The 56,530-nt window shown below is 44.0% G+C and carries 53 protein-coding genes and 9 tRNA genes (1 of these 62 running past the window's edge); 42 read left to right on the plus strand and 20 right to left on the minus strand.

The window, feature by feature from the left end:
- A protein-coding gene (locus DKT73_RS06335) for an SIR2 family protein (RefSeq protein ID WP_111637738.1) crosses the window boundary here: on the minus strand, positions 1-3,474 show its 5' portion. Its footprint begins 252 nt before the window's first position; only the first 3,474 of its 3,726 coding nucleotides appear in the window; its start codon is at positions 3,472-3,474; its stop codon lies off the left edge, out of view.
- A 236-nt stretch (positions 3,475-3,710) separates the two neighbouring features.
- Here DKT73_RS06335 and DKT73_RS20155 point away from each other — a divergent pair, with 236 nt between their 5' ends.
- Both DKT73_RS20155 and DKT73_RS06345 read left to right on the plus strand, forming a co-directional pair.
- On the plus strand, positions 3,711-3,863 hold the full coding sequence (locus DKT73_RS20155) for a DUF4160 domain-containing protein (RefSeq protein ID WP_269814502.1): 153 nt from the start codon (positions 3,711-3,713) through the stop codon (positions 3,861-3,863).
- A gap of 9 nt (positions 3,864-3,872) precedes the next feature.
- A complete protein-coding gene (locus DKT73_RS06345) occupies positions 3,873-4,106 on the plus strand; it encodes a DUF2442 domain-containing protein (protein WP_111637739.1) in 234 nt (77 codons plus the stop codon).
- A gap of 100 nt (positions 4,107-4,206) precedes the next feature.
- Here DKT73_RS06345 and DKT73_RS06350 read toward each other — a convergent pair whose 3' ends face one another.
- Positions 4,207-5,718: a cobyric acid synthase gene (locus DKT73_RS06350; protein ID WP_111637740.1), complete on the minus strand. Its 1,512-nt coding sequence runs from the start codon at positions 5,716-5,718 to the stop codon at positions 4,207-4,209.
- Positions 5,719-5,798: 80 nt separating this feature from the next.
- On the opposite strand from DKT73_RS06350, the gene cbiB reads away from it, so the two are divergent.
- From cbiB to DKT73_RS06380, 6 genes are all read left to right on the plus strand, one after another.
- Entirely contained in the window at positions 5,799-6,779 is a 981-nt protein-coding gene (cbiB, locus tag DKT73_RS06355) for an adenosylcobinamide-phosphate synthase CbiB (RefSeq protein ID WP_111637741.1), read from the plus strand.
- A complete protein-coding gene (locus DKT73_RS06360) occupies positions 6,764-7,873 on the plus strand; it encodes an aminotransferase class I/II-fold pyridoxal phosphate-dependent enzyme (protein WP_111637835.1) in 1,110 nt (369 codons plus the stop codon). Before cbiB ends, DKT73_RS06360 begins: the two co-directional genes overlap by 16 nt.
- Positions 7,870-8,382, plus strand: coding sequence for a bifunctional adenosylcobinamide kinase/adenosylcobinamide-phosphate guanylyltransferase (cobU, locus tag DKT73_RS06365; RefSeq protein WP_111637742.1), 513 nt, complete (start codon positions 7,870-7,872; stop codon positions 8,380-8,382). The genes DKT73_RS06360 and cobU overlap by 4 nt, the downstream gene beginning before the upstream one ends.
- A gap of 96 nt (positions 8,383-8,478) precedes the next feature.
- Positions 8,479-8,976 (plus strand): xanthine phosphoribosyltransferase, encoded by a 498-nt coding sequence (gene gpt / locus DKT73_RS06370; RefSeq protein WP_111608092.1) that lies wholly within the window; start codon positions 8,479-8,481, stop codon positions 8,974-8,976.
- Between the two features lie 170 nt (positions 8,977-9,146).
- On the plus strand, positions 9,147-9,554 hold the full coding sequence (locus tag DKT73_RS06375; protein WP_111637743.1) for a DUF2914 domain-containing protein: 408 nt from the start codon (positions 9,147-9,149) through the stop codon (positions 9,552-9,554).
- 50 nt (positions 9,555-9,604) lie between these two features.
- On the plus strand, positions 9,605-9,937 hold the full coding sequence (locus DKT73_RS06380) for a DUF1904 family protein (protein WP_111608172.1): 333 nt from the start codon (positions 9,605-9,607) through the stop codon (positions 9,935-9,937).
- A 74-nt stretch (positions 9,938-10,011) separates the two neighbouring features.
- Here DKT73_RS06380 and hisF read toward each other — a convergent pair whose 3' ends face one another.
- From hisF to hisB, 3 genes are read right to left on the minus strand one after another with little or no spacing between them, the layout of a single operon-like run.
- Positions 10,012-10,785, minus strand: coding sequence for an imidazole glycerol phosphate synthase subunit HisF (gene hisF, locus DKT73_RS06385; RefSeq protein WP_111637744.1), 774 nt, complete (start codon positions 10,783-10,785; stop codon positions 10,012-10,014).
- Between the two features lie 57 nt (positions 10,786-10,842).
- Positions 10,843-11,505, minus strand: coding sequence for an imidazole glycerol phosphate synthase subunit HisH (gene hisH / locus DKT73_RS06390; RefSeq protein WP_111637745.1), 663 nt, complete (start codon positions 11,503-11,505; stop codon positions 10,843-10,845).
- 12 nt (positions 11,506-11,517) lie between these two features.
- Positions 11,518-12,111 (minus strand): imidazoleglycerol-phosphate dehydratase HisB, encoded by a 594-nt coding sequence (gene hisB, locus DKT73_RS06395; RefSeq protein ID WP_111637746.1) that lies wholly within the window; start codon positions 12,109-12,111, stop codon positions 11,518-11,520.
- Positions 12,112-12,373: 262 nt separating this feature from the next.
- Between hisB and DKT73_RS06400 the strand changes: the two genes are divergently transcribed.
- The 4 genes from DKT73_RS06400 to DKT73_RS06415 all read left to right on the plus strand — a co-directional run bounded on the left by DKT73_RS06400 (position 12,374) and on the right by DKT73_RS06415 (position 17,294).
- Positions 12,374-14,641: an AsmA family protein gene (locus tag DKT73_RS06400; RefSeq protein ID WP_111637747.1), complete on the plus strand. Its 2,268-nt coding sequence runs from the start codon at positions 12,374-12,376 to the stop codon at positions 14,639-14,641.
- 34 nt (positions 14,642-14,675) lie between these two features.
- Complete coding sequence (gene mutY / locus DKT73_RS06405; protein ID WP_111637748.1) at positions 14,676-15,725, plus strand: A/G-specific adenine glycosylase; 1,050 nt, start codon at positions 14,676-14,678, stop codon at positions 15,723-15,725.
- 13 nt (positions 15,726-15,738) lie between these two features.
- Positions 15,739-16,932, plus strand: coding sequence for a chromate efflux transporter (gene chrA, locus DKT73_RS06410; RefSeq protein ID WP_111637749.1), 1,194 nt, complete (start codon positions 15,739-15,741; stop codon positions 16,930-16,932).
- 77 nt (positions 16,933-17,009) lie between these two features.
- Complete coding sequence (locus DKT73_RS06415; protein ID WP_111637750.1) at positions 17,010-17,294, plus strand: oxidative damage protection protein; 285 nt, start codon at positions 17,010-17,012, stop codon at positions 17,292-17,294.
- Between the two features lie 127 nt (positions 17,295-17,421).
- Here DKT73_RS06415 and DKT73_RS06420 read toward each other — a convergent pair whose 3' ends face one another.
- Entirely contained in the window at positions 17,422-17,838 is a 417-nt protein-coding gene (locus DKT73_RS06420) for a flagellar basal body-associated FliL family protein (protein ID WP_111637751.1), read from the minus strand.
- Positions 17,839-17,990: 152 nt separating this feature from the next.
- On the opposite strand from DKT73_RS06420, the gene DKT73_RS06425 reads away from it, so the two are divergent.
- The 5 genes from DKT73_RS06425 to trmB all read left to right on the plus strand — a co-directional run bounded on the left by DKT73_RS06425 (position 17,991) and on the right by trmB (position 21,317).
- Positions 17,991-18,497 carry a disulfide bond formation protein B gene (locus DKT73_RS06425; RefSeq protein ID WP_111637752.1) on the plus strand — a complete coding sequence of 169 codons (507 nt, stop codon included), beginning with the start codon at positions 17,991-17,993 and terminating at the stop codon, positions 18,495-18,497.
- 105 nt (positions 18,498-18,602) lie between these two features.
- Positions 18,603-19,073, plus strand: a complete 471-nt coding sequence (gene rsd, locus DKT73_RS06430) for a sigma D regulator (protein ID WP_111608103.1) — start codon at positions 18,603-18,605, stop codon at positions 19,071-19,073.
- A complete protein-coding gene (locus tag DKT73_RS06435) occupies positions 19,045-20,028 on the plus strand; it encodes a WD40 repeat domain-containing protein (RefSeq protein WP_111637753.1) in 984 nt (327 codons plus the stop codon). The genes rsd and DKT73_RS06435 overlap by 29 nt, the downstream gene beginning before the upstream one ends.
- A gap of 3 nt (positions 20,029-20,031) precedes the next feature.
- On the plus strand, positions 20,032-20,448 hold the full coding sequence (locus DKT73_RS06440) for a DUF423 domain-containing protein (RefSeq protein ID WP_111637754.1): 417 nt from the start codon (positions 20,032-20,034) through the stop codon (positions 20,446-20,448).
- 155 nt (positions 20,449-20,603) lie between these two features.
- Positions 20,604-21,317 carry a tRNA (guanosine(46)-N7)-methyltransferase TrmB gene (trmB, locus tag DKT73_RS06445; RefSeq protein ID WP_111637836.1) on the plus strand — a complete coding sequence of 238 codons (714 nt, stop codon included), beginning with the start codon at positions 20,604-20,606 and terminating at the stop codon, positions 21,315-21,317.
- Positions 21,318-21,396: 79 nt separating this feature from the next.
- On the opposite strand, the gene DKT73_RS06450 is transcribed toward trmB, so the two are convergent.
- Positions 21,397-21,795: an H-NS histone family protein gene (locus DKT73_RS06450; RefSeq protein WP_111637755.1), complete on the minus strand. Its 399-nt coding sequence runs from the start codon at positions 21,793-21,795 to the stop codon at positions 21,397-21,399.
- 373 nt (positions 21,796-22,168) lie between these two features.
- Here DKT73_RS06450 and DKT73_RS06455 point away from each other — a divergent pair, with 373 nt between their 5' ends.
- Entirely contained in the window at positions 22,169-24,331 is a 2,163-nt protein-coding gene (locus DKT73_RS06455) for a Tex family protein (RefSeq protein ID WP_111637756.1), read from the plus strand.
- A 94-nt stretch (positions 24,332-24,425) separates the two neighbouring features.
- Here DKT73_RS06455 and DKT73_RS06460 read toward each other — a convergent pair whose 3' ends face one another.
- Complete coding sequence (locus DKT73_RS06460; RefSeq protein ID WP_111637757.1) at positions 24,426-25,019, minus strand: FMN-dependent NADH-azoreductase; 594 nt, start codon at positions 25,017-25,019, stop codon at positions 24,426-24,428.
- A gap of 155 nt (positions 25,020-25,174) precedes the next feature.
- Between DKT73_RS06460 and DKT73_RS06465 the strand changes: the two genes are divergently transcribed.
- The gene (locus tag DKT73_RS06465) at positions 25,175-26,086 is read left to right on the plus strand and encodes a LysR family transcriptional regulator (protein WP_111637758.1); all 912 of its coding nucleotides are present in this window, start codon (positions 25,175-25,177) and stop codon (positions 26,084-26,086) included.
- Between the two features lie 39 nt (positions 26,087-26,125).
- Here the strand turns inward: DKT73_RS06465 and DKT73_RS06470 are convergent, their stop codons facing one another.
- Positions 26,126-26,677 (minus strand): MSMEG_1061 family FMN-dependent PPOX-type flavoprotein, encoded by a 552-nt coding sequence (locus tag DKT73_RS06470; RefSeq protein ID WP_111637759.1) that lies wholly within the window; start codon positions 26,675-26,677, stop codon positions 26,126-26,128.
- 168 nt (positions 26,678-26,845) lie between these two features.
- Here DKT73_RS06470 and DKT73_RS06475 point away from each other — a divergent pair, with 168 nt between their 5' ends.
- The 7 genes from DKT73_RS06475 to ppnN all read left to right on the plus strand — a co-directional run bounded on the left by DKT73_RS06475 (position 26,846) and on the right by ppnN (position 37,793).
- Positions 26,846-27,511, plus strand: coding sequence for a glutathione S-transferase (locus DKT73_RS06475; RefSeq protein ID WP_111637760.1), 666 nt, complete (start codon positions 26,846-26,848; stop codon positions 27,509-27,511).
- A gap of 145 nt (positions 27,512-27,656) precedes the next feature.
- Positions 27,657-28,175, plus strand: a complete 519-nt coding sequence (locus tag DKT73_RS06480) for a sigma-70 family RNA polymerase sigma factor (RefSeq protein ID WP_111637761.1) — start codon at positions 27,657-27,659, stop codon at positions 28,173-28,175.
- 5 nt (positions 28,176-28,180) lie between these two features.
- The gene (locus tag DKT73_RS06485; protein WP_111637762.1) at positions 28,181-29,161 is read left to right on the plus strand and encodes a DUF4880 domain-containing protein; all 981 of its coding nucleotides are present in this window, start codon (positions 28,181-28,183) and stop codon (positions 29,159-29,161) included.
- 115 nt (positions 29,162-29,276) lie between these two features.
- Positions 29,277-32,063 carry a TonB-dependent receptor gene (locus DKT73_RS06490; RefSeq protein ID WP_111637763.1) on the plus strand — a complete coding sequence of 929 codons (2,787 nt, stop codon included), beginning with the start codon at positions 29,277-29,279 and terminating at the stop codon, positions 32,061-32,063.
- Between the two features lie 98 nt (positions 32,064-32,161).
- Entirely contained in the window at positions 32,162-34,996 is a 2,835-nt protein-coding gene (locus DKT73_RS06495) for a M16 family metallopeptidase (protein WP_198666559.1), read from the plus strand.
- Positions 34,997-35,160: 164 nt separating this feature from the next.
- A complete protein-coding gene (gene zapE / locus DKT73_RS06500; RefSeq protein WP_111637765.1) occupies positions 35,161-36,288 on the plus strand; it encodes a cell division protein ZapE in 1,128 nt (375 codons plus the stop codon).
- A 131-nt stretch (positions 36,289-36,419) separates the two neighbouring features.
- On the plus strand, positions 36,420-37,793 hold the full coding sequence (gene ppnN / locus DKT73_RS06505; protein ID WP_111637766.1) for a nucleotide 5'-monophosphate nucleosidase PpnN: 1,374 nt from the start codon (positions 36,420-36,422) through the stop codon (positions 37,791-37,793).
- A gap of 100 nt (positions 37,794-37,893) precedes the next feature.
- Here ppnN and glsB read toward each other — a convergent pair whose 3' ends face one another.
- From glsB to DKT73_RS06530, 5 genes are all read right to left on the minus strand, one after another.
- Entirely contained in the window at positions 37,894-38,805 is a 912-nt protein-coding gene (glsB, locus tag DKT73_RS06510) for a glutaminase B (protein ID WP_111637767.1), read from the minus strand.
- Between the two features lie 132 nt (positions 38,806-38,937).
- Complete coding sequence (locus DKT73_RS06515; RefSeq protein WP_111637768.1) at positions 38,938-40,617, minus strand: choice-of-anchor I family protein; 1,680 nt, start codon at positions 40,615-40,617, stop codon at positions 38,938-38,940.
- A gap of 109 nt (positions 40,618-40,726) precedes the next feature.
- Positions 40,727-41,533, minus strand: coding sequence for an NAD(+) diphosphatase (nudC, locus tag DKT73_RS06520; RefSeq protein ID WP_111637769.1), 807 nt, complete (start codon positions 41,531-41,533; stop codon positions 40,727-40,729).
- A gap of 73 nt (positions 41,534-41,606) precedes the next feature.
- A complete protein-coding gene (gene tdh, locus DKT73_RS06525; protein WP_111637770.1) occupies positions 41,607-42,632 on the minus strand; it encodes an L-threonine 3-dehydrogenase, zinc-binding type in 1,026 nt (341 codons plus the stop codon).
- Positions 42,629-43,840, minus strand: a complete 1,212-nt coding sequence (locus tag DKT73_RS06530; protein ID WP_111637771.1) for a glycine C-acetyltransferase — start codon at positions 43,838-43,840, stop codon at positions 42,629-42,631. The genes tdh and DKT73_RS06530 overlap by 4 nt, the downstream gene beginning before the upstream one ends.
- Before the next feature lie 195 nt (positions 43,841-44,035).
- Here DKT73_RS06530 and DKT73_RS06535 point away from each other — a divergent pair, with 195 nt between their 5' ends.
- The 9 genes from DKT73_RS06535 (at position 44,036) to DKT73_RS06575 (ending at position 45,942) form a co-directional block, all read left to right on the plus strand.
- The gene (locus DKT73_RS06535) at positions 44,036-45,100 is read left to right on the plus strand and encodes a polysaccharide deacetylase family protein (protein ID WP_111637772.1); all 1,065 of its coding nucleotides are present in this window, start codon (positions 44,036-44,038) and stop codon (positions 45,098-45,100) included.
- 62 nt (positions 45,101-45,162) lie between these two features.
- A tRNA-Ser gene (locus DKT73_RS06540) sits at positions 45,163-45,253 on the plus strand.
- Positions 45,254-45,294: 41 nt separating this feature from the next.
- Positions 45,295-45,370: transfer RNA gene (locus tag DKT73_RS06545), tRNA-Asn, on the plus strand.
- Positions 45,371-45,372: 2 nt separating this feature from the next.
- Positions 45,373-45,449, plus strand: a tRNA-Pro gene (locus DKT73_RS06550).
- A gap of 27 nt (positions 45,450-45,476) precedes the next feature.
- Positions 45,477-45,552 (plus strand) — tRNA-His (locus DKT73_RS06555).
- Between the two features lie 13 nt (positions 45,553-45,565).
- Positions 45,566-45,641 (plus strand) — tRNA-Lys (locus DKT73_RS06560).
- A gap of 42 nt (positions 45,642-45,683) precedes the next feature.
- Positions 45,684-45,759, plus strand: a tRNA-Asn gene (locus DKT73_RS06565).
- A 1-nt stretch (position 45,760) separates the two neighbouring features.
- Positions 45,761-45,837 (plus strand) — tRNA-Pro (locus DKT73_RS06570).
- Between the two features lie 29 nt (positions 45,838-45,866).
- Positions 45,867-45,942: transfer RNA gene (locus tag DKT73_RS06575), tRNA-Lys, on the plus strand.
- A gap of 629 nt (positions 45,943-46,571) precedes the next feature.
- Here DKT73_RS06575 and DKT73_RS06580 read toward each other — a convergent pair.
- From DKT73_RS06580 to DKT73_RS06605, 6 genes are all read right to left on the minus strand, one after another.
- Positions 46,572-46,655, minus strand: a tRNA-Tyr gene (locus tag DKT73_RS06580).
- A 53-nt stretch (positions 46,656-46,708) separates the two neighbouring features.
- Entirely contained in the window at positions 46,709-47,683 is a 975-nt protein-coding gene (locus DKT73_RS06585; protein WP_111637773.1) for a ProQ/FINO family protein, read from the minus strand.
- A gap of 209 nt (positions 47,684-47,892) precedes the next feature.
- A complete protein-coding gene (locus DKT73_RS06590; protein ID WP_111637774.1) occupies positions 47,893-48,366 on the minus strand; it encodes a hypothetical protein in 474 nt (157 codons plus the stop codon).
- Positions 48,363-48,593: a cell division protein ZapB gene (locus tag DKT73_RS06595; RefSeq protein WP_111637775.1), complete on the minus strand. Its 231-nt coding sequence runs from the start codon at positions 48,591-48,593 to the stop codon at positions 48,363-48,365. Before DKT73_RS06595 ends, DKT73_RS06590 begins: the two co-directional genes overlap by 4 nt.
- A 60-nt stretch (positions 48,594-48,653) precedes the next feature.
- Positions 48,654-49,844: a flagellar assembly protein T N-terminal domain-containing protein gene (locus DKT73_RS06600; RefSeq protein WP_111637776.1), complete on the minus strand. Its 1,191-nt coding sequence runs from the start codon at positions 49,842-49,844 to the stop codon at positions 48,654-48,656.
- 3 nt (positions 49,845-49,847) lie between these two features.
- On the minus strand, positions 49,848-50,474 hold the full coding sequence (locus DKT73_RS06605; RefSeq protein ID WP_111637777.1) for an LPP20 family lipoprotein: 627 nt from the start codon (positions 50,472-50,474) through the stop codon (positions 49,848-49,850).
- 396 nt (positions 50,475-50,870) lie between these two features.
- Here DKT73_RS06605 and dinB point away from each other — a divergent pair, with 396 nt between their 5' ends.
- From dinB to DKT73_RS06640, 7 genes are all read left to right on the plus strand, one after another.
- Positions 50,871-51,932, plus strand: coding sequence for a DNA polymerase IV (gene dinB, locus DKT73_RS06610; RefSeq protein WP_111637778.1), 1,062 nt, complete (start codon positions 50,871-50,873; stop codon positions 51,930-51,932).
- 74 nt (positions 51,933-52,006) lie between these two features.
- Positions 52,007-52,987: a hypothetical protein gene (locus tag DKT73_RS06615; protein ID WP_111637779.1), complete on the plus strand. Its 981-nt coding sequence runs from the start codon at positions 52,007-52,009 to the stop codon at positions 52,985-52,987.
- Positions 52,988-53,086: 99 nt separating this feature from the next.
- Positions 53,087-53,755, plus strand: coding sequence for an alpha/beta hydrolase (locus DKT73_RS06620; RefSeq protein ID WP_111637780.1), 669 nt, complete (start codon positions 53,087-53,089; stop codon positions 53,753-53,755).
- 31 nt (positions 53,756-53,786) lie between these two features.
- Complete coding sequence (locus DKT73_RS06625) at positions 53,787-54,590, plus strand: inositol monophosphatase family protein (RefSeq protein WP_111637781.1); 804 nt, start codon at positions 53,787-53,789, stop codon at positions 54,588-54,590.
- Positions 54,591-54,715: 125 nt separating this feature from the next.
- A complete protein-coding gene (locus tag DKT73_RS06630; RefSeq protein ID WP_111637782.1) occupies positions 54,716-55,174 on the plus strand; it encodes a DUF2489 domain-containing protein in 459 nt (152 codons plus the stop codon).
- Entirely contained in the window at positions 55,174-55,545 is a 372-nt protein-coding gene (locus tag DKT73_RS06635; RefSeq protein ID WP_111637783.1) for a hypothetical protein, read from the plus strand. Before DKT73_RS06630 ends, DKT73_RS06635 begins: the two co-directional genes overlap by 1 nt.
- A gap of 68 nt (positions 55,546-55,613) precedes the next feature.
- Positions 55,614-56,444 carry a mechanosensitive ion channel family protein gene (locus tag DKT73_RS06640; protein ID WP_111637784.1) on the plus strand — a complete coding sequence of 277 codons (831 nt, stop codon included), beginning with the start codon at positions 55,614-55,616 and terminating at the stop codon, positions 56,442-56,444.
- The last annotated feature ends 86 nt before the right edge of the window (positions 56,445-56,530 follow it).

Genomic DNA, 56,530 nt, shown 5'->3' on the forward strand with positions numbered 1-56,530 from the left:
TGTTTTAAGTATTTTAGGGAAAGCATCCTCTGAATATTCTAAAAGAGAAAGCCATGAAGCTGTAAACTCTGTTTTTTGGAATGCTATTTCTTTCGGCCATGCTTGCTGAATAAAGGGTATAACCTTATTTTCCCAGTCTGATGGATCATCTTGACCAATTTGCGCTAAACGACTGATGACATTTTGAATATTTTTTTCTGACATTAACCTTAAGCAACGGCGCATGTCATCGAAACTGACTCTCCAATCTTCTTCTGAGCCATTAAGTGTTAGTTCAACTAAAATTACAGCTGCTTTATTAGATAAATGTTTATCCCATTCATTGTCATATATGGTTGGAAAAAGCTCGTTAATCAATGGGTAAATTTGCTCAGCAAAGCCTTTCTTTAGCCATGGATTGTTTGATGTTAGATAACCATCCCATGCAGCCTGAGCTTTTGCATTATCAAGGCTAAAAAGCAAAATGATTTTTTCATTCACCCAATCTGGATCAATATAGCTTAACCATGTTAGGTTATGAGTGATTTTGGCAATTGTATTTTCTGATCTAATAGAAGGTAAAAAGAGTAAATTATTTAGCCTTATTTTATGTTTTTCAGGTATCCCTTGCGCGTAGTCTAATTGTAGCTGATTTATTAGTTGTAGAATAATTTCAGTTAGAATTCCTTCCGATGAATTTATTGCTAAACCATATGAACCTGAGGTTTTTTTTGTTGTTAAATCCGACTCTTCTTGTTGTATAGAACTCAGGATATGATCAAAAATCACCCAAAAAGAAGTAGAGTAATGGTCGATTAAGAAATTAAAGTTTTCCTGCAATTTTCTTGATAGTGCATAAGCAAGCTTAATCAAAACTGGATGGGGTAGGCGTGATAATTGAGCTAAGAAAAAGCGCATTTCTCTTGGAGCGATGTCTATAGAAATATGTTCAATTAATTGCTCCCAGAGCTCGTACGGGTATTCATCACGCCTGCGTTTATGACCTAAAGCAAGCAATGCTTTTCTTGGCGTTGCTTTAACAATGCCTATAAAAGGTTTTTTCTGTACTCGTTCACCTACTAGCCGATTTCCTATAGCGATGGCGCTATTTGCGATTTCATTAGTCGGAAGATTTTTAATCGGCTCTGCTGAATCGTCGGTTGATACAATATAACTGTCGCCATGGTTTATAGCGGTAATTTGTTGAGCCCATTCATCAGACCAGTCGGTGAGTGTGTTACTTAATTCCTCAAATCTTTTCTGTTGCTTTGAATTTATTATAACGCTACCTAATTGTAAGCGCCTGATATATAGGCAAATGGATCGAGTGATTTCTTCCTCGGTCATGCCATTTTCTGGGTCAATGTTTGGGCCCATGAATAACTTGTCTATTAAATTTTCTTGCTGTAATTCGGATAGTTCTGAATATCGATCCATAATGAGAAACAGTAATTCTCTGCATACATATGAATCCCAAAACACGTTATCGTCTAATGCCATTAAATAATCATAGGCTTCCTCAGGTGAGAATAATGTTTTTTGATTTATGGCGAAGAGCTTTAACAATTCAAAGCATTTCAAATGATTGGTTGGCCAAGTAAGTACATGGCTTTTTGCGAGAAGGGTATTCTCTTTGATCAGTTGTTTAAAAACTGCTAAGAATAAGTTGAACAGCTCGTCTCCATCATACGAACGTCCTTTTACTTCTCTGCCCTTGTAGCAATTGGGGGAGCCTAGCCTAAATTCAGAAACAACATAACGTAGAGAATCTTGTTTTATGAGTTGTGTTTCTAATATACGAAAAACAGTAGGAAGAACCTCTGCCGGAATATTGAGCTTTTCAGGGTCAATATCAATCCCTTTAATTTTCCATTCAGCTAAATCATAAGGATGAATCTTTAACCAGCTATTGTTTGGTGGATTAGCTCTTGCTAATCCTATGGGTTGTTCAATGCTTATGTAGGGAGTTGTTAATGCCTCGAATTCTCGTAATGCTGTATCAGACCAATTATTCTTTTTCATGCGGTCTAGTAAGTCAAATTTAGAGTCTCTTTCACTGTTTAAGAAGTACCGACGTTTGTGGTATGTGAATGCTAGATTCCAGAACTCCTTAGCTTGTTGTTCTAGAGAGTCGTTTCTGTTAACAGCTGAAATGAGCATATCTAATAAGAACGAATGCACTTTATCTTGTTTGAGAACCCACCAAACTGTAATTGGGCTGTCTATGATAAAGGTTATCCATTGTGCCAATGCAAATAACCGGTTTGGCATATCTTTATAAGAACTGGTGAGGTTTAGTGGTCGAGTATGTTTGATATCTCCCGTATTCCAATGCAGTAAATTTTTTTCTTCGTCGATCTTTATTTGTTTTGCTTTTATTTCCTCATGAGAAGGGTCGTCGTCTAAACCATAAGTTTCAGATGGATCGAAAGTTGTGTTTTCCGTAAAATTTTTAGCAACTGCAGCCAATCGACATTTTGGGTCAAAAACGCAAAGCCACTCTGGATGAGGTGTAGGCTTTTGATCTCGGAATGCTTTTGCACCCGCTGTCGTATGGACAATATGAGCAACTTTCCCGCGCTCAAATGCTTGGAGCTCTTGAGGTTTTTTAGTGGCGAGCTCTAATGTTTTTGTACGCCAATTACGTGGGTTATCGGCTCGTTCAGCCCAAGCTTCGATAGATTGCCATAGTTGAGGGAAACCAATGGATGTTATTGGGATAACACCTTTATCACGCCACTTTGATTGGGTGTTATTTCCCTCTACATCGAGTGCATAGATTGAGTGTTGTTTTACGGTGTTGTTGTGATGTAAACCTTGTAATAAGTATTTAATCGGCGGGTCTTCTGCCTGATAACCAAGTAGCACAACTGTGAAGTTTTCTAGTAATGATCTAACAAACTCGGTAGCCCATGCTTGTGATAAATAGGCCCTGCCAAAGTCAGCGCTGCTAAGAATGTAGTCATGATTTTCATCTTGAGGTGATTTCAATTTTCCATGTAGGTATGTAATGCCTGAAACAGAGCCAGTTAAAGCTAAATTAGGCAATGATGGCGCTTCATATATGGGAGTGGAGACAGAAATGTAAAACTCAAAAAGATGGTCAAAGTTGGTGGTTACAACTTGAGGAATGCCATCAAGGTTACTTGAAATGCGTAAAATATCCTGATGGCTTTTTGCTATTTTTTTATCGGTAGACAGGCGTTCAGCGACAACTTGGTTTACTTCATTAACGCCAAACTCTTGATGTAGAAAGTAAAAAACTTGGTCTAGTATAGGAATGCTGTGCTCTTTGTAGCGCGAATAAAATGCTTGGTAGGATTCGAAGCTCTCAGGTGGATCGAAATGATCCATAACTGCCTGTGTCAGTTCTTCAAAGTTATCAAGTTTTTCATTCTTTGATACACCAGCTCCACAGAAAAAGACAACCTTTCCTTGGTCTCGTAACTCTAGTAATTGATCCGGTATATTCGGTCCATCAGCATAAAAGCGCATTAGCTTACTTCCTAGAAAATTGGTTTAATATAGATTGTATCGTCAACTAAAGACTTTTACCTCTTTATGCTCGTGGTGCTAAAGTACCATTCACTATAAAGCTTAATCATGTCAAGGAAGGCAATTATGCCAACCATTTAAATGTTCTATGGGATCATAGTGCGTATGTAGTATTTTGATAATCAAAAGCATCAAAGTTCACATATCCATGTGTACTATCAAGATAGTGATGTCATATTGGGGACGGACTCGTACAGGAAGGCTCTTTGTCTAAACCAAAGCAAAAATTGGTTGATGCTTGGGTTGAAATACACAAGGATGAGTTGATAGCTGACTGGGCGCTCGCGGTTAATGGCGAGTCCGTTTTTAAAATAGACCCTCTCAAATAAGTGTGCTTTATGAACCCCAAAGTGACTGCTGTTGAACCAATGGACTCTTATCTTCTCAGACTTACGTTTGAGAATAATGATGTTCGTGTGTTTGATGTGTCACCTTTTTTGGAGAAAGGTATTTTCCAAGAGCTAAAGGATGAGAATTACTTTAGGCAAGTCTCAGTGGCGTTTGGTGGCATTCAATGGCCTCACGAGCAGGACTTCAATAAAGATACCCTGTATTTATTAAGTTCTCCCTAAACTGTTTCGGCGCCAACTTACTGAAATCCATCATTATGGTTATTAGCGCCCGAAGCACCCTGTTAGATGTTGAGTTTTGCCTTATTTTGCTAAATAGCCTTCATGTTGCTTTTTGAAACGCTTTGCATTGTTCGATAAGGGCGTCGATGTTGATGTGTTGTTCGGCGCTGTCGGCAAGGCGGTTGATTTCGGCATCGCGGTATTGGTCGTAGTCGAATGCGGCGGCTTGATCAACGCCAGCCCAATGAAGTAAGGCTTGCAGGGCGTCTGGGTGGTCGAATATGCCGTGTAAATAGGTGCCGATAATGCGGCCATCTTCTGAGATATAGCCTTCTTTTTCACTATTTTCGTTATTTTCTCCATTCTTTAAGTTAGCGAAATGGCGGAAGCTTGTATCACTCGAAAAGCTTGATACGCCGGAGTGAATTTCGTACCCCGTGAGTTGGGCTTGGTTTGCCTCGATTTGCAGATAGCCTTGGCGTTGCTTGAGTTGTTTTTCTTTTTCTAGAACTGTGGTCATGGGGATAAAACCAAAGCCTGATGCTTGCGTGTTGGCGTGTTGGTTTTCTAAGCCATAGGGGTCGAGTAAGGTTTCCCCTAACATTTGAAAGCCTCCGCAAATGCCCATGACTTTGCCACCATATCTCAGGTGAGTATTCAAATACGCTTCCCAGCCTTCTTGGCGTAAAAACGCTAAATCACTTTGCACACTTTTGCTGCCCGGCAAGATAACAAGGTCGGCGGGCGGTATGGCCTGGTTTGCTTTGACCAGTGTGACTTGCACATCGGGGTGCAGGCGAAGCGCATCCCAATCTGTGTGATTACTGGTGCGAGGCATGACGGGAATAACGACGTTGAGTTTGGTGTTGGTATTGGATTTTACTGGGCTGTGGGCAACCGCGTCTTCAGATTCAAGGTGGAAGCCTTTTAAATAAGGCAAGACACCAATGACGGGTTTGCCTGTGCGTTCTTCAAGCCAGTCTAAACCTGATTGCAGCAAGCTAATGTCTCCACGGAAGCGATTGATAACAAAACCAATAACACGATCTTGCTCGCTGGGGCTGAGTAAATCTAAGGTGCCAACGAGGTGGGCAAAGACGCCACCTTTGTCGATGTCAGCAATGATAATAACCGGGCAATCGATGCTTTCGGCAAAGCCCATGTTGGCAATATCGCGAGCTCGTAGATTAATTTCTGCTGGGCTGCCAGCCCCTTCAATCAGCACGGCCTGATATTGATCGGCAAGACGATAGTAAGAATCTAACGCCGCCACTTTGGCGATGCTTTTGTATTCGTGGTAGCCCACGGCATCCATGTTGCCCACGGCTTTACCTTGGATGATGACTTGAGCACCGACATCGGTATTGGGTTTAAGCAAGATAGGGTTCATGTCGACGTGGGGTTCGAGCCCGGCGGCGTAAGCTTGTACCGCTTGGGCACGACCAATCTCATTGCCATCTTGGGTCACGGCGCTATTCAATGCCATATTTTGTGGTTTAAAGGGCGCGACTTGAATGCCTCGGCGGGCAAATAAGCGGCATAAAGCGGTTACTAGGGTGCTTTTTCCGGCATCGGACGTGGTCCCTTGGACCATTAAACTAAAGGCTGGCATTCAGAGTCATCACGCTTTAAATCAATAAGGTGATAGAATTCTACCTCATTGTTCTATTATGTGAAAAACGACCTATATTCATGATGACTGCAATTTTTGACTTTTTATCTGCAAACAGCCTGATGGTGTTGGCGGCATTGGTGTTAGATCGCTTGCTAGGCGAGCCCAAAAGCTGGCATCCGTTGATTTGGTTTGGTCGCTGGGTGGATTTGTGTCGCCAGCATATCCAGCTGCCTTTAGACACGTCTTATGCTCGTCAACGTATGGTTGGCGTTTTGGCGTGGTTGATCGCGGTACTGCCTTGGATATTGATCTTATTCGCTTTATTTTGGCTATTGCCCAATTTGTTGGATGTGATTCTGTCTATTGTGGTGCTGTATTTTGCTGTTGGTTGGCAGAGTTTGCGGGAGCACGCGTTGGCGATTTATCAGCCGTTATCCGTTGTGTCGCAATCGTCTGGAATGACGACTGAAGAGACAGCTGAAAAACTCGATGAGGCACGTCTTGCGGTGAGTTATATCGTCAGTCGAGATACACAAAATTTGGATGAGTCTGCCGTCGCGAAGGCCGGTATTGAGTCGGTATTGGAAAACGGCAGTGATGCGGTTTTTGCGCCGATTTTTTGGTTTGTATTGTTAGGGGCTCCGGGGGCTTTGTTATATCGTTTGGCCAATACGCTAGACGCTATGTGGGGCTATAAAACCGAGTCTTTGTTGCATTTTGGCTGGTTTGCCGCACGATTTGATGATGTGCTGAATTATCTGCCCGCACGCTTGGTGATTTATACCTACGCGGCATGTGGTCATTGGTGGGCGGCTATTCGCAGTGCTCGTCGTCCTTCAGCGCGTTGGAAAAGCCCCAATGCGGGTCCTGTTATGGCCGCTGGAGCCGGTGCGTTAGGGGTTCAACTGGGTGGTGAGGCGCCATATTTTGGCAAAATAGAAACAAGGCCTACTCTAGGAGAAGGAGAGCCACCGTCACCCAAACATCTAAAAGAAGCGATTTGGTTAGTGGATAAAAGTGTGTATTTATGGGGATTGGTAATATGCCTGTTAATCTAGAAGGTTCCCTTAGTCAGCTTGCGTTAGCAGCGCCCAAGCATGGTGGTGATTTGGCCTATTGGCAACGTAAGGTGGGCAATGAGGCGTTAAATTGGTTGGATCTGTCTTCTGCCTGTAATCGAGAACCGTGGCCGATTCCTGAGATCCCTGCTTCTTTGTGGATGGCTTTGCCGGATCAAACGGACTTGTTGGATGAGGCTGAACGTTATTTTGGCCGTCGTCCTAATGCCATAGGAGCTGGGTCCCAGCACATTATTGAATCTTTGCCGCCGCTGTTGCGAGAAGGCGCAGGTTTGACCTCTCAAACCGTGTTTGTGCCGCGTGTTGGTTATCAGGAACATGCTTTTGCTTGGCGAAAATGGGGTTATGAGATTGTGTATTATGACGCGTTAGAGGAATTACTGACGCAGCATTGGGCGGTGGCGGTGGTGATTCAACCGAATAATCCGACGGGTAAGCTCGCGTCAGCCAGCACCTTGTCTCAGTTGATTACTCATGCAGAGCAACAAGGTGCCAGTTTGGTGGTGGATGAAGCTTTTATTGATGCGACTCCTGAGTTGAGTGTGTTGAAGCTTCAAGCGTCCGATTTGAGTGAATCTCTGTTTGTTATGCGTTCTGTTGGGAAGTTTTTTGGTTTGGCTGGTGCAAGAGTTGGGTTTGTTTTTTGTGCTTCAAAATGGCAGGCGGCGCTGAAAAATTTATTGGGGCCATGGCCTGTCGCTACGCCCAGCTTGCATTTGGTGTGTTTGGCGTTTGCCGATAAGGCGTGGCAAGCTCAGGCTTTGCAACATATAGGGATACGACAAGCGGCGTTTGTCGAGCGGATTATGCCAAAATTGAATACCATTTTTGATTCGCAAGACAGCGTGTGCAATGCCTTGTTTACGACTTGGTTTCTAGAGAGTCAGGCCTACGCAGAACAAGTCTTTACTATGTTGCATCAGGTGGGCATTCATACCCGTTTAGGTGACGGCTGGATTCGTGTGGCGTTACCCGCTTTGCATGAAATGGATGCTTTAAACAGTGCGCTGATTCGACTATTAAAGACGGCAGGAGGTCAAACGCAGGGCTATTCAAGGGGCGAGCTTGCATGAAACATCTTGTTCTCGGTGGGGTGAGAAGTGGCAAAAGTGCTTTTGCCCAAGAGCAAGTCGCTGCTGGCGGCAAAGCTGTGTGTTATGTGGCTACCTCGCAAGTGTGGGACGACGAGATGGCGAACCGGATTCGTCTGCACAAAGAAAATCGTCCTAAAGAATGGCAATTAATCGAAGAGCCATTGGCCTTAGCCAGTGTTCTGAATGCCTTTAATTCACCGGATCATGCGGTGATCGTCGAATGCCTTACTCTGTGGTTGACGAATTTATTGTGCTTAGAAGATGAGACTCGACTGGCAGAAGAAAAACACGCACTTTTGACAGCGGTAGCGTGTTTTCAAGGGGATCTCGTTCTGGTTTCCAGTGAGGTGGGATTGGGGATTATGCCAATGAACGCCTTAGCTCGGCGATTTGGTGATGAGGCAGGTTCTATGAATCAAGCACTGGCTAAACTGACCGATCGGGTAACTTTTGTTGCGGCAGGACTGCCTCTACCGCTAAAATCCTAATCTGGCCTATTCCACCGAGTGTCTGCTTGTCTTGTGACCCATTTGTCACCCTGCACAGTAGATAAAATGAACGATAAAAGCGTAGGAGCTTTGAAGATGACCCCTTATTCAAAAGATTTTCCAGTGTCTTGGGAAGAGTTACACAGAAATGCTCGTGCGTTGTCTTGGCGGTTATTAGAGCAAGGGCCATGGAAGGGAATTATTGCGATTACCCGTGGTGGCTTGGTACCAGCGGCGATCCTATGTCGCGAAATGGACATTCGTCTGATCGATACTATTTGTATTGTCAGTTATGGTGCGGATGAGAAAGGGGATGCTGCCATGAAACAAGGCGAGCTTAATGTATTAAAAGGTGTGGAAGGCGACGGCGAAGGTTTTATTTTGGTTGATGACCTAGTCGATACGGGTCGAACGGCTGCGAAAGTACGTGAAATGCTGCCAAAAGCCCATTTTGCGACGATTTACGCCAAACCGGCTGGCAAGCCTTTGGTGGACACTTTTATTACGGAAGTCAGTCAAGATACTTGGATTCGTTTTCCTTGGGATATGGAATATACCTTTTCGACGCCGTTGGCAGATCGCCAAGGAAAATAAGCTGCACTTCGTTATCAATGGGCTGTCATTTAAAAAAAGCAACGAGAGTGTGGCAAAATGACACAAAACTCTCGTTTCTTTTACATATTTTTGAGCTAACTTTATCACTGGGTTTTCATAGAATAGATTGCTTAAAAGTGATTTAAATAACAAGACTATAGGATTTCAATATGTGGCAAACGCTAACTAGAGTGGTTTTGGCTGGTATTTTATCGTTTGCAACGATATTACCAGCGTGGGCGGAAGGCACGGTTGCCCGTGCGCAATTTTCGACGGATGTAGTCGATCGTGAACCAATCGATGACATTGGTCCCGTGGTAAAAGTAGAATACGGTGAGATACAACGAGTGTATTTCTTCACGGATTTACGTGACATGGAAGGTAGCCAAGTGATTCATCGTTGGAAGCTGGATGATCAAGAGCAGGCTGATGTCGCGTTTGATATTGGTGGAGATCGTTGGCGAGTATGGTCAAGTAAACGCTTAATGCCAGGGTTTGACGGCAAGTGGAGTGTGGATGTGGTTAAGGATGGCGCGGTGATAGAAACTCACTCTTTTGACTATGTGGACAGCGAGTAACAACTCGCTTCCCTTTCGAGTAAATTATTATCTTAGAAGTAAGGACGGTTATGCCTCATTTACGTGTACGCGGCTTGGCGTTTGATGAATTAGAATCCATTGCCGATATTTTGGTCGAGAATTTAGCAGAAATTACGGACACGCCTAATTCACACTTTACCCTTGAATATCAAGCGACGACTTTTTTAGCAGTAGGCGGCGCTTCTCCTGCCTATCCTTTTTTTGATGTCTTTTGGTTTGACCGCGGGGACGAGGTGAAGCGTAAGGTCGCTCTCATTATTGAGGAACTGGTTAGACCCTTAGTAGACAGTGGACAAGATATCACCGTGCTGTTTCATGATTTACAAGGGAAAGATTATTATGAAAACGGTGAGCACTTTTAATAAAGAGTGTGCTGTTGACCGTAAGAAGCACTTCCGTTATTGAAAACGGCTGTGCTTCTTATGTCGTCTGCTTTTTACAAGCGCATTTCTATACCAGCGTCTGTCATGCGCTGCTTAGCCTGTTGAATGCTGTATTCGCCAAAATGGAAAATACTCGCGGCTAACACGGCATCGGCTTTGCCTTCGATTACGCCATCTACTAGGTGATCCAAATTACCCACACCGCCAGAGGCGATAACAGGCACATGAACCGCTTCGCTAATCGCACGTGTAATACCTAAATCAAAACCATTTTTTGTGCCGTCACGGTCCATACTGGTCAGCAAGATTTCACCCGCACCGTATTCCACCATTTTTTTCGCCCACTCAACCGCATCTAAGCCAGTAGGTTTTCGGCCGCCATGGGTAAAGATTTCCCATTTATCGGGTTCGCCCTCGGCGCTGACTTTTTTGGCATCAATGGCGACTACGATACACTGAGAGCCAAAGCGCTGTGCGGCTTCGCGGACAAATTCAGGGTTAAAGACGGCTGCGGTATTAATACCGACTTTGTCTGCGCCTGCATTCAGCATGCGACGAATATCTTCGCAGGTGCGAATGCCACCGCCTACCGTTAGAGGAATAAACACTTGGCTGGCAATGGCTTCCACCATATGAACCGTGGTTTCTCTATCCTCTGAACTGGCCGTGATGTCTAAGAAAGTGATCTCATCGGCGCCTTGTTCGTTGTAACGCTTCGCCACTTCCACAGGGTCACCTGCGTCGCGAATGTCGACGAACTGAACACCTTTGACGACGCGGCCATTGTCCACATCAAGGCAAGGAATAATACGTTTTGCTAAGCCCATAAATGGCGCTCCTAGAATCTAATATGCTTCTATCCAAACAAACTGAAGGGCTTGCTCTTATGGCTTGCCATCCCATTGAAGGAAGTTTTTATAAAGCTGCAAACCATCTTTATGGCTTTTTTCAGGGTGAAACTGAACAGCGAACACATTGTCACGGGCAAGGGCAACACAAAACTCCAAACCGTAGTCACAGGTACCTGCCACTTCGTTTTTGTTCTCTGGGACCACATAAAAGCTGTGTACAAAGTAAAAGCGCGCGCTGTCCGGAATGTCGGCCCAAAGAGGGTGGTTAATGGTGTGCTTAACTTGATTCCAGCCCATGTGCGGCACTTTCAATTTACCGCCGTCATGATCTTTGTGGTTTTCACCAAAGAATAGGGCGTTGCCTTTGAAGTGGTTTAAACAATCGACACCGCCGTTTTCTTCACTGTGTGACATCAATGATTGGATGCCGACACAAATAGCGAGAAAAGGTTTTTCTGCCATGGCTTTGCGAATGCTTGGTACTAGGCCTGCATTGTACATTTCACCAATGCAATCACGAATCGCACCAACGCCTGGTAGTAATACACGATCTGCTGCATCAATCACGGCAGGATCGCTGGTGACAATGACCGAGGTGTGTTCATCCGCTACGTGCTCAAGAGCTTTGGCAACGGAGTGAAGGTTACCCATGCCATAATCGATGACCGCGACGGTAGATTTTTTCATATCGTTCATACTAACAACGTCCTACAAACAACCCTTAGTCGATGGCATTTGACCTGCCATACGCTCATCCACTTCTAATGCCATGCGCAAAGCACGACCAAACGCTTTAAAAATGGTTTCTGCTTGGTGGTGAGTGTTTTTGCCACGTAGGTTGTCTAGGTGAAGCGTGACTTTGGCATGGTTGATAAAACCATGGAAGAACTCAGAGAACAAATCCACATCAAAACCACCGACAGATCCACGCGTAAACGGTACGTGCATTTCTAGACCAGGGCGACCAGAGAAATCGATGACTACGCGTGAGAGAGCTTCGTCTAATGGAACGTAAGCATGACCGTAACGTTTGATGCCTTTTTTATCGCCTACTGCGATGTCAAATGCTTGTCCTAATGTGATGCCTAAATCTTCTACTGTATGGTGAGCGTCAATGTGAAGGTCACCAACGGCATGAATGTCTAGGTCAATCAGGCCATGACGTGCTACTTGTTCAAGCATGTGGTCAAGGAAAGGAACGCCTGTGAAGCAGTTGAATTTACCGGTACCGTCTAAGTTAATCGACACCTTTATCTGAGTTTCAAGCGTGTTACGCTCGACACTGGCAATGCGATCGGACATTGATTGGTTTCTCCACCGTGATTGTGACGAAGGGTCGCCACTTTTTTTGTATAATTAAGAGCATGACATAAGTGGCCCATTATAGAACGTGGACTCTTTAGCTTCTATGCTTTGTCTGGGTGTTTTTTGATGAGTTATCGCTATTGCATCGATAAACATTGATTTCGAGTGTTATGATAAGCGAATTAATTCACCGCTAAGTGTGCATTTGGGTGAACGGCTTATATAGGCTAAACGTATTTATACTTTAAAGGAATCTGTCATGGTTTGGATAAAGCGACTGTCATTATTTGTAGTGGGATTATTAGCCATTATGGCTCTTCTGTTGGCGTACGTTATGTTGTTCGTCAATCCCAATGATTTTAAAGATGAGCTTAAAAGTGTTGCTTTGGAAAAAGCCAATGTCAGTTTGCGATTAGATGGAGACATCAGCTGGTCTTTTTTCCCTTGGCTTGGTCTTGAATTAGAGAACATCGGCGTTGCTCTGGGTGATGATCCAGAGATAGTGCAATTTGATCGTGCTGAGTTTGGTGTGGCGATTTTACCTTTGCTTGAGCGAAAAATTCAGGTGAATAAAGTTAACCTCGTCAATTTAAAGGCCCGTCTAAACAAAGATGCGCAGGGCCAAGGTAACTGGCAATTAGAGTCCTCTACTGTTGCAACCTCGAAGGATAATTCTACGGCTCAGACATCGGCAAAGGCGGTCACTCAGGCGAATGGCCCTGGTGAGTCTTTTAAAATCCCTGATATCCAATTGGACGAATTACGCATTGAAAATGCGCAAGTCTTATACCGTGACGAACAAACGAAACAGCTTATTAATGCGGTCTTAAATGTTCAATTAAACGACGTGCAATGGGATAAAGCATGGCCAATGGTAATGGACATTGCGGTGACGCAAAGTGACTTACAAGGTCAGTCGCCTGTTAAAGCAAAAGCCACGTTAAACGCTAACCTGACGGTGTTTCCAGAGCGAGAATCCTTATCACTGGATTCACTGGTTTTGTCAGCAGACCTAGAAGGTGACAATTTACCAACCAGCCCTATGAGTGCCAAGGTAAGTGCGGTGAATGTGGAGCTTGATTTACCCCAAGAGAATGTGTTGGCTGAAGGCGTTGCGCTAAGTGTTTTAGGGGTGAATGTTGATGCTAAAATTCAAGCCTATCAGGTGCTGAGTGATCCTCAGTTTTCTGCGGTCTTGTCGGTAGGTGAGTTTAATCCTCGTTATCTTATGACGCGTTTGAAATTACCATTGCCAGAGATGTCTGATGATACTGCCCTGACGAAAGCGCGAGCCGACATTATTTTTGAAGGTAGTTCGTCTTCTATTACCGCCCAACCTATCTCTATTGTGTTAGATGACACCAAGATAGAGGCCAATGCTGTGGTGGCTTTGTCTCCACTACGTTGGGATGTGAGTGTTGCTGGCGCAAACTTAAATCTTGATCGTTATCTTCCTACGCCGGTTGAGCCTGCTGATGGCAAGGGAAAAGAAACATCACCAGAAATGGTCGCTAAGGATATTCCGGCAGATGACAGTGACTTGATTCCGGTTGAGTTGATTCGTGGTTTGAACGGTCATGTCGGCTTAGTGTTTGAAAATATAACGTTTAAAAAATTAAAAATAGATAAGATCGAACTCGACTCCACGCAAGCGAATGGACTAGTGAGAGTATCACCCTTGAAAGCGTCTTTGTATAAGGGCAGCGTGTCATCCACAATGAATTTAGATGTGCGAGGACGCGTACCTTCAATCGACATTGTCCCCTCTATTGAGGGCGTGCAAATCCAGCCATTATTGGTTGATTTCATGGACATGGACAAAATAGCGGGTGCGACCTATTTGAATGGAGAGTTAAGTGCTAAGGGCAATCGTATAGACAGTTTAATGTCGTCTCTACAAGGGGATTTATTAATCGACATTAAAAAGGGCGCCTTAGTGGGCACAAACTTAACAAAGACGGTTTGTGAGGGCATTGCTACCATCCGTAAGGATAAAATTGATGAACAAAAGTTTGGTCCCGATACCCCGTTTGAAACCATGCGTTTTCCAGCGCGTATTGTTGACGGGCAGGTGTCGACGCCAGGGTTGAAAATAAGTTCGGCGGGTGTGCAAGTGACGGGTAATGGGGTTGTATCATTGCCTAATTCATCCTTGGATTATCAGGCGAACGTCGCGATTGCTGGTAGCACCTTAGATCAGGCTTGCCAAGTGAATGAGAAAGTCACTCAACTGGCGTTTCCTATTGTGTGTAAAGGCCAGTTTAGCGACGATCCAGCAGGTTTATGCCGCCCCGATATAAAAGGTTTTGGTCAGTTGTTTGCGGATTTAGCAAAAGCGGAGTTGGCTGAAAAAGCGGCTGAAGAAAAGGCCCGTTTAAAAGAAAAAGCCGAAGCTGAAAAAGAACGTTTAAAAAACAAAGTGGATGATGAAAAAGCGCGATTAAAGGCTGAGTTTGAAGAAAAACGCCAAGCGGAAGAAGAAAGAGCAAAAGAAAAATTAAAAGAGAAACTAAAGAGTTTGTTTTAGTCTCTGTTGAATATGCTGTAAACGTGAGAAATAAATGCAACCAGTTAAGAATTTTGCGCCCCGTGTCCTTGCGTGGTTTGATGAGCACGGGCGTAAAAGTTTGCCTTGGCAAGAGAATAAAACGCCCTATCGAGTTTGGATTTCTGAAATCATGTTGCAGCAAACGCAAGTGACAACGGTGATTCCTTATTACCATAAGTTCATGACGTCGTTCCCAACGGTTGAAGCACTGGCTGCCGCTGAACAAGATGACGTTCTTGCTCACTGGAGTGGTTTAGGCTATTACGCTCGGGCGCGTAATATGCACAAAGCGGCAAAAATGCTGGTGGATGAATTTGATAGTGAATTTCCACAAACGGTAGACGGTGTCTGTGAGTTGCCTGGGATTGGGCGTTCAACCGCGGCGGCGATTCTTTCTATCTCACGTGGTGTTCAAGCGGCGATTCTAGATGGCAATGTTAAGCGAGTGTTGGCGCGCTTTCATGCGGTACCGACGTGGCCAGGCGATAAAAAAACTGAAACCGCCATGTGGGATTTAGCGGAACATTATATGCCAAGTGAGCGTTGTGGTGATTATACGCAAGCCATGATGGATTTAGGTGCAACGCTTTGCACTCGTTCCAAACCACAATGTTTGCTCTGCCCTTTAGAAAGTGATTGCCAAGCGCGCTTGACCTTGGACCCTACGCAATTCCCCATTCGCAAACCGAAGAAAGCCGCGAAGCCAGAAAAGCAAATTCAGCTGCTGGTGTTGGTGAATCAACAAGGTCAACGTTTACTGGAGAAGCGTCCTTCGACAGGGATTTGGGGCGGGCTGTGGAGCTTGCCAGAATTGGCATCGGAAGAGTCTATTGTATTGCATATTGAGCAACGTTTTGCGACACAAGTGAAAACTGTCATGCCTTTGTCACCTTTTAGACATACGTTTAGCCATTACCATTTGGATATCTCACCAAGTTGTATTCAGATTGCGGATACACAATGGGTGACTGAGGGAGATAAATACCAATGGTTCAGTCAAGAGGAGGCTCTGTCACAGGGATTGCCGGCGCCAGTACGACGTATTTTGGAACACATTAACTGACTTGGATCCTTGCATGAATACCGAGAAAAACGGTTTGAATTTGAAACGTGTGGTTGACGTTTTTGTCTCGTTTTTATGGTTAGGTTGTACCAGCTTTGGCGGGCCTGCTGCCCATCTTGGTTACTTTAATCAGACGTTTATTAAGCGCAAGCAGTGGGCAAGTGATGCGCAGTATGCTCAATGGGTCGCGCTAAGTCAGATTGTACCAGGGCCTGGTTCGAGTCAGGTGGGGTTCGCGTTGGGGTATCATCGTGCGGGTTTATTGGGGGCCATCGCGGCCTTTGTGGCTTTTACGTTACCGTCTTTTGTGGTGATGGTCGTTTTGGCTCAATTTGGTCAGCAATGGCTGGGGAATGTGTTTTTCGATGGTGTTGTTCAGGCGTTGAAATTATTGGCTGTTGTCGTGGTTGCTGATGCCTGTGTGAGTATGTGGCGATCTTTTTGTCAGCGCAAAGCGATGGCGTGTATGGTTCTATTAAGTGCCGTTTTTTTAATATTCGTGCCATTTGGTTTTGCCAATCTTATGGTGTTAGTTGTCGCGGCTTTTGTCGGCTTCTTTATACCAGCGTCGACGTCGAATACTCATGACCCTTTGCCTAAAGTACGCTTTGCGTGGTGTTTATTCGGTCTTGCTGTGGCGTTGTTTGTGGCGAGTTTTATTTTCGACACTGGATTGGGAGGGGTGTTCGCTGAATTCTATCAAGCAGGGGCGCTGGTCTTTGGTGGTGGGCATGTCGTGTTGCCTATGTTGTCGGCGTTTGTTTCTGATCGTGTCTCTGATGCTAACTTGTTAGTAGGTTATGCCGCAGCACAAGCGGTTCCTGGTCCTATGTTTACCATGGCAAGCTTTCTTGGTGCTTCTGCGGCACCACAAGGCGCAAATGTCTGGCTGTGGGCTGGTGTTGCAACCTTGGGTGTTTTTTTATCGGGTTTGCTTCTGATGTTGTGCGCGCAAAATATCTGGCAAAGTTTGTCTGAAAATGTCGTATGCCAACGTCTGCTAGCGAGTTTAAATGCCGCTGTGGTCGGAATACTCATCGCGGCTTTGTATCACCCTATTGCTACATCCAGTATTGTGAGCGTATGGGATATCGCTTGTGTCGCCATAGGGTTTATTTGGTTGAAATACAAACGGCCTTCGATTTTTATGTTGATTATTGTGTTTGTTCTAATTGGGCTGGTGCGCAGTTATGGATTCTGGGAGTGACAAGTCATGCTCACCTTGAATTTTGCTGTATTGGCGCCACTATTTAGACTGTAATTTTATGATGACGAGAGAGTTTTATGGCGAACACGGTTTTTTGTAAAAAATTTCAGAAAGAAATGGCAGCCTTAGATCGTGCTCCATTGCCAGGGGCAAAAGGCCAAGAGATTCTACAAAATGTCTCCAAGCAGGCTTGGCAAGAATGGCAGCAACTGCAAACCATGATGATTAATGAGAAGCAGTTGAACTTGATGCAACCAGAATCTCGCAAATACATAATGGAACAGATGGAAAAGTTCTTTAACAATGAAGCAACGGATAAATTGTCAGGTTACGTTGATCCTGATGATATTAAAGAGCTTTAATAAGCGATATTTGTTTGGACTTTTTTCTCGACCATCGCTGTAAGCTGTCACAAAATGCCCCTTGTTATGAGAATTAACAAGGGGCATTTTTGTTTGTAAACTTTATTGCTGACCAGACATCGCGTTTTTATTGGGTGACAAAGCTAGCGAATAAAATGTCTTTGACGGGGGCTAGGTTGGTTTCTTTCTGTAGGGCATCATTGACCGCAATAGCCGCTTCTTCACGCGTTTTTTCTCGTGCTATGGCACCGGTGACTTGTTCTGTAGTGCGTGAGCTCAGAAACATGACAAGTGCATCTCGGATCAACGGCATGTTGTGCTCTATTAAGTCTTTTGAGTTGACGTCTGTTCGAATGCTAATGCTGGTTTTTATGTATTTTAGTCGAGCGTCATCGGCTAGATGATTAACCACAAAATCTGGCTTTAACTCGACATAGGTGGAGGGGGCGGCTTCTTCTGCATGACTGACCATACTAGAAAGCCCGCACAGTAAAAGAAAAGTAAAAAGACCATGTTTATTAAGCAGGGACATCATCAATGACATGTTAGATTCTCGTATTCATTCTAATAGGCAGTATACTAACTGCCATTAAAGCTTGCTGTCAGTAGTAATTTTGTACTTTCTTATTTTCTGCTGTCGTCAGTTTATTGTTTGGCTGGGTTAATTTTCTTTCGTTTACTTAGGAGTCTTTGTATATGGTTGGCTTGTTGTCTGCTCGTCGCTTTCATGGTTTGGTGGCGTTTGTCGCCTTCGCTCTTTTGGCGGTGGCTTTTTATATGGAATATCAAATGGGATTGGAGCCTTGTCCTCTTTGTATGTTGCAAAGAATTGCCTTTTTTTGCGTCGGTGTGATGTCTTTGTTATCGGCATTAACCGCGAGCATCAAAGTTCGCAAAATCTGTGCTTGGATTGTAATCATTTTATCTTTGATTGGGGCGGCTTTAGCGATTCGTCATTTGTATTTGCAAAGTCTGCCTGCGGATGATTTGCCGGCTTGTTTGCCAGGATTGAGTTATATGTTTGAGGTATTTCCATGGCAGGAAATTATGCAGGCAATGATCATGGGGACAGGGGAGTGTGGTGAAGTTCATTGGACTTTGTTTGGCATTAGTATTCCGGGATGGACATTGCTTGCTTTTATTGCCATGGCGACGGTGAATATTATTATTGCGCTGCGAGCGGGTAAAAAAACATCTTTCTAGTAAACCGTTACAAAACCCCTCAGGTGATTGTCTTGCAGGGGCTAACAGATCGGAATATGCTTGAAACAAAGGTAAATTATAATAAACGCGTGATGGAGTCTGTATATGTTAGAAGGTTGTAAAACAGCCCAAGAACGATGGGGCGGTGTTCACGATATTATTGACCGTTGGCTTGAGCAGCGTCGTCAGCTTATTGAGTTGTGTATCTATTTACGTGATCGTGGTGAGTTTACCCCGACAGATACGCCTAAGATTCAGTCCCTTTGCGAGATGCTAGTGGATTATGTTTCCGTTGGACATTTTACGGTTTATGAGCAGCTCGCGTTGGAAGCCAAAGAGTTTCACGACGATAGTGCCTTGGTTTTGTTGCGCAAGTTGTTGCCAAAAATCGATGCTTCAACCGAGGTCGCGATTGAATTTAACGATAAGTATGACACCAAAGAGCATTGCAATTCTCAGCTTGAAGCCTTGCCGTTTTCATTGAAAGCCTTGATTCTTGTGATAGCCGAACGATTCCAATATGAAGATCAGTTGATTAAGGAATTACATGAAGCACATAGCGAAAAAAGCGCTTGAGCTTGGTTTAATTGCTTTTAGCTCTGTTGCCTTGCTGTCTTGCTCTGCTGAAGCGCCTATTCGCACAGCAAAATACGCTGAGCAGGGGCTGTATTCTGCTGGGCTGAGTGATGACGGTTCCTCTGCGTTAATTGGTTCCGTGCAGCATGGTGGCAGTTATTGGGTAAATGCTGTTAATGAGCGACGTTTTAACTGGAATCATGCCGCAGGTGAATTTTCATCCATAGTAGGCGTTGATATTGATCCTAGCGGTCTTTATGCGGCAACAGGTGGCGCTCGCACATTAGTGCTTTGGAATACCACAACGGGTATGTCTGAAGGCTTTTGGTCGACGCCCGGTGATATTCAGTCCTTAAAACTGACTCAAAATGGCAACAATGCTCTTATTGGTTTGAATGATCAGACCGCGCGTTTTTTTGATATTAAAAACGGTGGTATAAAGCAAACCTTAAGAACAGGGGCAACGGTTCGAGCTGTGGACGTCATGTCTGATGGCAGCATTGGAATCACTGGTGATGATTTGTCCAATGTCATTTTATGGAATTTGCAAACCGGTGAAAAAATACACCAGTGGACATTAAGTAATGACATTGCCAGTGTCGCATTATCAAGTGACGGGAAATATGCCTTTGGTGCTGCCCAGCTTGGTAACGCAAAGATTTGGTCCACGCGTGATGGCAAAGAATTGACTAATATCGATACTGGGGCATTACAGTATCGTAACGTGACCCTGAGCCAAGCTGTATTTTCACAAGATAACCGGTTTATTCTAGTGGGTGGTATGAATAGTACCGTGTCCCTTGTTCAAGTCAGTACTGGTGCAATACAAAAAGAATGGCGTATTTATTTACCCAAAGGTCGTCCCGCTGGGGCGAGTGTGTTGGCCTTGTCTTTTGCTCCAGGTAATCGTTATTACGCAATCGGAAGTAATGGTTATTTAAACGTATTGGAATAGTTCATGTCTCAATCTTTTGATCCACTTTCATTATCTCGTCCAAGAGAGCGGTCAATTTGGGCGGCTTTGTTCGCTGCTCAAGCGGCTATTTCCGTCGCTGCGGGTGCATTTGGGGCTCATGCCCTTGCCGATCTACTTGATATGAAAGCACTCAGCTGGTGGCAAACTGGTAGTCAATATCTGATGTATCATGCATTGTCTGGGTTGATTGTTTCTACTTTGTTTTTTTCTTTGCCTTCTAGAAAGCTTATTTTATGTCTCTTTTTTGTTGGTAATATTTTATTTGCTGGCAGCTTATACGTTATGGCATTAACGGGTTATCGATTTTTAGGTGCGATCACGCCTTTAGGTGGCTTATGTTATATGCTGGCGTGGTGCTTTTTGGTATTTCGTTTATGGCGTCTAGGGGTAAATAAATAAGTCAGTCTGTGTGCTGAGCACTTTCGAAAAGGGAGAACAAAGCAGGACAGCGCAGGGTTTTTCCGGTAGTATGCGTGCCGAATTAATGATCGATTTAGGCTGATAGAATGGCCTATGTTGGCTTGTCACATAGTAGAATTAAGCGATACGAAACCATGCAAGAACACGATACAGAGACTCAAGAACCGTTTTATAAACGTACCATCCGTAGCTTCGTTGTACGCGGTGGACGAATGACGGAAGGTCAGCAAAAGAATTATGAAGCAAATTGGGCCGTATACGGTTTGAATCTTGCTGATGGTCGAGTGGATTACACGACGGTGTTTGGCCGTGAGTCCGATGTTATTATTGAAGTCGGTTTTGGTATGGGATCTTCCCTTGCTGAAATGGCCAAAAATGCCCCTGAAAAAGATTTTATCGGTATTGAAGTACATCCTCCAGGTGTGGCCAAACTGATGATGCTGGCAAAAGAGCAAGGTATTACTAATTTACGCGTATATTGTGATGACGCTATAGAAGTGATGGCGAATTGCTTGCCGCAAAAAGCTGCCAATGCTTTTCAATTGTTTTTTCCAGATCCTTGGCATAAAAAGAAACACAACAAGCGTCGTATTGTTCAACCTTTGTTTGCGCAACAGGTGGCTAATGTGCTGAAAACAGGTGGTCACTTCCATATGGCAACGGATTGGCAGCCTTATGCAGAGCATATGATAGAGGTGATGGAAGAGCAGGCGCAGTATGAGAACGCGGCAGGGAAGGGCTTGTATCATCCTCGTCCTGAATGGCGGCCTCTAACCAAATTTGAACAGCGTGGCGAGCGTTTGGGTCATGGTGTTTGGGATTTGATTTACACCAAAAAAAGTGACTGAGCAGGGATTTAATACTGTTCAGATAATAAAAAAGCGACTCACGTCGCTTTTTTATTATCTATATTCCTGAATCGGAATATTATTTAATTTCTACGCTGTCACGGCTGTTGCCAGCATCAAAGTACTCTTGGAATACTTTAGGAGTACGGCCACGGCCAGTCCATTCATGAACTTCACCATCAACGGTTAAGCGATATTTTGGTTCAACCGTTTTGCCTTTTGTTGCGCCTGCTTTTGGCGCTGTCAGCAATGCGATTTCTTCCATGGTTAGACCGCTTTTTGCGATTAGAGTAGCGATCTCTTCAGCACGAGCCGATTTCATTGCTTGCTCAGCTTCGCGAGCGGCTTCTTCTTCTTTGACTTTTTCAAGTGCGTTGTTGAAGCCTGCAATTAGATTTTCCAATTGAGCAACGGTTAACTCTTTGGCAGCTGCGCGTGCTTTTGCTTTGTTGCTTGCTAATTCTAGTAATAAACTCATTAGTGTCCCCTATTTATCTGTTAAGAACTGGTTGTCTGTTAATAACTGGTTGGTCCTGCACTGAAAAATAGATCCGTCTTTTACACCCAGTGGCGTGTTAAAAATTGATAAATCTAAAGTCTTCTAAGATAGAGAAACTCTCTTTTCAGTCTGACCGTGAATCTAAATCAGAGATGAAAATGAACTTTATCTTGTAATGCTAACTCAATATTTACGTAAACCTTTTTAAAGTCTTGAATGGTTCGTTAATACAGTGTGGCGTGATTTTATACTATTTCAAGTTTGAGTTGTGGATTTTAATAAAAAATACTCTAACATGCTAATCAAATAATGCTTTGTAATCGTTAGAAAAGTGTAAACAATAGGGTAATGCATGAATTCTATATCAGATAACTTAAGTTCAGAGTTTTCTATATTAAAAAAATACAGTGACAATATTATTCAATTATTTGAAGAAGGGGCTACCGTCCCTTTCGTTGCTCGATATCGAAAAGAAAGTACGGGTGGCATGAGTGATATAGACTTACGTTCCTTCTATGATAGATGGCAATATCTAGTGGAATTTAAAAAACGCCAAGAGAGCATTCTCGCAATATTATCACAAGACCCAGCAGTGTCAGCGGCTGTGCTCAATAAGCTTCGTCAGGCGACGTCTAAAAATGAACTTGAAGATCTGTATTCACCGTACAAAAAAACACGTAAAACGAAAGCGGATGAAGCGAAAGAGCAAGGGCTTGAGCCTTTGGCTGCTCTTATCTGGGTTGGACGTCATGCAGACAGTCACTCTGCTGTTTCTGCTTGGTGCCAGCAAAATGGCATTCGCTTGTCGGCGGAGTCTGCGTTAGAAGGCGTGACGGAAATATTGAATGAAGCGATTGCGAATGACAGTGAAATTCTGAAGAAAGGACGAGTTGAGCTCCTGAATGACGGTATTTTAACCAGCCGTGTTTTACGTGGAAAAAAAGAGCAAGGTGAGAAATTTAGAGATTACTTTGACTACCAAGAAGCGATCAATAAAGTGCCTTCACATCGATTATTAGCTCTCTTTCGAGGCAAAAAGGAGGCGATCCTTAAACTCAGTGTGTCTTTAAAGAATACAACGGGTTATCCCGATAGACTCATTTTCCCTCATCTTAATCAATTACTTGATGATAAGGCTACGCAGACACAAAGAATGACGCCTCTGCAGTGGCGTTATTTAAATACGGCTTGGGAAAATAAACTTCTGCCTAAATTAGAAGCAGATATTTTGGCACAATTGAAAGAGCGCGCTGAGGAGGGGGCTATTCAGGTTTTTGCTAACAATCTTCAGGATTTATTGATGGCGGCACCGGCTGGCGCGCATCGGGTATTAGGCGTTGATCCTGGCTTTCGTAATGGGGTTAAGTTGGCTGTGATTAATGAGCAGGGGTCATTGTTAGATCATGGTGTTATTTATCCCCATGGGCCGCAGAACCGTGTGCAAGAAGCGAATGCCATACTGTCTAAGCTAATACATCAACATGGTATAGGCTGGATCGCAATTGGTAACGGAACGGCTTCACGGGAAACTGAGGCGCTGATTAAAACGCTGATCAATGAATCGAGCTTAGATTGCCGTGCTGTTGTTGTTAGTGAAGCAGGGGCGTCTGTGTATTCTGCTTCACCAATAGCCATAGAAGAATTTCCAGACCTTGATGTCACTATTCGAGGCGCGGTTTCTATTGCCCGTCGTTTTCAAGACCCGCTTGCTGAATTAGTCAAAATCGATCCGCAGGCCATTGGAGTGGGTCAGTATCAACACGATGTAAAGGTGTCCCAACTGTCTAAATCACTTGCTAATGTGGTTGAAGATTGTGTTAACCGAGTGGGCGTTGATATTAATCTAGCGTCTGTTTCTTTATTGTCCTATGTGTCTGGTTTGACAACCCGATTGGCGCAAAATATTGTCGATTATCGGCAGCAGAAAGGACGCATTGAATCTCGGACTGAATTGTTGAAGATAAAAGGCATTGGTGAAAAATGTTTTGAACAGTGTGCTGGTTTTTTAAGAATACTAAACGGTAAGGAAGCATTGGATCAATCAGGTGTGCATCCTGAATCCTATCCTTTAGTGCAGAAAATGGCGACGCAATTAAAGTTAAAGGCGCAGGATTTGCTGAATAATAATAGTGCTTTGCAGCAGTTGAAGTCATTAGCGCCAAGTTTTTCTCAAGCGGGAGACTTTACGTATTCAGATATCCTTAATGAGCTGGCAAAACCAGGGCGAGATCCACGACCAGAGTTTCGTTATGCGTCTTTTGATAATAGTGTACAAAAGCTTGAAGACGTACAGGAAGGTATGACGTTGGAGGGGGTTGTGACAAACGTAGCGGCTTTTGGGGCGTTTGTGGATCTTGGAGTGCATCAGGACGGTTTGATTCATATATCGCAATTGGCAGATCGTTTTGTGAAAGATCCAAGAGACTTCGTGCGAGTAGGGCAAGTTGTCAATGTGACTGTGCTTGAGGTAGACGTACAACGCAAACGCATTGCATTAAAGGCAAATGGCCTTTGATCAATCTATGTTAAAAAAACAAAAACCGATTAGAAGGTTCTAATCGGTTTTAGGATAACGCATAACGCTAGCGTAAAAGGAATAATAACGAATCTTAAACCGCTACTGCGATTTGTGCTTTTGCTTCATTGAACGCTTCTTCGCCAGGTGCGCCCATTGCTTGACCGCCAGCGATAAAAGTGTCTTTTACATTTAAGCCGATGAAGCCTAAGAATGTTTGGATGTGTGGCACTTGGTGATCAACTGGAGCGCCGGCTAAGAAGCTACCGCTTGCAGCAAAGATGTAAGCATCTTTGTTTACCAAGCCAACAGGGCCCGTTTCTGTGTATTTAAAGGTACGACCTGCACGAGCAATATAGTCAAAGTAAGACTTTAAGGTAGAAGGAATGCCGAAGTTGTACATTGGAGCAGAGACGATAACCACATCTGCGGCTTCTAGTTCCGCAATCAGTTCGTCGCCAATCGCAACAATGGCTTTTTGCTCTTCAGAACGGTTCTCTTCAGGCGTAAAAAGTGCACCTAATGTTTCACCAGTAAAATGTGGTAGAGGGTTCGCTGTGACATCGCGAGCAACGACTTTACCTTCAGGGTTTTTCTCCAGCCATTTTGCAACAAACTCGTTTGCTAGTTGACGAGATTTAGAGTTTTCGCCAGAAGCACTAGAGTCAATACGTAGTAAAGTAGTCATATAAGAATCTCCATCATTGAACCAATAGGGTTTGTTAATCGATAATAATGGTATCTTATAACCAAATTATTTGATTAAAAAGCGACATTTTTTGGAGATATGTATCGAAAAATACGATACATTAATTATCCACCTATTTTAGTACGAGAATTATCTTGAAAGCCCCAAGAGTCACCCTAGAACAATGGCGAGTGCTGCAATCTGTTGTTGATAAAGGCGGTTTTGCCCAAGCGGCAGAAGCGCTTCATAAGAGCCAATCATCAGTGAGCTACACAGTCGCTAAACTTCAAGAACAGTTAGGTTATCCTCTGTTAATTATAGAGGGCCGTAAGGCAAAGTTGACAGAGCGGGGGGAAGTACTATTGCGCCGTTCACGTCATCTTTTAAAGGAAGCGGTTGATTTAGAAGAGCTTGCGCATACCTTAGGGCAGGGTTGGGAGCCTGAATTAGAGCTGGTTGTTGATCAAACGTTTCCCACGCCGGCATTACTTCGAGCGCTAAAATCATTTGAGCCACAAAGTAAAGGCACGCAAGTGCAATTGAAAGAAGTGGTACTAAGTGGTGGTTTAGAAGCATTAAAGCAAGGTAGGCCCGATCTTGTATTAAGTGCGATCGTACCAAAAGGTTATCTTGCGGATCCTATTGTTGAGGTTGAGTTGCTGGCGGTTGCTTCTCCTCAGCACCCTTTATTTCAAGAAGAGGGGCTAATAGACAACGAAAGACTAAGCCGAGAATTGCAGCTGGTCATTCGAGACTCTGCAGTGGAAACGTCCATGGACGCTGGCTGGTTGGGTACTGATCGACGTTGGACCGTATCCAGTGTGCAATCCGCTTTAGAAATTGTGACCAGTGGCATTGGTTTCGCTTGGTTGCCTAAAGCAGACATACATGATGAATTGGGCAGTGGTAAGTTACAAAAGCTGAATCTGGTTTCTGGCAGTGAGCGTAACTTCCACCTTTATGCTATTTTTGGTAAAGGCGAGCGCACAGGTCCCGCGACGAGATTACTGGTTGAGTTACTTCAAGCGGAATGCAATAGCTGTCCAAAACGTTCTTCTATTGCTTAGGCGTCGATAAACGTCTGTTTTCAGCAAGATTGTTAATGATCACTCGCCAGTTTGATCTTGAATAATACGCAATAAAGAGGGAAGGAAGGCACGGTCAACGTGGCTTTCTACACTCCATAACTTCGCAATAGCAATGGCTTTTGGGCAATGGAATAGTATTTTTTCAAGATGAATTTTCACGACTAATTTTGGTGGTTTAGGGTCACTAAAGAGCGTTAGAAGATCCTCATCACGATGCAAACTGGCAATGCCCTTTGCGCGGACAACTTCACCAATACCTGGAATCATAAACAGCAACCCGATTTCAGGTTGAGTCACTAGGTTTTTCAGACTATCCAAACGGTTATTGCCTGCAGAGTCTGCGAAAGCCAATGTTTTTGAGTCCAATACTTTAACAAATCCGGCCTCTCCACCGCGGGGGGATATGTCCGCAAAGCCGTTTTTATCGGCCGTAGAAATCAGAACAAAGGGACTGTTTTTTATAAAGGTAATGGCGTGTTGTTCTAGCTCGGTGATTTCTTTATTTACCGCCAACGGATGAGGCTGATCGTAGAGAGCCTCTAGTTGCTCTAGTGATGTTATTTGGCTCATGCCAGTCCTTTTGTCTGTAAGGTCGATGTTTGATTTGAATGTAAAGTGTATTCTATAACACTAATGCCATCGTGAGGAGGTCATCTAATTAGCATTTTTCTGCGTATGAGAGAGTCGGAAGCGGTTTTTGAGTAAGTCACATTTATTATGAATAGCAAAGGAGGCGATATGATTACAGTACATCATTTAGAAAACTCAAGGTCTCAACGTATCTTATGGTTGCTGGAAGAGCTTGGTTTAGAGTATGCCATTGTGGAATATAAGCGCGATCCAGACACAGCGTCAGCGCCAGAATCGTTAAAAAAAATACATCCTCTCGGTAAGTCTCCAGTGATTAGCGATGGCGAGTTAACGGTGGCTGAGTCAGGGGCGATCATTGAATATTTATTAGATAAATACGATGGCGAAAAGCGTTTAAGGCCAACGGATGGTCAGGAATTATTGGATTATCGTTATTGGCTACACTTCGCGGAAGGATCATTGATGCCACTGCTGGTGATGAAGTTGGTCATGATGAAGGTCCCGCAAAGCCCAATGCCTTTTTTTGTTAAGCCGATTGCAAAGGCGCTAACAAGTAAAATTCAACAAAAATTCATTCAGCCTCGTATTCAACCGCAACTGGCTTTTATTGAAAAAACCTTAGGTGAGCATACTTGGTTGGTGGGTGAGACATTAACCGCAGCCGATATTCAAATGAGCTTTCCGCTTCAGGCTTCCAGTACGCGTATGGATTTGGCTAACTTTCCTAATATTGCCCGTTTTATTAAACAAGTAGAAGCGGTGCCCACCTACCAAAGAGCTTTAGAAAAAGGCGGTGCTTTTACGACGCTATAGGTTTTAATGAATAATTTGCGCACCTAACTGGTGTTTGTTTTTAAAAAACATTAGTTTGGTGCCTAAATTTTGCACTATTTGTTGATATTCGTTCTCATTAAGTGTATTTTGGCCTCTTATTTTTTGAAAGAGGTTTACTGGATCAATGACGCCTGAGCACCCAGTTCCCCAAAATGTTGGTGAGCTTTATGCGGAACACAGTTCGTGGTTAACAGGATGGATCCGTAAACGTTTAGGCTGTCATGAATTGGCGGCTGATATTGCCCAAGATACCTTTGTTCGACTGCTGAAAAAGCCAAAATATTTCTCTAACATGGGAGAGGCTAGGGCTTTTTTAAGCACTGTCGCCAAGGGGTTATATATTGATCAGTGGCGTCGTAAGCAGATAGAGCAGGCTTGGTTAGAGTCATTAAGTCACTGTGAGGAAGAATTTTACCCTTCTGCAGAGCATTCTGCTGCGATGATTGAGTTGATTTGCGAACTGGATATGATGATTGCAAAAATGCCCAAAAAAGTGGCGAATACGCTTATTTTATCTCAGTTGCATGGTTTAACCTATTTGGATATTGCTCAGCGTTTGTCTGTATCGGAACGTATGGTAAAACGTTATATGGCACAAGCCATGTTACACTGTGTTTTACTTAAATCTGATTTGTCTTTGTAGATATTATGACGTCTTCCCAATCTGTGACTTATGCCCATCTAGAGGCCGCTTCTGAGTGGTTCGCTGTATTATCAGACACCCCCGTTTCTGATATCGACAAAGCGGCTTGGCAGCAATGGATGAGTGAAGACGAAAGACACCGTAAAGCTTGGCAGCAAGTAGAGTCTGTCAGTGTTATGTTTTCTTCTTTTCAAGACAATACATCACAACAATCAGCGGGTTATGTATTAGAAAGGACTCATGCTGTTGGTCGACGTCAGTTGCTGAAAGGGGCATTAGGCCTGGCTGGTATGGCCTCATTAGGTTGGTTGAGCTGGGAAAAGACCGCTTTGCCTTCAATGGTGGCAGCGTGGCGTACTGATTTTCATACTTCAGTGGGTGAAGTTTCTTCCTTTTCTTTGGATGATGGTTCCAATGTTTGGCTAAACACCAACAGTGCGATGGCGCCTTATTATACGGCTGCGGTTCGACATTTATCCTTGGTTTCGGGGGAAACTTTTGTTGATCTCGATAATCAGGACAGTCGACCTTTTGCTCTGTCTTGTGAGCAAGCTATCGTTCGGCCGCGTACGAAAAATGTACGCTTTTGTTTACGCTATTTACCCAATCAACAGGCAATTTTAGCTGTCTATAAGGGCGCTGTGTCTGTTGCTCTAAACGACAGTGCGATGAAATCTGTTAACGCAGGTGAGTCAGTCACTTTTAATACAGAATCTTTTGGTGATGTGGTGCCCGCTTTAGCGTTATACGAATCTTGGATAAAAGGTTTGTTGGTAGTAGAGGACATGCCTTTATCCGATTTTGTCAATGAACTGAACCGTTATCGCAATGGCTACATTAATGTCGATCCAGCTGTGGCTGACTGGCGAGTGGTTGGAACCTATCCTATTCATAATATTGATGTGATATTTGGCATGTTAGAAAGTACCTTTCCTCTTCGTGTACAAAAAACGCTGCCTTGGTGGGTGAGTGTTTCGGCGGCTTAATTTGCTATAAAGCGGTGTTGTTTAATATTAATGTAAAAATCTTTATTTTTGTTGTCCCCTTTTGTCCTTCTCATTCGGTAATAGTAGTAATAAGCATTACTATTACGGAGCTTTTATGTCATCTCATCCTGCAATACAGTTTATTACGCGTCGTGCAACACCAAGGTTATTAGCGCTGCAGATCGCTTTAGTGAGTGGATTTTCTTTGTTGCCAGTATCTGTTGTCTATGCACAATCTGTGTCGGCAGAGATGCGCTATTACAAGATCAACGCTGGATCCTTGTCTAAAGCGGTTAATGCTTTTGCGGCAACCTCCGGTCTATTTGTGGGTGGCAGCGCGCAACTCTTAAATGATAAACGCACATTAGGCTTTGAAGGCGAATACTCCACAGAACAGGCGCTGGAGCTATTGCTTGTAGGGACGGGGTTATCTTATCAAAGAGGAGATGGAAACAGCATTGTGTTAGTTGATGCCGACACGGTAACGCAGACGGACGATGGCGTTAATCTGTCGCCTTTGATGGTGAGAGAAATGAAGAACCAGAAAGAGGTGGGTGTACAGGTAATTGGCTCAGAAGAAATTGAAGCCATGCCGACCGAAGGTGGAAATTTAACCGATTTACTGCGTACCAACACAGCGGTTAACTACAGCCGTTCCAGCAGTAGCTCAACGAATAGCGGCAGTATGCGCCCAGATGAAGTCTCTATCTATGGTCAGGATTACTATCAAAATGCTTTCATGATTGATGGTATTGATACGTCTAATGATTTTGATCCAGGTTCAAGTGGCGGTGGTGACAGCTACACTAACCCATTTTCTAATGCCAATCTGTCAACGCTTTCTGGAAGCTCACCGCAGAGTTATTACATGGATGTGGATGCTCTAGAGCAAGTAAAAGTCTATAGCAGCAATGTTCCTGTGGAATACGGTGGTTTTATGGGGGGCGTGATTGACGCTCGATTAAAGCGTTATGATGGTGAAGATTCCGTTTTTATCAAATATGGATTGTCTAAAGATGCGTGGGAGAAATTTCATTTTGATGAGAAAAAAGCCGAAGAGTTTTATGGGGCTGACAGTATCGATGGTGCCTATACACCGGAATACAAAAAGCAAAATTACTCGGTAACCGTTTTAAAGGGTCTTTCTGACAATGTGGGTTCTACTTTAACGGTTTCTCGTAAAACTTCTGAATTTAGACAACAATATGAAAACCGTTCTGATGAAGTTAGGTCAATTTATTATGATGACACCATCGATAACCTGATGGGGCGCATTGATGCAAAAGTGAACGATAGAGTCAATTTAGGCTTTTCCTTTCGCTATTCAGATCGTTTTCATGATGGTTTAACATCAACGGATTATGCCGACACCTTTGTAAAGTCACATACCGCTTACGGTGTAGGGAATAACTTCGACTATCGCTTTGACAATAGTGTGCTAACCATTGATACCGCATTCGATCGATCCTTCGACGAGCTTGATTCCCAGTCTAATGTGTATTCATTCCATCCCTCTGCGAATTATTATAATGGCCTTCCTTATTCTGGCGGCTACGGTGATATTTTACAGCAGCAAGATACCTTTAGTATTAATACAAAGTGGGTGCGTGATGCGATTGCTCTTGGTCAGACGAAACACACGTTTACCCTTGGCGCTGATTTAGCATTCAAAAAAGCATTTTATCAAGCTTATGGTAGTGAGTATTACCAGTATGCCTGTCTATCCGGAAGTTCTAGCGCTGGGTGTAATGATTCAAATAGTGATGGTGTGCATGATGAAAATGATGAATACCTTACAAGGTACGGAGTTTTGGAAGGCAATAAAATAACCAAGCATTATCAAAGTTATGGGGTTTATCTTGAGGATAGAATTGATATTCATGACTGGACATTGACGGCTGGTGTTCGGGCCGATCACGAAACTCTGCTTGATAATATCAATATTGCTCCGCGAGCCAACTTACAATGGGATGTTTTTGGTGATGATAGTACACGGTTAACCACAGGTGCTAGCCGTTATTATGGGCGTAGTTTTTTGAAGTATGCGCTTAGTAATGAAATGAAGAGCTGGTATTCAACAACGCAATACAATGCTGATGGCAGTGTACGAAGTGGCCCTACTTCAAGTTCTAGTGGTTATTCGGACTTTTCAGATTACGATCTAAAAACACCTTACTCCGATGAAATTATGTTTCGTGTTGATCAAGTCATAGGGCCTGTGGACGCGTCTTTAACCTTGGTTAATCGTGAAAGTAGAGATGGAGTACAGCGTATAAGAAATTCAAGTAGAGATCCTTATTATTACACCAATGAAGGTCGCAGTTCTAATAACAGCATTGAGCTTGCTTTTCAGCAGCGCAAACCTTTTGAGGTTTTCAATACTGTAACTAAAGTGAATTTCTCGATTGGTTGGCAAGAAAGTGAATCTAATACTCAGGGAGCTGATGCCTATGATGAAACTGTTGAGGAAAATGACGAGATTTATTACAAAGGTAAGGTGATAGATTATAGTGAGCTACCATCATGGGATTATAATATTCCTTTCACGGTGAAGCTGAGCACAAACACCCTTATTCCTATGTGGCATCTTCAGTGGAGTAATTTTGTTAACTTAAAAAGCGGAGGGGTTATTGCTTATAGAAAATCTAGTGGAGGTTATGTCGATGGTGATGGAAATACTTTCGATGTTTATGAAGACAAAGAATTTGGTGAACTGGTAACTTTAGATACCAAAATACGTTTTTCTCCACCATTATTTGCGAGTAGTGAAGGTTACATCGAAGCAAAAATCACCAACTTATTCGATGATGTTGTATCGACAACAACTTCCACGTCTTCTACAGCGACCCAGTCTTACACCTCGGGTCGAAAAATTTCTATGGAAGTCGGTATGCGTTTCTAAGCCGATGTTTCTCTTATCTCCTGTCCTGTTGATAAACAAATGCTCAGTCGAGCATTTGTTTATGGCTGTTATCTAATTTTTTCTCTATGAGCGGTTTTATGTTTTTTCTTCAGAATGTTTTACGGGTGATTGGGCTGGCTTGCTTGTGCGTTTTTGCTGCTCAAGTGCAAGCAAGTGATGAAGGGTTACCTTGGGACAAGCGCGTTGTCCACGGCATATTAGACAATGGCTTTCGCTATTATTTATTTGACTCAAGACAGGAAAAAGACGCGCCAGAAGGCCTGACTTTGGCAAATTTAGTGGTGCTTTCTGGTGCTATCGATGAAAAAGAAAATCAGTTGGGCGTGGCGCATATGGTAGAGCATATGGTGTTCCACGAAAGTGATGGATTGCCAAATGGTGTGCGAAAAGCCTTTACTGATATGGGGCTGAAGCAAGGGCGTGACTTTAATGCTATGACGAACAGTGAAAATACGCGTTATATGATAAATCTGCGTAACACCACGCCAGAGCGTCTCCACAAGGTTTTGGAGGTGTATCAACAAATGGTTTTCCATGCGGATATCCGAGCGGCATCGTTAAACAAAGAGCGCTTGATTATCCAAGAAGAGTGGCGTGGAAAATTGAGTCATCGAGCGCGTGTTAATGATGAGAAAAAAGCCTTGTTACGGGTTGGCTCATTGTATCCAGAGCGCCCTGTTATTGGCACACAGGAAACGATTCAAAATACACCTGCAGAGCAACTTCAATCTTTTTATCAAGATTGGTATGCGCCAAATAACATGGCGTTGGTGATCTACACGCCTATGGACAGTCGTGTGCTTGAAGAGCACATTAAAAACATTTTCAGTGCAGAACCTAGGCGGATATTGCCTAAACGACACCCAAAAGATCCCGTCTTAGATAACCTTCTTAAAATAGGTCAGTTGCGTGATGTTGGAAGTAAAATTAATCAAGTGGCTTTCTTATACCGTTTTGACAGTGAGTCTTTTGATACGGATGAAGGTCGACGTGACGGTTTGATTGATTATATGACGCGTAACTTGCTGACCGAACAAATTCGACGCCAAAGAGACGTCTTACCAGAGCATGTTCGTGCTTTATCGAGTACCAAAGGTACGGTCTCTCCTAACGTCGCGATTGTAGGTTTTTCGGTGAATGTTGATGAAGGTTACCACTTGCTAGGCTTAGAAACGTTAATTCAAGAACTAGAGCGGATTAAAGCGCATGGGTTTTATCAACAAGACTTTGATAAGGTTTATAAAAAAGTCGTTGATACTGCAGAAGCCAATAAAGATGCAGCAAAAAATCGTGGCACTATCTGGTCTGTCAAAATGGTGGATGCGGTGACCTCAGACAAAAAGCTACAAGATCCTGTACAAAGCAATGATCGACTTTTGCGCCTAGTAAAGAGTATTTCTCTTGATGATGTGAATGCGCGTTTACGTCAGTGGTTGTCAGCTCCGGATCGTATTCTGTATACGCAAGCCGTTGGTGGAAAAAGTGTTGATATAGGCTCTGTGGAGTCAGTTGAGGCGATTTTTGACACTATCAATAAGCAGCGCCTTGCTCCGTTGGAGAAAGAAAAAGTGGTGGCCGAAAAAACGCTACCTGTCGTCACTCAATCCGGCTCGTTGTCTTTGATCTCAAGAGAGGCGGAATTAGGGATTTCCAATTGGTCTTTATCTAATGGTGATCAACTGACGTTGTTAGACCCCACTGTGTTAGCGGGGCGTTATCAAATTGAAGCATCTGAGGAGGACAGTAAAAGTTATTTTACGGCGTTGTCAGCGGCTGGTTACAACCTTACACAAGGTTCAACATGGGCAGAACAATTTGCCGTGCAACTGTCTGATGCAACGGGCATTTATGGTTGGAGTGATGAAGAATATGCTCAATGGCGTCGCGATCAAAAAGCGTTTCTATCGACGAAACAAAAAGCACAAAGCCTGACGTACCGAGGTACCACAGACGACGAAGCTTTTGAGAAATTATTGGCAGTCTATCGTATCAATCAAGTTACGCCAAAAATTGATACGACGGTCTATGAGAGTGTGATGGACAGTCTGAAAAGAAGTCTGAACATTGATGTGGTTCGTCCCCTTGAAGTGTTTACAAAGCGTTTGGCACAAGCACGATTTGGACAAAAAGAGGTGTCGCCAAGTCTTCATGATTTAACGTCGTTATCGTTAGCGGTATTAGAGCGTACTCGAGAGAAGCAAGTTGCTTTGCCAGTGCATTATTTTATTGTGTCCCGTATGCCCGAAGCGGATATGACTGAACTGGCAGCAAAATATCTTGCCACGATTCCTCGTGATACGTCCGCTCACCGTGCTGCCGATTATGAGACGTTACCAGTGTTGCAGTTGCCTGGTGAGTCAGTGGTAGACATGGCGTTGAATACTGAGCCAAAGGCGGAATATCGCATGTATGCTTATCAGTCCATGCCCTGGTCACCCATTGCGGCTCTGCAATTGACGTACTTAGGCGAGCGACTAGAAGCAGAATTAAAACAGCGTCTACGCAGTGAAGCCCAAGGTGTTTACAGTGTCAGGGTGGGATTAGAGTTAAACAAAGACACTCATCGTGCTGAGTTGAGCATTCAATATTCCAGTGATCCTGAACGAGTAAATGATTTGGCTGTTATGACTCATAAAGCATTATCGGAATTGCCCGAGATGGTTACCGCCGCGTGGGTCGATGAAATACAAGGCGCATTTGCTGATGTTGAGCAAAACCGCCTAGAAAGGGATTTCGATGGCACCTTGGCGCACCGACTGGAATTAAGTGAAACTCTTTATGGCGATGCGCGCTATCTTAGTGATATGGATCAGCTTGCCTCTGGGCTAACACAAGCAAAGCTAAAAGCCTTGGTAGAGACATTGACCTTTAGCGACAGAGTGACTGGTTTTTATCGTCCTTTGGCGCCCTAGTTTAGTTGATGTATTGACAATGCTCAGTCGTAATACGGCTGGGCATTTTTTTTGCGAGTTTAGTTCAGATTAACTTGGTGTAGACTCTAACTCGACTTATGGTTATGTCATGAATATGATGAATCCATTTTTATCGTTTGGTTTATGTAAAAAAGGGAAAGTGGATGTCACCTTTGTCGTCTTATCAAGACAAGCTTGATCGGTGTGAAGTGTCGTTCGACGCCAGTCAGCAGCTGGCATTAGAGGAGCTAGAGCGGGTTTATCAGTCGCTCATGGTGGGGGCTGCAGCGCGTCAAGGGGTAGAATCAATACAAGGTGTTTATCTCTGGGGCGATGTGGGGCGTGGTAAGACCTTTCTGATGGATTTGTTTTATGGCTGTTTGCCCGATGGTGTTGGGTTGAGACTGCATTTCCATCATTTTATGGCGCGTTTGCATCGAGAGTTGAATCTTGCCTTTGGTCAAAAAAATCCGTTAAAAGGCATTGCTAAACGATTGGCATCAGAGTGTCGCGTGCTGTGTTTTGATGAGTTTTTTGTTTCAGATATTGGCGATGCTATGTTGCTGGGTGGTTTGGTCGACGCTTTATTTGACGAAGGTGTGGTGCTGGTGGCAACGTCGAATATTGCGGTAGAAAATCTCTTTCAAAATCAGTTACAAAAAGCGCGTTTTGCGCCAACCATTCACTTGTTACAGCAAAAAGTGAAGACTGTTCATTTAGGTGGCAAAGAAGATCATAGGTTGCGCCATACTGGTAGTTCAGCGATTTTTTTTATCAAGCATGAGCAAAATATGCCAGCTCTTTTCAAACAGCTGGCGAAGGGTAACATTACCCAACAGCCGTTGCAGATTTGCAGTCGAGCCATTGTGGTCCTCAAGTCAGCGGACAACATTGCGTGGTTTGAGTTTCAGACACTCTGTAATAGTCCGAGATCATCGATGGATTACATTGAATTGGCGAGTCGTTTTCCATTTATCATGGTGACGGGCATTCCTGAGTTAAGCAGTGAGCCGTATGAACACATTAAGGCGCGGGGCACAGAGGACGGCGCGATTGGTTCAGGGCAAACAGGTGAGCGAGAGGTGTCCTTAGGGGTAAACGATGATGCGGTGAGACGTTTCATCAGCTTGGTGGATGAATGTTATGATCATCAAGTGGTGCTGCTACTGAATGCCGATGTCGCGCTCGATAACTTGTACTTAAACGGCTCTTTATTATTTGAGTTTCGTCGAACTTACAGTCGTTTAATTGAAATGAAGTCTCTTTATTATCAGCAATTACGTGTTAAATAATTGATTTTGTTCTGACTATTTTAAACAACTTGGCTGTTAAGCCTTGATTAAAAGCCGATGCACGACCACTATGTTTGTATGCAAGATAATGTATATTTAAAGACAATAACCCAGAAGTAAGGAGGGCGATCATGCAGTATGAGGATCGCGTTGATGCGTTAGTCGCACCAAAGGGTGCGTTAGAGATGTTATCTCAAAATGAAATATCTCGTCTGTCAGAAGAATCTGGCCCACTTCATGATTTATTTCACCGTTGCGCTTTGGCGATTTTGAACTGTGGCAGCGATTCAGACGACCCACAAGCGGCCATGGAAGAGTTTAAAGACTTTGAAATTCGCATTGTGCAGCAAGAGCGCGGTGTGAAGTTGCAACTTAAAAATGCACCAAGTAGCGCTTTTGTCGATGGAAAGATGATCAGCAGTGTGCGTGAAATGTTGTTTAGCGTATTACGCGATATTATTTTTACTCAGCACGAGTATCTGCTGGCTCGCGGATTAGAGAATGCTAGCTCAGAGAAATTGACCAACGTCGTATTCGAATTGTTGCGTAATGCGAATGTCTTCCGCCGTATTCAACATCCCGACATGATTGTCTGTTGGGGCGGCCACTCTATTGCACGTCATGAATACGATTATACTAAGCGCGTTGGCCATGAATTGGGGTTGCGTGAGCTTAATATTTGTACTGGTTGTGGGCCTGGCGCTATGAAGGGGCCTATGAAAGGCGCAGCCATCGCTCACGCCAAACAACGGATCAAAAATGGTGTTTATTTAGGTTTAACTGAGCCCGGTATTATTGCGGCAGAGTCACCGAACCCGATCGTTAATCAGCTGGTCATCATGCCAGATATCGAGAAGCGTCTTGAAGCTTTTGTGCGTGCGGGCCATGGTATTGTAGTGTTCCCAGGTGGTGCCGGTACAGCCGAAGAAATTTTGTATATCTTGGGTATTCTGTTGCATCCTAAAAATGCCGATGTGCCATTTCCTTTGGTGTTTACCGGTCCAAAAGAAAGCGCGGAGTATTTCGAGCAAATTCACGCCTTTATTGGGGATGTGCTTGGTGCAGAAGCGCAAAATAAGTACCGCATTATTATTGAAGATGAAGTGGCGGTAGCGCGTACTATCAAACAAGGAATGGAAGATGTGCGCCAATATCGTAAGGCACATCAAGACGCGTTTTACTACAATTGGAAATTGCATATTCCAGAGGAGTTTCAACACCCGTTTGAGCCAACTCATGACAATGTGCGTGGTTTAAACCTGCACTTCAATCAAGAAACGCATTTGTTGGCGGCGGATTTGCGTCGTGCCTTCTCATCCATCGTCGCAGGTAACGTAAAAGCCCAAGGCGTGGCTTACATCAAAGAGTTTGGGCCATTTGAGATTCATGGCGATAAAGCGTTGTTGGCGAAATTAGACGCTTTGTTACAAGCCTTTGTTCGTCAGCAACGCATGAAGCTGCCGGGCAGTGCGTATGTGCCGTGCTATAAGGTAATAACCGACTGAACGATGAGCTGATGCGCTTGACGCACATCATTGACTCTTAGGGCATAAATCAATAAATAGGGCTTCTCGTGAAGCCCTTTTCTATTTCTAACGGTTAAGCTTAACCAAACACGGACCAGCCAATGCTTTCGGATAAGGCTTCGAGAGCCGCCATGCCGGCAAGAGAATTCCCGGATTTATTCAATTCAGGTGACCAGACGCAAACGGAAAAGCGATTGGGAACAATGGCGATGATACCGCCACCCACACCACTTTTACCTGGTAAGCCGACGCGATAAGCAAAGTTTCCTGCTTCGTCGTATAGGCCGCTTGTGGCGAGCAATCCATTTACCTGCATGGTTTCTCTGGGGCTGAGTATCTGCTCGCCTGAATGTCGACAATATCCCTTATTGGCTAAAAAACTAAAGGCTTTAGCAAGGTCGACGCAGCTCATGCGCATGGCACAGTTATCAAAGTAGCTGTGTAACACCGCTTCGACGTCATTGTTGAAGTTGCCAAACGCTTTCATAAGATACGCCATTGAAGCGTTACGAGAACGAAATTCGTATTCTGAATCGGACACTATTTTATCTGAGCGCAACTCTGGATTATTCGCCAAGCGGCGGATAAATTCGCGCATAGCGTAATGGGGCGATGCAAAACGAGAGTGATTCATATCACAGATTACCAGTGCCCCCGCATTAATGAAGGGGTTACGGGGTACGCCGACTTCGTATTCTAATTGCACTAAAGAGTTAAACGGATTACCCGAAGGCTCGCGTCCAACGCGTTTCCACATGTCTTCGCCGTAATGTTTGATGGCAAGGGTTAAGCTAAAGACTTTAGAAATACTCTGGATAGAAAAGTCAGTATAGGCTTGGCCTGCATGGTAAAGCTCGCCATTATTACTGTAGATGGCAATACCAAATTGATTGGGATCAACATTCGCTAATGCGGGGATGTAGTTTGCGACTTTGCCTAAACCGATTAATGGTTTTACTTTTTGTTCTATTGAATGCAGTAAATCTTCCACATTGCTCTCATTAAACAGGGTTAAAGGGGGCGCTTAGTATAGAGAAAGTGGCTGGGAAACCCCAGTGGAATTTGTTGGTAGACTGGTATCAAAAAGCCCCCAAGGAGGGGGCTAGAAGGGAGGAATAAAGGGTTATTTTTTAGATGAAATACCGTAAACGGAAGTGGTTCCACTGACTTCATTGCCGACAATTAAGAGTGCCTGACCTGTCGGACTGTTTTCTTTAGGTACAAATTTCATGCCTTCTGGGCCAAGGTCTCCCGCCGCGGAGGTATCCACTTTGGCATCAAAGTTACGGCTTGTTAGGTATTGAACAAATTGGCTTTTCATCGGTGTTGTAATGTCATAAACCATAATACCTCCAACACGTTCTAGCCCAATGAACGCATAAGTACGACCATTGATTTGACCGAGAGTGAGTGCCTCTGGTTCTGGTCCTTTATCGTCACTGCGATCGTCGCTTTTATTATTGTCATTTGACGTGTTAAAGCCTTTTTCACCTAATTGCTCGGCGGTAATGCGTTCAAAATCACTACCACTATCAAAAACTTGTTCGCCTGTTTCACCGTTCCAGATGGAGAATGAACGTGCACCGTATCCATACAGTTGAGTAAAGGTACAGTTGGTCGGTGCCCCTTTGACTAATTCACAGTCTTTAGCGCCTAAGGTGCTGGTTATTTTCATACGACCAAGATTTTTGTCGTCTTCTAATTTGCCTTCAATGCTGTGTTTCAGAGTGTTGGTAAGTGCAAGTTGGCTGTTTAGGTCAGCAAGGTCTTTGACGCGGTATTCTTCGCTGAACCCTTTATAATCTCTTGAATCGCCTTCATTGGCGGTAACCAGATAGGTTTTCCCTGAAACACTGTATGAAGCAATACTGTCTGGCATGTATAAACCTAATACAGGCCAATTTGTTAACTGGATGCTTTTATCTTTGTCGCTTATATCCAATTCATTGCCTGTTTGGTTGTAATCTTTTGCGCCTAAAGCCCAGATGGTCTGAACGGATTTTTTCGTCAGATCGATTTTCGCAATGGCGTTATTTTCTTGTAGAGACACAAAAGCGTAACGATTGTCCTCAGAGACTGTGATGTATTCAGGTTCTAAGTCTTGAGCGACACTGGCATTGGGGCCAAAAATACGAAGGCCTGCGGGACGTTCTGCAGCACGTGTACCGCCATTGTTGAAGTCGCGGAAAGAAACCTCTGTTACGTCTTTTTGCCGTAATGCAGCAATGTCATTTGGAAGAGTGATGATACTAACGCTGCCTTCTGGATCGATAGTGTATTCGTCGTTTGGTTCGCCTTCATTGGCCACTACGACTTGCTTCCCATCGTGGGTAAAGGTCACCATATCCGGTAATGCGCCTACCTGAACCGCAGTGATAAACCTATGGTCATCGACTTTGTAAAAGGCAATGTATCCCCTGTCTTGCTTTATTTTTGCTTCAATGGCGACGGCCATTATGCCGTTATGAACGCTCACACTATTGGCAGCACCAAGCTCAATTCCTGTCAAATTGGTAACATCTTTACTCACATCCAGCGTGCTTGTTTTGGTTGGTAGTGCTGGGTTTTTTAGGGATAAAACGTCTATTTTTCCTGAGTTTGCGTTTACAACAAAGGTTTCTTGAGCTTGGGCATCATAGGTCACAATTTCAGCGGCGCTTGCACCAAAAACACCAGATTCATAACGACCTAAAAAACTCAGCTCGATAGAAGACGTCGCAGAGGGCGTAGCTGAGTGATTTGTGGCACAGCCGCCAACTAGGGCAATGGTGGCGCATAATGGTAAGGCAATCGGTAAACGCATGAAAATGTCTCCAAAGGAATAAAGTTTGAAGGTCTACACTAACGTTTAAATATGACAAACAAGTGGCAAAGGACAGTAAGTGCTTACCTACTGTCCTGTCTCCTAGATGCTATGAACGCTGAGTTTTAATGTGTGCCACATGCGCGTTGATCAGTTGCCCTGATATGGTGGTATTGTTTGGAATAGTGGGTAGGGCATCAATGGAATACCAATTGGCTTCTTCTATTTCGCCTGGTGCGGGGACGATGTCGCCACTTTTATAATCCGCAAAAAATCCGACCATGAGCTGATGAGGAAAAGACCACGGCTGGCTGTCAACATAACGTATATTGGTGATTTCTAAGCCGACTTCTTCTTTTACCTCACGAGCGACGGCTTGCTCTAAGGTTTCGCCTGCTTCAACAAAGCCTGCGATATTGCTGTATCTGTCTTTTGGGGCCAGCGGCCCACGAGCCAATAAGATTTGGTCTGCTTTTCTGATGGAGACAATAACGCAGGGGGAAATTCTTGGATAATGGCGTAGGTTGCAAGAGGGGCAAATTTTAGTGTGTTCTTTGGCGTGTTTTTCTTGCATGGCTGTGCCGCAGCGTCCACAGAACTGATGATCACGATCCCATGTAGACAGCTGATGTGCGCGACTTAATAAAATATAGTGCGGTTGATCTTGTAAGAAGAGCAACTCTCGCAAACCTATTTCACTGAATCCTTTTGGTACGGCATCAAAGCGGCAGACAAAAATGTCTTGTTCATGCCATTTGCCACAATAAACCGCGTTCATGTTTGAGTTGGGCTGAAAATGGGTAAATGGAATCAGGAACTGATCATCAGACTCAATCAATACTTGGTTGCGATGGAGCAATATATAGAGCGCATTTTGATGGGGAAGCGGATGTGTTTGAGTGCCTATTTCTAACATATGATTGCTCAGGTTGCGTCTAAAAGAATGACGCTAACGCGATCACTCTTTAGACGCAATAACTAAGATGGATTTAATTCCAATCCAGGATCACTTTGCCTGACTTTCCTGACCCCATGGTGTCGAAGCCTTGCTGAAACTCATCAACTTTAAAACGGTGGGTAATGATTGGGCTGATGTCTAAGCCAGACTGCAACATAGCAATCATTTTGTACCAGGTTTCGTACATTTCGCGTCCGTAAATGCCTTTGATGATAAGGCCCTTAAAGATGACTTGGTTCCAGTCAATCAAGGTGTCTTTACTGGGAATGCCAAGCATGGCAATCTTTCCACCATGGTTCATGCATTCAAGCATGGAGCGAAAAGCCATGTCATTGCCGGACATTTCTAGTCCCACATCAAAGCCTTCAGACATGCCTATTTCGCTCATCACGTCTTTCAGTGATTCACGACTCACGTTCACCGTTCGGGTGGCACCCATTTTTTTGGCCAGGTCTAAGCGAAAATCATTCACGTCCGTTATCACGACATTGCGAGCACCAACGTGCCTGGCAATTGCCGCGGCCATGGCACCAATAGGGCCAGCACCTGTGATCAGTACGTCTTCACCAATCAAATCAAATGACAAAGCCGTGTGCGTAGCATTTCCAAAAGGGTCTAAAATAGCGGCCATATCGTCGCTGATATTACTGGGGATTTTGAAAGCATTGCTCGCTGGTATGACCAAGTATTGAGCAAATGCACCATTGCGATTGACACCGACACCAAGTGTCTTACGGCATAGATGGCGGCGTCCTGCACGGCAGTTTCGGCAATGTCCACAGGTAATATGACCTTCACCTGAGACACGGTCGCCAATATTAAAGCCTGTTACTTCTGGACCAATTTCGGTGATTTCGCCAACAAACTCGTGTCCTACTGTCATAGGAACCGGAATCGTGTTTTGTGCCCAGTCATCCCATTGATAGATGTGCATGTCTGTTCCGCAAATAGCGGTTTTGCGTATCTTGATGACCACATCGTTATGACCACATTCTGGGTGAGCGACGTCTGTCATCCAAATGCCTTTTTCGGCATGTAACTTTGCAAGTGCTTTCATTCTGTTTTTCCCTCAATAATACCCAGTTCGCGGCCAATTTTCGCAAAAGCGGTAATGGCGCGATCAAGCTGTTCCGTAGTCAGTGATGCGGACATTTGTGTACGAATTCTTGCTTTTCCCATCGGGACAACCGGATAGGCAAAACCTGTCACAAAAATCCCTTCTTCGTATAGCGCATTTGCCATTTCTTGTGCGAGATTGGCGTCGCCTAAAATAACAGGAATGATAGGGTGATCGCCAGCGACAAGATCAAAGCCTAACGCGCTCATGTGAGAGCGAAAGTATTGGCTATTTTGCTTGAGCTGCTCTCTGGCTGCTGCGCCAGTCTTAAGTGACTGAAGAATGTGCAAGCTGGTGGCTGTAATAACAGGTGCAAGCGAGTTAGAAAATAGATAAGGCCGCGATCGTTGGCGTAGCCAGTCGACGATGCTTTTGGAGGCGCTGGTGTAGCCGCCAGAGGCACCGCCAAGCGCTTTACCCAAGGTGCCGGTCATGATGTCAATACGCCCTAGTACATCGCAGTATTCATGGCTGCCACGGCCATTTTCGCCCAAAAAGCCTACCGCATGAGAGTCGTCTACCATAACAAGCGCATCATATTGATCGGCAAGGTCACAGATGGATTTTAAATCGGCGATGATGCCATCCATAGAAAACACCCCATCGGTGACGATGAGCTTGGTTTTTGCGCCGTCTTTATCGGCCTGTTGTAGCTTAGCTTCTAATTCGCTCATGTCATTATTGGCATAGCGATAACGCTTAGCTTTACATAGGCGAATACCATCAATGATGCTGGCATGATTGAGCGCATCACTGATGACGGCGTCTTCTTCTCCTAATAAGGTTTCAAATAAGCCTCCGTTTGCATCGAAGCAAGATGAATACAAAATGGTGTCTTCCATCTGCAAAAAGTCACTCAGGCTTTTTTCTAACTCAGTGTGTATGTCTTGAGTGCCGCAAATAAATCGCACGGACGCCATGCCATAGCCATATTTATTCAGAGCGTCATGAGCCGCTTCTGTGACATTAGTGGCGTTAGCGAGCCCTAGGTAATTGTTAGCGCATAAATTGATTAAAGGCGTGTTGTCCGCGGTTTTAATCTGACTGGCTTGTGGCGTGATAAGCGGGCGCTCTTTTTTATAAAGGCCTTCTTGCTTAAGGGTTTGGAGTTGATTTTCCAAATGCTGATAAAAAGCTGATTTGCTCATATTTTGTCCTCTTGTGGAGATGTGTGTCCTTTTTATTATGAACTCCTTATCTCCTGAGTGTAGGTGGACAGACTAATTGTGAGTAGATGCAGTGACATAGAGAAATGGGCATAACAGTTGTGGTTTTTTGCATGCTGGTCATGTTGACGCTTCGCCCGTAGAATGAGGACAAATATTAAGCAAAGAGGACATTATATGTTGTCAAAGGTACATTACGGCATTTTATTGGCGGCTTTGGGGGCAACTTCAGCGACTCAAGCTCAAGACTATCTACCTATTTTGCAGTATCACCATGTCAGCGCTAGTTCGCCTGCGTCAACATCTGTGACGCCCGAGCAGTTTATGGAACATATGGATTATCTTAAAAGCTCAGGGTTTCAGGTTGTTGACCTGCGCTCTGCGTTGGATGATTTAAAGGCGAACAAGCCGTTGCCGGACAAAGCCGTTGCCATTTCCTTTGATGATGCTTATCAAAGTATTTATCAAGCGGGTTTTCCAATACTAAAGGAAAGGAATTTTCCTTTTACGGTTTTTATCAACACAGAGCCCGTGGAGCGTAACAGTTCAAGCTTTTTGACTTGGGCGCAAATGAAAGAGATGCAAGCCAACGGTGGCGTGTTTGCTAATCATACTGTTAACCATCCTTATATGTTGAGAAAGGAGAGTGGTGAAAGCGATCGAGATTGGCTAGCGCGCATGGAAAAGGAAGTCGACACAGTGGAAGCTTTATTGACGAAGCATTTAGGCCATTCTCCTAAAATGCTGGCTTATCCTTATGGCGAATCAGATCGTCAAATTCGCACCATGATGAAGGAAAAAGACATTATTGCTTTTGGGCAGCAATCTGGCGTTGTTAGCGCGGATTCTGATTTTGAAAACTTGCCTCGTTTTCCGGCTGCTGGCGCCTATGCTAATTTATCGACATTAAAAACTAAGTTAGACGCAAAGCCGATGCCTTTACTGTCAGAGAAGACGGGAGGGGATTATGCAAGTGATCAGCCAGTGTCTATTCAATTAACTTTTAAAGAAGGGAAGTATCGTTTCAAGGATTTGGTCTGTTACGTGTCGGGCCAGGGCAAGGCTACATTAGATTGGGTTTCGGATTTCCAAGTGGTGGCTAACGCAGAAAAGCCATTTGGCGTGGGTAGAGGCCGTATTAACTGCACGATGCCGGACGAATCTGGGCAACATTACTACTGGTATTCTAACGTTTGGATACGTTCTTCCCCTGAACAAGGCTACGTAAGTGAAAAAAGTTAAACTTTTTTAAAAAAAATGTTGCACTGAAATTTCAAATCAGTATTATACACCTCGCTCGCAACGGAGGGGTGGCAGAGCGGTTTAATGCACCGGTCTTGAAAACCGGCGTAGGTTAGTAGCCTACCGAGAGTTCGAATCTCTCCTCCTCCGCCATCTTCCTTCGGGAAGTATGTTGCAGCAAAGATAAAATTAGTTCCTCGATAGCTCAGTTGGTAGAGCAAATGACTGTTAATCATTGGGTCACTGGTTCGAGTCCAGTTCGAGGAGCCAATCGGAGTATAGCGCAGTCTGGTAGCGCGCCTGCTTTGGGAGCAGGATGTCGGGGGTTCGAATCCCTCTACTCCGACCATTAATTTTATCGTCATCATTAGTAATGGTGGGCGTAGCTCAGTTGGCAGAGCTCCGGATTGTGATTCCGGCGGTCGTGGGTTCAAGCCCCATCGTCCACCCCATTACTTGATAGTTGGGTCGTTAGCTCAGTTGGTAGAGCAGTTGACTTTTAATCAATTGGTCACTGGTTCGAATCCAGTACGACCCACCAACTATCCCTATAATGCTTTTATTCTGTACTAGCCTGATTAATTCCTCGATAGCTCAGTTGGTAGAGCAAATGACTGTTAATCATTGGGTCACTGGTTCGAGTCCAGTTCGAGGAGCCATCGGAGTATAGCGCAGTCTGGTAGCGCGCCTGCTTTGGGAGCAGGATGTCGGGGGTTCGAATCCCTCTACTCCGACCATCAGTAAATTAAAGAATACTTCATAGAGCGGGTCGTTAGCTCAGTTGGTAGAGCAGTTGACTTTTAATCAATTGGTCACTGGTTCGAATCCAGTACGACCCACCATTCTCTCGCTTTTAAAATCCTCATATTCCCTTTATCTTCAAAATTACTTGTCTGTGTTTCATTGCTGCTTTCGCGGTGCTTCATTTTTAAAAAATCAAAAGTCTTATCTGTGTTATTTAGGTGTGATTTGTGCGCTCACCTTTGGCTTCATGTGTTGCTTCAATAGTGGTTGTGCCTCTCTATCTAGTCTGTCAATCCGTGTGGGTAAATCGACTAGAGGTGTGCCTAGAGTGGGTGTAAGGGTGATGTGTGGACCATAGAGATCTGTAGTGGCGCGCGTTCTCCTGGTGAGCAAAGCGCTCTGTTGTTGGGTTGGGTGAATTGTGGAGGAGGAGGTTTATCGCGAGCGTTGTTGCGTCGTTTCTCTTGTGGTGTGGGTGTTCTCTTTAGGGTTGGGTGATCTGTAGATAGATTGTGGCTTTATGTGAGTTGTTTATTGATAGCTTGGTGTTTGGTTTGAATTGTTTGTAGTTCGACGAGATTTTGCGGTTGCAGTTTTTTTAGTGGCAAGGTTTTATTTTTTTGATGGTGGTAAATATTTTGTCTTGCTAGGGTTTGAGTTGATGACTGTAATTTTTGATAAGATTTAATATATAGATAAACGATTGATCTATAAGGATAAGAGCTAATGGTGGAGGGAGGTGGATTCGAACCACCGAAACTTTCGTGGCAGATTTACAATCTGCTCCCTTTGGCCACTCGGGAACCCCTCCACAGCAGCGCGGCAAATAATATATGCCGCGCCTCTATCTGTAAACACTTTTTTCTATTTTTTTAAAAGTTTTTCCAGTTTTGCTTTCATGCGCTCTTCTGGAGACAAATTATCATAGGCTTCATCTTCGCGGCTTTTAACGGGCTGCGGTTTTGATGATGTTTTGGCCTTAGGTGTTGGCGCTGATTGAGGTTTTTTATGCTGAGCTGGGCGATCCGCTTTGGGGCGATTGGCCGTTTTAGGGCGATCGGTTGTCTTGGGACGGTTGAATGTTTTTTGCTCTTTCTTGGGGATCATGGATTCGGGGAGGGCAGGCTCATCGTTTACAGCAACACCTTCAAGATCAACGCGTGGCTGACCTGACAATAGGCACTTCTTATAGCGATCTGAGCGCGTATAAGCGGCTAGGGCACGTTTTTGTTTGCTGGCGTTGAAGTCATCGTCCAGTATCATGTCTTTGTCTATGCCCACTTTTAGTGGCTTAGGTTGATTCCAGTCAAACGCTTTGGGGTAACGGTCTTCAAGCATTTTTATTAGACGGCGATTGTTTTTTTGATTTTTTTGGCGCTTTTTTTGTTCAGGCGTCAACGTTGCTGTCTCTGTAGTGCTGTCACTTGCTTCTTGTACGCTAGTGTCGTTATCGACTAGTTTGTCGTCTTTTTGCAAGCCGTTAAGCTCTGTTTGTTGTGTGGTCATGTAATCAATCTGTTCTATTGTCGTGGTTGTGGTGCTGCTATCAGCATGCTCGTGCAATAAATCGAAATTCAGTTGTTGTTCAACTGCATTTGTTTGTATTGCTTGCTCAGGGGTCGATAAAACACCTAAAAGATCAAGAGAGTCTTCTATATAGAGCTGTAATTGATCTTCAGGTGACCGATCGGCCATATGTTGCAATAAATCCATTGAGGCGCTGTACTCAATGGGAAGGTCGTTCTTTTCTTTTAGTTTTTTTATTTCCTCGTTCGCATTTTCTAACTGTTTGGTTAGCCAGTTAATTTTTGCTTCGAGTTTGGCTATAAGTTGTTCCATAAAGACACAAGGCTCAATATTGTATTGGAGTCAGCGGAATGCTGGGTGTATTGCTTGTGCCAATCATCTCTTTTCGCTGATCGTCGCTTGGTAGCGTAATGATAATGCCATTATCATTTTGCCACCAAATATAAGTTGTTACGATCACAAAACTCGCGACGAAAATGGGTGTTAGCTTCATCTTGCTTTTGGGTCTTATCGTTATTTAATTAAAACGTTAACCCTGCGCCTACCATGACGTGTTTGTCATAAGTGTCGCTGCTGCTATTGAGCACTTTGACAAAAACATCGAGTCGAGATACGTCTGATATACCTATGCGAAAGCCCGCTTCTGGATAATAGACCGTTTCGTCCAAAAATGAGACGCCGCCACCAATAAATGACCACATGGGGATACCTGGTAGTATCTGTAGTGCTGGTGTGGCGCTGTAATAGCGAGAACCTAGCGTGATAGCGTTTTCGAATTTTTCACCGATGACAAACGACAACCCGCCATAAAATGAAATATTCTCAGGCAAAGTATATTCCATATTGGCACCAATAATGGAGGTGACATTGGTTTCTCCATCCGGTGTGGTTGGACGTGCAGCGGCGGATTCAAAATTTATTAAACTCGCAATTTGACCTTCTGCTGATGCGTTTGCACTGACGAGAACTAAAGCTGCAAGTAAGAATGGTCTCATTGTTTGTTATCCATTTGATTTAGGCGATTCAGCATCTGAGAAAGAGAAGATTCCCAGTTTGACTGCTGTTCTTTGGTTTGGTTTAGGGTGTTTTGGATGTCGCTTTTTTCTTCGCTAAGCTCGTAGTTTTGCATTTCCAATTCTGAAATGCGTTTACGTAATGAGCCAATCTCTTCAACCGCTTCGTTAATGCGTTGTTCTAGGTGGTGTAATAGTTCGTTATTCATTATATCTGTCCTAAAAATAAAAAATCGCCGTTTAGTGTACAGGCGTAGAGTTGTATAAAATTACCAAGCAATCACGACATCTTGTTGTTGCACGTTTAGTATATGAGAGTCAACAACGAGTTCTCCAACGGAAAAGTTGGGTTGAACTTGTTTGATTGTAACACTGATATTGGCATTATTCAGCTGTGTTTGAGTAGACTGTAACTGATTAAATACCTCGTAACGACGATATATATTAAATTTATCGCCCAGTTTTACACCGGCTATTGAGCCCGCTGATATGTGTATTCTATTGCCTTCTGTTCGGAAAATGTTGGCGATAAAAGGCTGGCATCTAAGTTGTTCACTTGCATCTAATGCGCTTTCTTTTAAGGCTTGTTGAACCACTTTACCATAGTGCACTGACCAAAATTTGGCGCTGCCAAAGCCAATTCTCGCGTGATCAGAGATGTCCCAATTGCCGATTTCATTGTATCTGTGTTCAAATAAAAGTGCGCCACTAAAACCATCATATATGTAGATATCGACCACGAAGTTTCTTTCTTTATCGATGTCTTCTGAATCCTCTTTTGAATTTTTGTCATTTGGGTGTCTAAGATACACTTCGCTAATGTCTCTAATGACGCCGCTAATGATATATTGCACACCAAGTTGCTCGCTGATTCGTGTGAGATTGGTGAGAGAACCATCATAATTCGTCGAAGACGGGGCATTAATGATATCTGGGTAGATGGCAATATTCGTGGCGGTCAAGGCTTTTAAGTAGCCTTGTCTGTTTATTTCATCGGCTAAGTTTTTGGGCAACTCTCTCGAGATATTGCTAAGCTCTCCCAGTACCGCCTGTTGTGGAACCTGTAGCTCAAACCCTGTTACTCCAACGGTTTTTTTATAATACCGTGTGGGACCCGAGCTGCATTGGGAGTCTGCGGTCACATCAACACGAGCGATCACTCTGAGAAAATCACCATTTTGCTCTTCGGACAAAATGCGCGCTTTTTGTACATAGCCTGAGCTGCGTATTTCTAAATTCGATTCAACTTCGCCATTATAGAGTTCGTCTCTTACATTTACTCTAGAGCCCGATTCTAAAACCGCTTGTTTAATCGCTTGTTGAGTGGCTCTGTAGCGAGCGTCAGCGATATCATTGTTGTAGATGATGGCTTCACCAACCGCGTCTATGCTGTTAGCAAAGGTCGCAATTGGCAAGGTAAGAAAAAATGCGGTAATAAATGCGCGTTTTAGAGTGAACATTGGTTATTCAATACTGTAAAAATTGGTTGTCGGAGTCGCCGTTTGAACATTGATAGCGCGATAGCCTGGTTGTACTTTGCAATTTGGGTCTGCTTGTACATTGTTAGAGCTTACACATTGACGAAAGTTTTCTTGCAGTGCCATTTCTACCACGGTTTCAAATGTGCCATCCTCATGTTCTCTTTGAGAGACGACTTTGGCACCGACCAGATAGGCGTCAACATAGGTTCTCAATTCATCATTTTGCATGACCATGTTGCTAAGCGAGCTTGCACCATCGATTTTTAGACCGTAAACCCGTTCTGACAAGTTTCTGTAGGCGTCCAACATGGAGCTTCGCATTGTCATAATGCGAGCTTGAGATTGTGTTAGGCGCTTACTGGTCATCATGGCTGCGTAGCCTGTTGCGGTGACAATAATAGGCTCTTGCTTGACAACGAAAACCGTATTGTTGGTGTTGACCGCTCCATTTTGTGTGTACGGATTCGATTGGCTTCCCACAACATTGCCATTACAAGGCGCAACCGTCGTACAAGGCTGCCCATTTGCGGTTTGTTGATTAAGATTTTGACAACCAGCAAGCGTTATTGCACCTATGGCGATTAAAATCATTTTAAATGGTAGTGTCATGGTGTGCCCTTTGTCTTTGAATGTAAGCCTTATTAAGACTTTTATCTGTTGCTGAAAAACCGAGGACTCATTATCCAATCGTTGCAGAGTAACTCAGTGTCACAAGTCACCATTGGTCAGAGTATGTTTGGATGTCTGTCGGCTTTTCAATATTGTGAGTTTGATCAACAAAATGTAAACCATTTTAGGCTCTAGCGTCCATGTTTGCTTGTCTAAAAATGCTTTTTTTCTATGTTTTACATAGCGAATTTGTTTTTTATGTGTGTTTTTTGGGTTGTATCGAAGATTTTACGTTGAGGCGGTTTTTTCGAGAAGAAACTTTACATTTTTATTTGCTAGGTGAATGGTGGGCTAAGATGGAATATACTGTTTTTTTATACAGTTAATTTTGGTGTTATGTCATTAAATCGCAAGATTATTCATATAGATGCCGATTGCTTTTACGCGGCAATAGAGATGCGCGATAACCCTAGATTGCGTGACCTTCCTATTGCTGTAGGTGGTGCGGCTAATGGCCGTGGTGTCTTATCAACGGCAAATTATGTGGCTCGTGGTTATGGTGTGCGTTCAGCTATGCCGACATCGGTAGCAATGCGTTTGTGTCCTACCTTGCTGGTTCTTCCTGGCGACATGAGTAAATACCGAGAAGCATCGACTCAAATGCAGGCTATTTTTCGAGAATTTACGCCTATTATTGAGCCGTTATCGTTAGATGAGGCTTACCTTGATGTGACGGATAGTCATGATTTTCAAGGCAGTGCGACGCGTATCGCCGAAGAAATACGTTGTAGGATATTGGCTGAAATAGGCATTACCGTTTCTGCCGGAGTGGCGACTAATAAGTTTATTGCTAAAGTAGCCAGTGATTGGGATAAGCCGGATGGTTTAACGGTTGTCACACCGGAAAAGCAGTTTGAGTTTGTTTCCTCGATTCCAGTGAAATTTATTTCGGGAATCGGTCGGGTGGCCCAAGAAAAATTGGCATCGTTAGGCGTGTTTACCTGCGCCGATTTACAACAATTGGATTTTGCTTTGTTACAAAAGCATTTTGGCAGCATGGCGTTTCGACTCTCTCAGTTTGCTTTAGGCATCGACAATCGTCCGGTTATGACGTCAAGAGAGAGGAAAAGCATCTCTGTGGAGCATACATTTTCGACTGATTTACGGGGTTTAGCAGCCTGCCAAGCCGTTATGCCGACGCTTTTAGCGGAATTGGCGGGACGCATGGCAGGTCGATGTTTGGAAGCGCAGTTGAGTAAATATTATTTAAAAATAAAGTTTGATAATTTTAAGCAAACGACCATTGAGCAGCCCATTAAAAGCGCATTATCCGAATCCATTTTTTTGACCTTACTGGAGTTGGCTTATTCTCGATGTAGTCGTCCTGTGCGTTTGATTGGTGTTGGGTATCGCTTGTCTCCCCCTGAGCCTCATCAGTTACTTTTACCTTTTGAATAATTTGTTGAACAAATAATGACCAACTTTCTACGACTTTACTATACTGAAGTGATGAATAGTGTGGAGGGGTTGTTATGTTTAGACAAGAGGATAAGTTGAACAAAGCAAACTTGAATGTGCCGGGGCCATTATCTCAGAGATTGAGATTTGAAGTGGAGCAAACGTTGGGGCGCTTGTATGCTGATCCGTCCTTAGTGGATTTGTTAGATCGTCTGTATTTACCTTTTGCTAGTTGGTTAAATGATAAGACTCGTGTGGGTCGTGGGCCTCTCGTTGTTGGGCTCGGTGGTACCCAAGGCTGTGGTAAAACGACTTTTTGCAACGTCATTAGTCGAATACTAAATAAAGGGTTCGATTTAAATTGCATCGTGCTCAGTTTAGACGATTTATACAGTACGCGTCATGAGCGGCTTAAATTTGCGAGCCAAACGGCTTCTATGTTTTCAGTGCGAGGCGTGCCGGGAACGCATGATGTGAGTCTGGCTTTGTTGCTTTTTGAAAGATTGAAGCATTTGAAGGACGGCGAGGTGATGAAATTTCCTTGTTTTGATAAATCGGTCGATGATCGTAAGCCAGTACATTTGTGGCAGGAGGTGAAAGGTCCGGTTGATGTCGTTTTGTTTGAGGGCTGGTGTGTGGGGGCGCCACCGATGCGAGGCGATATACAGCACCCAATGAATGCGCTGGAAGCGAATATGGATGCCGATTGTTTGTGGCGTAACAAGGTCAACCAGCTGTTAAAGGAAGATTATAAAAAACTGTTTGCTAAAATAGACTTAATGGTCTGGATGCAAGCCCCTAGTTATGATGTCGTTTATGGTTGGCGAAATAAGCAAGAGCGAGTGCTGGAGCGTCATCTTCATGACATACACGGTGTGTTATTGGATACCATTGACTTAAAAGTGATGTCTTCAGATGAGTTGAGGGGCTTTATGCAGTATTACGAAAGGCTGACTCGACACATGTTAGCGGTAATGCCAGAACGGGCTGATGTCTTGTTTCGATTGAATAAAGATCAAGAGGTTGTGGAGATGCGCTTTCCTTTAGAGCATTAGATTCAGCACTTTATTAAATTCAGATGATGGTCGAGTGACAAATGGCAATATGATAGGCTATGGCAAATTGCGGTAGCCTATTTTTTTGGAGTGTTAAAAATGACTGATTTATTGCCATCTGTTCTTGTTGAAACACACGATCAGCCTGATGCGGCGATTATCTGGTTGCATGGTCTTGGGTCGGATGGTCATGATTTTGAGTCTTTGGTTCCTGCCTTATCTTTGTTGCCCACTTTAAAAGCACGTTTTGTTTTCCCTCATGCGCCTCGTCGACCTGTTACAGTCAACGGAGGGATGATGATGCGAGCTTGGTACGATATCTATGAAATGAGCTTAGAGCGAAAAGTGGATATGGCCAATATTGCAGAGTCTCGCTCTCAAATAGAGCAGCTTATACAGGATCAAATAGATCAAGGTATTGCGCCAAATCGAATCGTTTTGGCGGGTTTTTCGCAAGGTGGCGTTATCGCTTATCAAACCGCCCTTCAATCTCAGCATGTTTTGGCTGGTGTTTTGGCATTGTCTACTTACTTGGTAAAGGGGGATGAGGTAGTGGAGGCGAGTATCAGTCCAAATGGCCTGACTCCTATTATGATTCATCATGGTTTGCAAGATCCAGTGGTCGCTCCTGTTTTAGCGGTTCAAGCAAGAGACTGCCTTGTGTCCAAAGGGTATGCTGTTTCCTACCAGACGTATGACATGCCCCATTCAGTTTGCCCTGAGCAAGTACAAGATATCTCTCATTGGCTAAATACTGTATTGGCTTAGTGCCATAAGTAAGAAATATTAGGAGTTGCTTGTGTCCAATAACCATACCGAATGGCTAGAGTTTGCGAAAAATATTGCGCTAAAAGCGGGCGCTATGATGGTTGACGCGCGAAAAAATTCGAATGTCGTACGTGATTATAAAATGGATCATGAGTTGGTGACTTCGACGGATATCGCAGTCGATCAGTTTATTTGTGGTCAGATTCGTGAGCATTACCCTGAGCATTCTATTCTCTCGGAGGAGTCGTCTCCTCATATGGACTTGAATGCCATTGCTGAAGAGGTACCTGTGTGGGTGATTGATCCCATTGATGGTACGGTGAATTTTGCGCATGGGCATCATCATGTGGCTGTTTCCATTGGTCTTTATGTGGGTAATGAACGTATTTTGGGTGTCGTCAATGCGCCATTTTTAGAGGAATGTTTTTGGGCTTTAAAAGGCTCGGGGGCTTTTTGTAATGGACAGTCTTTGTCGGTTTCAGGTGGACAGCAATTACGCAAGGCGTTAGTGGCCACAGGGTTTCCTTATCAAAAAACAGCCTTGCTTCCGATTATTGAGCGCGTATCACGCATTCTGCACCATTGTCAGGATGTTCGACGCAATGGTTCGGCTGCACTGGATTTGTGTTGGGTTGCGGCAGGGCGCTTGGATGCTTACTTTGAAAGTGTGAAGCCTTGGGATATGGCGGCGGGTGTCTTGATAGCAGAAGAGGCTGGGGCCACTGTGGGGCATTATTTGCCAGCAACCTCGGCTTGGCCAGAGGTGGTTAACGGTGAGGGGTTGATGGTATCGACGCCTGATTTGTTTGAAGAGCTTCTCATTTTGATAGGTTGAGAAAAGTGAGCCAAGAGGTTGGCTGATTATGCTTACGGGGACGCGATGACAATAGTCAGAAATATGCCCTCATGTTGTGATGGTTTTGACTTTTGTTTGATTACTATTTATTGATTGGATTGATTATGTCTTTTACTGCTTTTTTGATTATGTTGTTGTGTGCATTGGTTGTCATTGTGGCTTCACTTTGGTTTATTCGACATCAGCTGCAATTAAATAAAATTCGCGAGGAGAAGGTAAAGGCAGGGGAAGCTCGTTTCCTAGAAGAACGTCAAAAGAGAATCGACAGCATTAGGGTGTTGCTCAGTGTGGCTGGCACGGATGAGGTGAATTGGATTGAAGCCAGTATTCGGATAAAACATTTATTGGACCAGTTAAGTGAGGATTTATCGGAACACGAGGCTATTTCCGCTTTTTATATTGTGGCTGAAAAAACGCAGCATATTCCAACTCACGAGCAATGGGGTAACTTGCCTAAATCTGCGAAGATGAAATTCCGACTTGAAATGGACGGATATGAAACTGAATACGCCGAGCATTTGTTGCGAGCGAAAACATCCCTCATGGCTTATGATTTCAAATAATGTGGGTTCAGCTACTGTTTTCAATCGTTTTCTTGTTTTTGTTGCTGCTTGTATTAGTGTTGTTTTTTATTCGTCATCAATCGAAAGTACCTTATTATAGATTAACTCATGAGCAGTGCCTGGCTTTGCTTAAAAGAGCAATACAAGGTACTTTGCCTGAATATGAGTGGCACGCTTTTATTGGCATGACGGTCAGAGACGATGATGCGCTTGATGAGCTAAGAGAGCAGTGTTTGTTGATCGATGAGTTTGGAATAAAAGGAACACAACTGATAAATGGTCAGCGTTGTGTGTCTTTTAACAAACGAGGGTTGTCGCAGCTGGAGTTGTTATTGGATGAGTGGCAGCATAAGGCACACTATTTAGTATGAGGTCCTTGGCACGGTTGTCGTGAAAAAGGGTTTAATTTCAAAAATGGAAGAGCATAAGGTTAAGCATTATGAATGAATTAGAGGCGTTATTTGAACAGGGATCTGAGTGGATGCCTTGGTTGGTAGATACGGCAATTAATCTATCAATTGGTCTTGTGGTGTTTTTTGTGGGCAAATTTGTGGCCGCTAAAGTGTCTCATTGGTGTGAGAATCGTTTGCTTAAAGCCTCTGTTGACCAGGCTGTGGCGGGGTTTGCATCAAGCATTTTATACGCCTTAATGTTCGCAGGTGTGGCTCTGATGGCGTTGGGGCAAATTGGCGTTGAAACCACCTCTTTTATTGCCATTCTTGGTGCGGCCGGTTTAGCGGTTGGCTTGGCTTTACAAGGCTCTTTGTCTAACTTTGCTTCAGGTGTGCTCATTATTTTATTGCGTCCGTTCCGTTCCGGTGATTTTATTGATGCTGGCGGTCAAATGGGAACAGTAAATCGTATAGAGTTGTTTCATACTTACCTTAAAACACCCGATAATCGCGTTATTATTATGCCTAATTCGTCGATCATGGATGGTTCAATTGTAAACTTTTCACGGGAAGCGACTCGTCGTCTCGATCTTGTTATTGGCATCAGTTACGACGCTGATATCCGTTTAGCAAAGCAGATTATGGAAGACATCGTTAATGCCGACGAGCGTATCCTGAAAGATCCTAAATGCTTGATCGCCGTGTCTGAGTTGGCCGATAGTTCAGTGAACTTTTTCCTTCGCCCTTGGGTCGCTTCCGGGGATTATTGGGCTGTTCGAGCGGACCTGCTGGAGAAAATCAAATATACTTTTGATGAGCGTGGTGTTGGCATTCCATACCCACAAATGGATGTTCATGTTCATAAGCAAGAATCTTAAGTTTTTATAGCGTTACTTTCTGAGCGCTATAACGTACGCAATGCCGCCAAGTAACCGCTGGCGGCATTTTTGTTTCTACTGCTGTT

This window comes from Marinomonas shanghaiensis, assembly GCF_003259175.1.
Lineage (GTDB): Bacteria > Pseudomonadota > Gammaproteobacteria > Pseudomonadales > Marinomonadaceae > Marinomonas > Marinomonas shanghaiensis.

What these genes read in the sequence shown, in the direction of transcription:
- DKT73_RS06345 (WP_111637739.1), top strand. Translation starts at nt 3,873, where the DNA reads ATGAACCCCAAAGTGACTGCTGTTGAACCAATGGACTCTTATCTTCTC.
- DKT73_RS06350 (WP_111637740.1), bottom strand. Translation starts at nt 5,718, where the DNA reads ATGCCAGCCTTTAGTTTAATGGTCCAAGGGACCACGTCCGATGCCGGA.
- cbiB (WP_111637741.1), top strand. Translation starts at nt 5,799, where the DNA reads ATGATGACTGCAATTTTTGACTTTTTATCTGCAAACAGCCTGATGGTG.
- DKT73_RS06360 (WP_111637835.1), top strand. Translation starts at nt 6,764, where the DNA reads ATGCCTGTTAATCTAGAAGGTTCCCTTAGTCAGCTTGCGTTAGCAGCG.
- cobU (WP_111637742.1), top strand. Translation starts at nt 7,870, where the DNA reads ATGAAACATCTTGTTCTCGGTGGGGTGAGAAGTGGCAAAAGTGCTTTT.
- gpt (WP_111608092.1), top strand. Translation starts at nt 8,479, where the DNA reads ATGACCCCTTATTCAAAAGATTTTCCAGTGTCTTGGGAAGAGTTACAC.
- DKT73_RS06375 (WP_111637743.1), top strand. Translation starts at nt 9,147, where the DNA reads ATGTGGCAAACGCTAACTAGAGTGGTTTTGGCTGGTATTTTATCGTTT.
- DKT73_RS06380 (WP_111608172.1), top strand. Translation starts at nt 9,605, where the DNA reads ATGCCTCATTTACGTGTACGCGGCTTGGCGTTTGATGAATTAGAATCC.
- hisF (WP_111637744.1), bottom strand. Translation starts at nt 10,785, where the DNA reads ATGGGCTTAGCAAAACGTATTATTCCTTGCCTTGATGTGGACAATGGC.
- hisH (WP_111637745.1), bottom strand. Translation starts at nt 11,505, where the DNA reads ATGAACGATATGAAAAAATCTACCGTCGCGGTCATCGATTATGGCATG.
- hisB (WP_111637746.1), bottom strand. Translation starts at nt 12,111, where the DNA reads ATGTCCGATCGCATTGCCAGTGTCGAGCGTAACACGCTTGAAACTCAG.
- DKT73_RS06400 (WP_111637747.1), top strand. Translation starts at nt 12,374, where the DNA reads ATGGTTTGGATAAAGCGACTGTCATTATTTGTAGTGGGATTATTAGCC.
- mutY (WP_111637748.1), top strand. Translation starts at nt 14,676, where the DNA reads ATGCAACCAGTTAAGAATTTTGCGCCCCGTGTCCTTGCGTGGTTTGAT.
- chrA (WP_111637749.1), top strand. Translation starts at nt 15,739, where the DNA reads ATGAATACCGAGAAAAACGGTTTGAATTTGAAACGTGTGGTTGACGTT.
- DKT73_RS06415 (WP_111637750.1), top strand. Translation starts at nt 17,010, where the DNA reads ATGGCGAACACGGTTTTTTGTAAAAAATTTCAGAAAGAAATGGCAGCC.
- DKT73_RS06420 (WP_111637751.1), bottom strand. Translation starts at nt 17,838, where the DNA reads ATGTCATTGATGATGTCCCTGCTTAATAAACATGGTCTTTTTACTTTT.
- DKT73_RS06425 (WP_111637752.1), top strand. Translation starts at nt 17,991, where the DNA reads ATGGTTGGCTTGTTGTCTGCTCGTCGCTTTCATGGTTTGGTGGCGTTT.
- rsd (WP_111608103.1), top strand. Translation starts at nt 18,603, where the DNA reads ATGTTAGAAGGTTGTAAAACAGCCCAAGAACGATGGGGCGGTGTTCAC.
- DKT73_RS06435 (WP_111637753.1), top strand. Translation starts at nt 19,045, where the DNA reads ATGAAGCACATAGCGAAAAAAGCGCTTGAGCTTGGTTTAATTGCTTTT.
- DKT73_RS06440 (WP_111637754.1), top strand. Translation starts at nt 20,032, where the DNA reads ATGTCTCAATCTTTTGATCCACTTTCATTATCTCGTCCAAGAGAGCGG.
- trmB (WP_111637836.1), top strand. Translation starts at nt 20,604, where the DNA reads ATGCAAGAACACGATACAGAGACTCAAGAACCGTTTTATAAACGTACC.
- DKT73_RS06450 (WP_111637755.1), bottom strand. Translation starts at nt 21,795, where the DNA reads ATGAGTTTATTACTAGAATTAGCAAGCAACAAAGCAAAAGCACGCGCA.
- DKT73_RS06455 (WP_111637756.1), top strand. Translation starts at nt 22,169, where the DNA reads ATGAATTCTATATCAGATAACTTAAGTTCAGAGTTTTCTATATTAAAA.
- DKT73_RS06460 (WP_111637757.1), bottom strand. Translation starts at nt 25,019, where the DNA reads ATGACTACTTTACTACGTATTGACTCTAGTGCTTCTGGCGAAAACTCT.
- DKT73_RS06470 (WP_111637759.1), bottom strand. Translation starts at nt 26,677, where the DNA reads ATGAGCCAAATAACATCACTAGAGCAACTAGAGGCTCTCTACGATCAG.
- DKT73_RS06475 (WP_111637760.1), top strand. Translation starts at nt 26,846, where the DNA reads ATGATTACAGTACATCATTTAGAAAACTCAAGGTCTCAACGTATCTTA.
- DKT73_RS06480 (WP_111637761.1), top strand. Translation starts at nt 27,657, where the DNA reads ATGACGCCTGAGCACCCAGTTCCCCAAAATGTTGGTGAGCTTTATGCG.
- DKT73_RS06485 (WP_111637762.1), top strand. Translation starts at nt 28,181, where the DNA reads ATGACGTCTTCCCAATCTGTGACTTATGCCCATCTAGAGGCCGCTTCT.
- DKT73_RS06490 (WP_111637763.1), top strand. Translation starts at nt 29,277, where the DNA reads ATGTCATCTCATCCTGCAATACAGTTTATTACGCGTCGTGCAACACCA.
- DKT73_RS06495 (WP_198666559.1), top strand. Translation starts at nt 32,162, where the DNA reads ATGTTTTTTCTTCAGAATGTTTTACGGGTGATTGGGCTGGCTTGCTTG.
- zapE (WP_111637765.1), top strand. Translation starts at nt 35,161, where the DNA reads ATGTCACCTTTGTCGTCTTATCAAGACAAGCTTGATCGGTGTGAAGTG.
- ppnN (WP_111637766.1), top strand. Translation starts at nt 36,420, where the DNA reads ATGCAGTATGAGGATCGCGTTGATGCGTTAGTCGCACCAAAGGGTGCG.
- DKT73_RS06515 (WP_111637768.1), bottom strand. Translation starts at nt 40,617, where the DNA reads ATGCGTTTACCGATTGCCTTACCATTATGCGCCACCATTGCCCTAGTT.
- nudC (WP_111637769.1), bottom strand. Translation starts at nt 41,533, where the DNA reads ATGTTAGAAATAGGCACTCAAACACATCCGCTTCCCCATCAAAATGCG.
- tdh (WP_111637770.1), bottom strand. Translation starts at nt 42,632, where the DNA reads ATGAAAGCACTTGCAAAGTTACATGCCGAAAAAGGCATTTGGATGACA.
- DKT73_RS06530 (WP_111637771.1), bottom strand. Translation starts at nt 43,840, where the DNA reads ATGAGCAAATCAGCTTTTTATCAGCATTTGGAAAATCAACTCCAAACC.
- DKT73_RS06535 (WP_111637772.1), top strand. Translation starts at nt 44,036, where the DNA reads ATGTTGTCAAAGGTACATTACGGCATTTTATTGGCGGCTTTGGGGGCA.
- DKT73_RS06585 (WP_111637773.1), bottom strand. Translation starts at nt 47,683, where the DNA reads ATGGAACAACTTATAGCCAAACTCGAAGCAAAAATTAACTGGCTAACC.
- DKT73_RS06590 (WP_111637774.1), bottom strand. Translation starts at nt 48,366, where the DNA reads ATGAGACCATTCTTACTTGCAGCTTTAGTTCTCGTCAGTGCAAACGCA.
- DKT73_RS06595 (WP_111637775.1), bottom strand. Translation starts at nt 48,593, where the DNA reads ATGAATAACGAACTATTACACCACCTAGAACAACGCATTAACGAAGCG.
- DKT73_RS06600 (WP_111637776.1), bottom strand. Translation starts at nt 49,844, where the DNA reads ATGTTCACTCTAAAACGCGCATTTATTACCGCATTTTTTCTTACCTTG.
- DKT73_RS06605 (WP_111637777.1), bottom strand. Translation starts at nt 50,474, where the DNA reads ATGACACTACCATTTAAAATGATTTTAATCGCCATAGGTGCAATAACG.
- dinB (WP_111637778.1), top strand. Translation starts at nt 50,871, where the DNA reads ATGTCATTAAATCGCAAGATTATTCATATAGATGCCGATTGCTTTTAC.
- DKT73_RS06615 (WP_111637779.1), top strand. Translation starts at nt 52,007, where the DNA reads ATGTTTAGACAAGAGGATAAGTTGAACAAAGCAAACTTGAATGTGCCG.
- DKT73_RS06620 (WP_111637780.1), top strand. Translation starts at nt 53,087, where the DNA reads ATGACTGATTTATTGCCATCTGTTCTTGTTGAAACACACGATCAGCCT.
- DKT73_RS06630 (WP_111637782.1), top strand. Translation starts at nt 54,716, where the DNA reads ATGTCTTTTACTGCTTTTTTGATTATGTTGTTGTGTGCATTGGTTGTC.
- DKT73_RS06635 (WP_111637783.1), top strand. Translation starts at nt 55,174, where the DNA reads ATGTGGGTTCAGCTACTGTTTTCAATCGTTTTCTTGTTTTTGTTGCTG.
- DKT73_RS06640 (WP_111637784.1), top strand. Translation starts at nt 55,614, where the DNA reads ATGAATGAATTAGAGGCGTTATTTGAACAGGGATCTGAGTGGATGCCT.